The sequence below is a fragment of the Roseovarius mucosus genome, from assembly GCF_002080415.1.
In the GTDB taxonomy this organism is placed as follows: domain Bacteria; phylum Pseudomonadota; class Alphaproteobacteria; order Rhodobacterales; family Rhodobacteraceae; genus Roseovarius; species Roseovarius mucosus_A.
This window is the reverse complement of sequence record NZ_CP020474.1, coordinates 1,335,586-1,391,048: the sequence shown is the minus strand read 5'-3', so window position 1 is coordinate 1,391,048 and position 55,463 is coordinate 1,335,586. Positions and strand designations below refer to the sequence as shown.

Below are 55,463 nucleotides of genomic sequence, written 5' to 3'. Positions count from 1 at the left end.
CGGGATACTCGCCCTGTTCGACCAGCACGACCCCGAGGTTGTTCCAGGTTTCGGGGGTGGCGTCGGTCTTTTCGATGGCTTCGCGCAGAAGGCGTTCGGCGGTGCCAAGGCGCCCAAGGGCAAGATTGGCGCTGCCCAAGCCTGCCAGCACATCGGCGGTCAGGCCTTGGGTGACGGCGGCGCGGGTATAGGCCTTGTGCGCAAGTTCGTATTCGCCCGCATCCATCAGGCGATGCCCAACCAGAAGCCCATCTACGGCCTGTCCGCCGGGGGCCACGCCGGGGGCGAAAGGCCCATCATGTTTTGGGGGTGTCAGGCAACCTGCCAGAGCGAGTGTGCCCACCAGAAATACCACCGCCCGCCCTATCATGTCGCTCCGCTCTGTTATTTGCTCATTGCCAGCAGGTCCATGATACCCAGAACTGACGGCCCGACCAGAATGATCAGCAATGGCGGCACTGTAAGCATCATCGTGGCCAATGTCATCTTGGTTGGCAGCTTGTTGGCTTTTTCCTCGGCGCGCATGACGCGTTTGTCACGCATTTCGCCAGCATAGACGCGCAGCGCCTCGCCGATCGAGGTGCCGAAGGTTTGCGACTGAACCAGAACGGTCACAAAGCTGGAAATATCCTGAACGCCGCAGCGTTCGGCCATTTCGCCCAGCACTGACGGCTTGTCGCGGCCAGCCTTGATCTGAAGGGCGACGATTTCGAATTCGTCGGCAAGCGCGGGGTAGGAGGCGCGCATTTCGCTGGCGACGCGGATGATGGATTGGTCCATGGATTGACCGGCCTCGATGCACACGAGCATCATGTCGAGACTGTCCGGGAAGCCGTCCTGAATTTCCTCTTGGCGTTTCTGCTGGCGTTTGGTGACCCAATATTTGGGCATCATGTAGCCGATACCGGCAGGCCCGAGGATATACATCAACGTCTCTTGCGTGCTGGTCTCGGTGCCCGATTTGACCAGGACATAATAGATCACCCCAAGGATCAGCAGGCCAACCCCGAGCGCGAATTGCGCGAAGTGGAAATAGCGCACCGCATCGCGATGCCGATAGCCTGCCTGCATCAGCTTGAGGCGGATCTGGCTGAGTTGCTTGGCATCCTGCGGTTCCAGGAAGGTCGCGTAGCGGTCGAGTTTCTTGTTCTGTACGCCGGCGCGCAAGCTGGTCTTGGTGCCGACCGAAGTGGAACTGCGCTGGTTCTCTTGTTTGAGTTTTTCGAGGGGGTCCTGCTTTTGCCGCAACATCAGGGGGATCGTGAGCAGGATGAGCATCACACCCAGACCACCCACGGCGATGAGAGGGCCAAAGGGACCAAGCGCGCCGGTCAGGACATCGTTGAGAACTGAGAGAATTTGCATGATACGTTCCTCAGACCTTGATGCTTACGAGGGCGCGCATCACGATCAGGTTCAAGACCAGAAAAACGCCGACGACCAGAACAGCGGGGATAAAGAAGGGATGCTCCATCGCCTCGTCGTAGTAATCGGGCTTGAGCAGCTGAATGCCGACCAGCGCGAGCAACGGAAAGGCGGAGAGGAATTTGCCGGACCATTTTGCCTCGGCGGTGATGGCCTTGACCCGGCGGAAGAGGCGAAAGCGGGCGCGGATCACCTGGGCCAGACCGGCGAGGATCTCGGCCAGGTTGCCGCCTGATTGTTGCTGAATGGTCACGGCCACGGCGAGAAAGCGCAAATCCTGCATATCGAGCCGTTCGGCCATTTCCTTGAGCGCCTCGCCCATGTCGCGACCATAGGCGGCCTCGTCCGCGATGATGCCGAATTCGGTGGCGAGCGGATCGCCCACCTCGGTGGCGACGATGCCGATGGCCGATGAAAACGGATGGCCGACCCGCAAGGATCGCACCATGAGTTCGATGGCGTCGGGCAATTGTTCCTCGAGCAGCGCCATACGTTTGGATGCTTTCATGCTGATCCAGGTAAAGATGCCGCCCACGCCAATGCCCACAGAGGCAATCGCGCGCACCGGGGCCGCGGTATCCGTGGCGACCGACAGGCCGATGAAGGCCAGAACGCTGAGACCGACCATGAGAAGGATCAGTTGGCGGGGGGTAAAGGCGATGGCGGCCTTTTGGGCCTTGTCCGAGAGGATCGCATAGAGCGGGAGCCTGCGCGCCTTGAGATGCTGCTGCATTTCCTTGCGCAGCTTTTCCATCACCTCTTCGCGGTTGCCCGATTTGTCGAGCATTTCGAGCCGCCGGTTGACCCGGTTGTTGAGGCTGATCGAGCGGCCAAAGACGGTGAGATAGATCCCCTCGACCAGAACGAGGACGCCAACGAAGATCAACGCATAGATGATGGGTTCGGCACTGAGGGTCATCTGCGTTACTCCGCTGCGATGGGTTCGTAGATATGGGAGGGCAGATCATAGCCCCAGAGCCGGAAGCGTTCTGAATAGTGTGAGCGCACGCCAGTGGCGGTAAAATGGCCGATGATCTTGTTGTCGGGGGTCAGGCCCACGCGCTGAAAGCGGAAGATTTCCTGCATCGAGATGACATCGCCCTCCATGCCGGTGATCTCGGTGATCGAGGTCATCCGGCGCGAGCCGTCCTGAAGGCGGCTGGCCTGAACGATGAGGTTGACGGCGCTGGCGATCTGGCTGCGCACCGCCTTGAGCGGCATTTCGAGCCCAGCCATGGCGACCATGTTTTCCAGACGGCTGATGCCGTCGCGCGGATTGTTGGCGTGGATTGTGGTCATCGACCCGTCATGGCCGGTGTTCATGGCCTGCAACATGTCGATCACCTCTTCACCGCGGGTTTCGCCCACGATGATCCGGTCGGGGCGCATCCGCAGCGCGTTCTTGAGACAGTCGCGGGGGGATACCTCGCCCTTGCCTTCGACGTTGGGCGGGCGGCTTTCCATTCGGCCGACGTGGATCTGTTGCAGTTGCAATTCGGCGGTGTCCTCGATTGTGAGGATGCGTTCATCATTGGCGATGAAAGAGGACAGCGCGTTGAGCGTGGTGGTTTTACCAGAGCCGGTACCGCCGGAGACGATGACGTTGAGGCGGGTGGCGACGGCGGCCTGGAGATAGGCGGCCATTTCCTCGGAAAAGGCCCCGAATTTCACCAGATCGTCGATCCCCAGCTTGTCCTTTTTGAATTTCCGGATGGACACAAGGCTGCCATCCACCGCAACGGGGGGCACCATCGCGTTAAAGCGCGAGCCATCGGCAAGGCGGGCGTCAACATAGGGGTTGGATTCGTCCACGCGCCGACCCACCGCCGACACGATCTTGTCGATGATGCGCAGCAGATGCTTTTCATCCTTGAAGGTGACGTCGCTGAGTTCGAGCTTGCCCGCGCGTTCGATAAAGATCTGGTGCGGGCCGTTGACGAGAATGTCGTTGACCGTGTCATCCTTGAGCAGGGTTTCAAGAGGCCCGAGGCCCTTGACCTCGTCATAAAGCTCTTGCGTGAGCTGCATGCGGTCTTCGCGGTTGAGGACGATGCCCTTTTCTTCGAGAATTTCGCCGGCGATAGAGCTGATTTCGCTGCGCAGATCGGATTCTGTGGCCGAGTCGAGTGCGGCGAGATTGAGGTGGTCAAGCATCGCGCGGTGCAATTCGATCTTGATCTCGCTGATCCGATCTTTGCGCTTGCGCTCTTTGTCCACGCCGACGGCCACCGCTGCGACCTTGGGCAAGGGTTTGCGGAAGGACGGTAGGGCTGCGGCATCGACCGGCGCGGTCCGGGGGGCCGGTGCGGGTGCGGTGGAGGCCTTGGGGGCGGCCCGGTCACTGGGCGATTTCTTGTATCGAGAGAACATCTGGTCCTACCTTTGGTTAGGCGGCTTCGGCGTCGCTCTTGCCAAGAGCATGCAAGGAGCTGGCCAATTTGGCGATTTCGCGGCGCAGCGGGTTCTTGGCGGCACTGGAGGCCAGCGGTAGACCGTGATCCGAGCTTTGGCAGACGGCACGCCCGCCATCCGGCAAAAGCAGTTCGATCCGGATTTCCAGGCTTTCGGCCATGCGTTTGACGCGGCTCTTGCCGTTCAAATCTGTGAATTTTGGCGAGCGGTTGAGGCAATAGCGCAGCTTGTCCACGGGCAGATCCTCGGACTGCATGGCCCGTTTGATCCGCAAGGCGTTCTGGGCGGAGCGCATGTCAAGCTCGAGCGTCGCAAAATAGATTTGTGAGGCGTGCAAAACCGCTTCTGTCCACTGGACCAGCGATCCGGGCATGTCGATCACGACGTAATCGAAGTGTTTGCGCGCGAGGCTGAGAAGTTTGTTCACATCCTCGGAAGAAATCATATCAAGCGGAAGCACATCGGCGGGGGCGGTCAGCACCCAGAGTTTATCCTCAAAGGCGACAAGCGCCTGCCGGAAGATGTCATCATCGAGGGCCTCGGTATCGGACCACATTTCGAATACGACATCGCGGCGCGGAAGATCGAGATATGTCGCGACCGATCCGAACTGCAGGCCGAAATCCAGAAGGCACACGCGCGGCGGGCTGGCTTTTTCGACATTGGCCAGTTCCCATGCGAGATTGACTGCAAGGGTGGTGGCACCTGTCCCGCCCGATAATCCTTGCACCGCAAGGATCACGCCATCGCCAGCGGTTGGATTGGCGAGGGCAGGATGGGTTTGGGCCGCACTTTGGCTTTGAGGCATGGGCGGGGGCGCGTGGCGCAGGCGGTCGATAGCGGCCTGAAGCTCGCCCTCGGGCAGGGGGTAGGGGACAAATTCATCGGCACCCTGACGCAGCAATTGGTGCAGAGCGGCGGGGCTGACATCCTCGGCGATCAAAATGACCTTGATGCCTTTTTTGCTGGCCAGCGAGATAATCTCACCCAGCATGACGAGATCGTCTTCGTCGGCCTCGTCGATGGCGACGGCCACGAATTCCAAAGTGTTGGCCTCGGGCTGGTTGAAAAAGGCCAGCGCCTCGGCAAAGCCCAAATCGCCCCAGGATTCACCCAAGGCGGCCTCCATATCCTCGATCAGCAGGTCAAAGTTCTGCACGTCGCGGCTGATGGTGCAGGCAACGATCGGGTTGGGATCAGACTGTTTCGCTACACTACTCGTCATTCTCTCGGTCCTGTTCTTGCCGTCGCCCGGCGGTGATCGCCAATACGCGGGCTGGACATGGAAATACGGCCATCCAGCCCGGCACCGCATGCGACGGAAACCTTTGGCTAGGATGCAAGATGCGCGGGAATATTGGCGACATTTGGGCCAAAAGATCGTAATTGTGCGGTCTTTAGCGACAAAAAACCCGCCCAAAAGGGGCGGGTTTGAGGTGGTCCGGACAGAGCCGAACAGGGAGAAACTGGTGTTGGCGCGTTATCCGCCAGAGTCGTCGGAGCCAGAGGACGATTCGACATTGAGCAAGGTCGAGCGTGGCACAGCGCTGTTCACGTATTCGCGATAGACGACCTCGGCGTATTTGCCATCCATGATAATCGGATGCGATTGCACAAAGCCCGAGACTTCGGTCACGGTGCGCCGGTTGCGGCGTTCGCGGCCTTGGGTCACGATCAGCGGTTGGGTTTCGCCAAATGATGCCACCGCCTCGAGACGGGCACGGCTTATGCCCTGGCTGGTGAGGAAGGCGACCACGGCCTGAGCGCGGCGCATGCCGAGACTCTTGTTATAGCTGTCGGAGCCAACCGCGTCGGTGTGGCCATAGACGCGAAAGCGCACTTCGGGGAATTGACGTATCCACTGGGCCTGTTCGCGCAGGGTATCGCGTGCGCCTGCGTCCAGCTCTGCTGAGTTGAAGGCGAAGTTGACGGTGCTCATCACCTCGCTGGCAAAGCGATTGGCGAGATCGAAGGTATAGCTGCGCTCGCCGGTCATCACGAGGTGGTTGTTCATCACCGCCTCGCCGAAATGGCCATTATCCACATGCGCGCCCGCCTCTCCAAAATAGGATCGGTAGACCGCATCCTGCGAGGTACAGGCAGTTGCGGCGATCAGCCCGGCGATTGCGAAAACATGTTTCATTGCCCGTTTCCCCCGCTCAATCCATCACATAGCCGTAGGACCCGGTGAAATCCTGCTTGGCAACCTCGCCAACGGGTCCCTTGTCACTCACGCCTCTGGCGACGCGGCCATTGAGGAAGAGATCTTTCTCTGAGGGCAGTTTCACGCGATCCGTGGGCAGGGCCAGTGCCTCGCCCCGGGAGGGTGAGACGAGATGGGCCGATACGATGATCACCAGTTCTGTCTGCGAGCGCTGGTAGTCGGCGCTGCGGAAAAGGGCACCGAGAACCGGCACATCGCCCAGCCAAGGCACCTGACCGGCATTGTCGCGGAAATCATCCTGAAGCAGGCCTGCGATGGCAAAGCTTTCACCATCGCGCAGCGCCACAGTGGTTGAGGTGTCGCGGCGGCGGAAGGCAGGGATGGCAAAGCCGTTTGAAACCAAGGAGTTGGCCGTGTCGATGGAAGAAACTGCAGCGGCCATTTCGAGGTTGATAATGCCGTCGTCCACAACGCGCGGCACAAAGTTCAGCTCGACGCCGAAAGGTTTGAATTCGATCGACGTGGTGTCATTGTCCTGAGCCACGGGCACAGGGAATTCGCCACCTGCGAGAAACTTGGCCTCTTGGCCGGAGAGGGCGGTTAGGTTTGGTTCCGCCAAAGTGCGCACAACGCCTTTGGTTTCCAGCGCCTCGAGCAGGATGCCCACCTCGACCGAGCCTACGTCAAAGCCAAAGGCAAAGGCGGCGTTGTTCTCGTTCGTGCCCGGAATAGCCCCGGCAAGAGTGCCCAGCACACCGCCTTGTGTGTTGGTGGTGTTGGTGCCGCCGATCACGCCAACGCTATTGGCCCCGCGTGCGTCGATCGACAGCGAGGATGACAGCGCCTTGGACACGCTGCGTTGCATTTCGGCAAAGCGAACCTTGAGCATGACCTGTTGCTTGCCAGAGACCGACATCAGGTTGGACACGCGTTCAGGCGCATAGCGTTCGGCAAGATCAAGGGCGCGCTGCATGCGCGACGTGCTCGAGACCGTGCCGGAGATGACAATGCCGTCATTCGCGCTGCGGACTTCGATGGGTTCGCCCGGAAGGATCTGTTTCAGGCGTTCCTTGAATTCTTCGATATCGGTGCTGACATGCACGTCGATATTGGTAATGAGCTTGCCCAAGCCATCAAACAGGCTGAGCGTTGTTCGGCCCGGTGTCTTGCCCAGCACATAGATTGTGCGTTCAGACAGGGTGGAGAAATCAGCAATCGCCGGGTTGGCAATGCTGAGCTCTGCGAAGGGAGAGTCGCTCTCGACCACAACGGCACGGTTCATCGCGACGCTGAGGGCGCTTGAAGTGCCATTGCGCACCACGCGGATGCTTTCCGCTTGTGCAGGTTGCGGCGCATGGCCTGCAACAAGCGCCAGCCCAAGAAGGGCCGCGCAAATATGTCTACGCAATTTCATGTGACCTGCCTTTCCGATCACGCCTCATTTTTCGGGTCTTAGCGCCCGCATTTGATTTACTTTGGGACAGTTCGGAATTTTTTTCAAGAATCAATACAGTTTTGCGTATTTTTCTTAGGAGTGTGTCTAATTTCCTGAACACGAAAAAGGCACCCGTGTGCGGGTGCCTTATCTCGACAATATGCAGCGTGTCAGTTGGTGCAGGGGATCGGGGTTTCGATCACCTCGGCACCCCGCCTTGTGCGGATGGTGCAGGTCTCGGGCAGGGGGGCCTGTTCGATCACAGCTTCGGCGGTGATGCCAAGCAACCTGTGTTGATCCACTTCGATCACCTCGGCCACGGTATCGTCAAGCGCGCCCACAAGCGACAGCGACAGACGCCCGGTCGATTGGGCCTGAGCAAGCGCCGCAACCTGTTGCGGTTTGACGGCGACGGTTACGGTGCGGGCGATGACCGTCTCGGAGGTATCCATGTCGGCCACCTGATCCACGGCAATCAGCTTGACCCCGTTTTCAATAAGTTTGGTCACTTCGCCCATGGAATTGCCTTCGGTGCGCATGTTCCCCGCGCCGACGCTGCCGGTCCAATAGATGTCGATGGTATCGCCGGGCCGAAGAAAGCCCGAAACACCGCTGGTCACATCGACCTTTATGGCAAAGGCGCGCATGCCGCGTTCGAGTTGCGAGGTGATGCCCACCTCTGCACCCGGCTCTGTCACCTTGACGGCCAAGATAGGCTCGTTCATTTCCATCCGCCGCAGGGCGCGGCGCGCGACGGTCTCGCCTTTCGGGAAAAGCTCTTCTGTCGCTTTGAACACGCCTTCGGGCAGGGATGTTTTGGGAAAGGCGGTGAGGCGCACCGCGTCTTTGTCGAGGGCCTCGCCATATTGCAAGGCGCGGGTGGCGACAAAAATGTCAACGGTTTCGATGACGGGGGCGCGTTGCTGACGCTCTGCCTCCAGTTGCCGCTGATATCCGTCGATGTAATTCTTGGCCATGTAGACAGCAAATCCCGCGAGCCCGAGGCCCACGATCAGCACCAATCCGAAAACTGCTCGCATGGGGTTTCCCTTTCATCGCAAGACGTGGTCCGGCATGTAACCGGAGATCAAAGCCTGTGATATCGCGCCATTGTGTCAAAATCAGGGACAAGCGGGGGCGATATAGCGCCATTAAGACGCGCGGGACATGGGTGGGGCAGGCAAGGAAATGGCCACGGATAGAACCTATCCGTGGCCATTTTAATTGAGTGCCCGATCCTGTGTCAGGCTCGGGCGCCTGGATTACTGCTGACCCAGGGTGCCGAGGTCGACAACTGTCGAGCCGCCCACTTCGGTGCCGATTGAGGTGGCGAGGTTGCCGATGCCGGTGCTGACGGTGGACACGCCGGCGATGCCGAGGCCAACGACTGCTGCGGTCAGCACGACCCAGTCAACCGTTACTGCGCCGTCTTCGTCTTTCGAGAAGTTTTTGAAGAATTTAATCATGGTTTGGTCCCTCCAAAGGATCAGTTGCTTGTGTTGTTACACCCGCTTCAGTTCAGGACCCCCAGTGTTTTATGGTCCGTTGCCGTCGTGGTGTGATGCCATATAGCCGGTCAAATCGGGCGGGAATTTGGCGTCACTGGACCAATTTTCGTGCACTCCAAAAATAGTTAGAGAAAAATCTTAAGATACTGAAAGATAACAAAAGAAACTCTGAAAAATTGTTTGAAAAAGGCTTTGAAGCAGGAATTGTGGCGCAAATGTGGGTGGTTCAGGTCATGGTAAGGAACAATGCTGGCGTGAAGCCCGGATATTTGCGATACTGGCGACAATAAATCAGAGGCAGAGCAGCGCCCGCTATGAGATTTTTATACCTTTTGGTGTCTGTTGCGATTCTCGCAGGGGCAGGCCCGCTTGCGGCGCAGGCGCCGCAGCCCTTTGCCGACTTCACCTTTAAGAGGGAAAAGGCGCCCGCACCGGGAACGCGGCGCGGGCCCTTGGTGCAGATTGAGCCTGCGCCGCCCGAACCGCCGCGCGCGGCGGTCGCGAACAAAGAGCCAGAGGCACCCGCCACACCGCGCGGGGCCGCCTATGGCTGGTTCTGGGAGAATGTGCCCGCCGATATCGGCACGGATGGCGCGCTGCGCCTGCGTGCGGCGATGGAGCATCTGGCCAAACCGCCCGCAGGCAAGGGCGTGAGCGCGCCGCGCCTGCAATCGGTGCAAGAGATTGCGCGGGCCGAAGGCGGGCATATTTTGAGCCAGACCATCGGCACGCAGATTTCGCCGGCATTGGTGTTGGCGGTGATCGCGGTTGAATCCTCGGGGCGGACGGCGGCGGTCAGTTCTGCCGGGGCGCAGGGGTTGATGCAGCTTATGCCGGATACAGCACGCCGCTTTGGTGTGACCGACAGCTTGGCACCCGCCGAGAATATTCGCGGCGGGGTGGCCTATCTTGATTGGCTGATGCGCGAGTTCAAAGGCGACGTGGTGCTGGCACTCGCGGGCTATAATGCAGGCGAGAACGCGGTCAAAAAGCATGGCGGTGTCCCGCCCTATACGGAAACCCGCGATTACATCCCCAAGGTTCTTGCCGCCTATGAGGTGGCGCGGGGCCTGTGCAAGACGCAGCCGGAGTTGATCACCGATGCCTGCGCGCTCAATCTTGCCATGAAGTAAGGGCCGGACCCTTGCGGTGCCCGGCCCTTGGATTCTGGGAAACGATCGTCTGGTGACGATGGTTAAGTGACAGGGGTCAATTGACGATGGTCGCCTCGGTTGCGGCGCGCAATTCGTCTTCGGTGACACCTTCGGCCAACTCAACAATCTTCAGACCGCCCTCGACCACATCGAGCACACCCAAGTTCGAGATGATCCGGTTGACCACACCTGTCCCTGTCAGCGGCAGGGTGCAGGATTTGAGCACTTTCGATTCGCCGTGCTTGTTGGTGTGGTCCATGACCACCACCACGCGGCCCACGCCCGCCACAAGATCCATGGCGCCGCCCATCCCCTTGACCAGCTTGCCGGGGATCATCCAGTTGGCGAGATCGCCATTCTCGGCCACTTCCATCGCGCCAAGGATTGCCATGGCAATCTTGCCGCCCCGGATCATGCCAAAGGAAGTGGCGCTGTCGAAATAGCTGGTGTCGGGCAGTTCGGTGATGGTCTGCTTGCCCGCATTGATGAGGTCTGCGTCCTCCGTACCTGCAACGGGGAAGGGCCCCATGCCCAGCATGCCGTTTTCCGATTGCAGCGTGACATGCACGCCCTCGGGAATGAAATTGGGCACCAGCGTGGGAATGCCGATCCCGAGGTTCACATAGGTCCCGTCCTCGAGTTCGAGCGCCGCGCGGGCGGCCATCTGATTGCGATCCCAAGCCATTATGCTGCCCTCACGGTGCGTTGTTCGATACGTTTCTCATGCGTGCCTTGCACCAAGCGGTGAACATAGATGCCCGGCAGGTGGATTTTGTCGGGGTCCAATTCGCCCGGTTGGACGATTTCCTCGACCTCCAGCACGCAGACCTTGCCGCACATGGCGGCAGGCGGGTTGAAGTTGCGCGCCGTCTTGCGGAAGATGGCGTTGCCGGTGGTGTCGGCCTTCCACGCCTTGACGATAGAGAGGTCGGCAAAGATGCCGCGTTCGAGAATATAGGTCTCGCCGTTGAACTCTTTATGTTCCTTGCCCTCGGCCACCTGGGTGCCGACGCCGGTCTTGGTGTAGAAACCCGGAATGCCGCAGCCGCCCGCGCGCATCCGCTCGGCGAGCGTGCCCTGTGGGTTGAATTCCAGCTCAAGCTCGCCGCTCAGATATTGGCGCATGAATTCGGCGTTCTCGCCCACATAAGAGGACATCATTTTGCGCACTTGCCGCGTTTGCAGCAGGATACCGATGCCGAAATCATCCACGCCCGCATTGTTGCTGGCAAAGGTCAGATCCTTGACGCCCGAGTCGCGGATCGCGGCCAAGAGCAATTCGGGAATGCCGCAGAGGCCAAAGCCGCCCGCTGCGATCAGCATGTCATCACGCAAGAGCCCGTCCAGCGCTTCGGCGGCCGAGCCGTAAACCTTGTTCATGTGGAACCTCCTCCAGACAGTGGTTTGCCCCCGTATGCGGCGCAAGCCGGGCACGAGTCAACGCGGCCCGCGTGCCATCGCATCGGAATAGGGATTTCTACGTAGGTGTGGGGGCCGCGCCGGGTTATTTCCCGGCGGCGGCGCGTTTGGCGGGGGCCTTGGCCGCGGCCTTGGTGGTGGTGGCCTTTTTGGGCGCAGCCTTTTTCGCGGCCGGTTTCTTGGCGGTCGTGGCTTTGGCGGCGGTCTTTCGCGCTTTGCCCGGCTTTGTGGCCTTGGCGGCAATCGCGGCGACGGCCATTTCCATGGTCACATCGTCAGGTTCTGTGCCCTTGGGCAGGGTGGCGTTGACCTTGTCCCATTTGATATAGGGGCCGTAGCGCCCTTCGAGGATCTGGATCGGGCCGCCATTCTCGGGGTGTTCGCCCAGATCGCGCAGCGCCTTGGCCGCCGCGCGCCCGCGCCCGCCGGGATTGGCACGTTTGGCGGCCAAGAGTTCGACGGCGCGATTCATGCCGATTTCAAACACGTCGTTGGGGTCTTTGAGATTGGCGTAGACGGGCTTGGCCTCGTCCGGCAGTTGATGCATGAGATAGGGGCCGAAACGCCCGAAATTGGCGGAAATCATCCCGCCCTCGGGGTGTTGGCCCACGTCACGCGGCAGGCTGAGCAGGGTAAGCGCCTTTTCCAGCGTCATGGCCTCGGCTGTCCAGCCTTTGGGCAGGCTGGCGCGGTCGGGCTTTTTGTTCTCCTCGGTCGCCTCGCCGCGTTGCACATAGGGGCCAAAGCGGCCAGAGCGCAGGGAAATTTCGTTGCCCGCCTCATCTTGCCCCAAGATACGGTCGCCATTTTCCCCAGCATCGCCGCCAATCGGGCGGGTGTAGCGGCATTCGGGATAATTGCCGCAGCCGACAAACCCGCCGGAGCGCGAGGTTTTCAGATGCAGCTGACCCGTGCCGCAGAGCGGGCATTGGCGCGGGTCGCTGCCATCCTCACGCGGAGGATAAAGCGTAGGAGAGAGGGCCGCGTCGAGCACATCGAGCACTTCGGTGATGCGCAATTCCGAGGTTTCGGCAATTGCGGCGGAGAAATCGCGCCAGAAGCGGGCGAGGATTTCTTTGTAATCCGCCTCGCCGGCGCTGACGCGATCCAGATCCTCTTCGAGATTGGCGGTGAATTCGTAGCCCACGTATTTGCGGAAGAAGTTGATCAGAAAGATCGTGACAATGCGGCCCTTATCCTCTGGGAAGAGGCGGTTTTGTTCCTTGCGGACATATTCACGGTCCTGAATCGTGGTCAGGACGCTGGCATAGGTCGAGGGGCGGCCGATGCCCAGTTCTTCCATTTTCTTGACCAAGGTCGCCTCGGTGTAGCGGGGCGGCGCTTGGGTAAAGTGTTGCAGGCCAAGAATGGATTCGTTGGGCGAGAGCACGGCGGCGGTTGTTTCGGCCCAATCGCTGGCGCGGGCAAATTCGCTGCGCAGCGAGGATTTGGCAAAGGCGGCGGGCTCGCCCTGCATGATCTGGGGCAGGCGGCCATCGTCGTCGTCTCCGGTGGGCACATCATCGCGGCCCTCTTCATAGACTTTGAGAAAGCCCTCGAAGAGCATCACCTGACCGGTGGCGCGCAGGCCGACCTGACCATCATTGCTGCCGATCTCGACGGTGGTGCGCTCCATGCGAGCGGCCTCCATCTGGCAGGCGAGGGTGCGTTTCCAGATGAGATCGTAAAGCTTGCGCTGATCTGCGTCAGAGGTTTTGATATGGCCTGCGTCGCGCGTCATGTCTGTGGGGCGGATACATTCATGCGCCTCTTGGGCGTTTTTGGCCTTGTTTTTGTACATGCGGGGCGATTTCGGTAGATATTCCGGGCCAAACCGATCCTTGATCGCATCGCGCGCGGCCATCACGGCCTCGGGCGCCATGTCGATCCCGTCGGTACGCATATAGGTGATATATCCCGCCTCATAGAGCCGTTGCGCGGCGGACATGCACTGCTTGGCGCCCATGCCGAATTTGCGGCTGGCCTCTTGTTGCAGCGTCGAGGTCATAAAGGGGGCGGAGGGATTGCGGCTGGCCGGTTTCGCTTCGACCGAGGTGACGGTGAGGGCGCGGGAGGTGATGGCCTGCACCGCCATTTCGGCCTGAGTGGCGTTCTCCAGATCGAATTTATCGAGCTTCTTGCCCGCAAGGGAGACCAGCCGCGCCTCATAGTCTTGGCCGCGCGGCGTGGTCAGCAGCGCCTTGACGGACCAGTATTCGCGGGCCGTGAACGCCTCGATTTCCATCTCGCGCTCGACGATGAGGCGCAGGCAGACCGATTGCACACGCCCCGCCGAGCGTGCGCCGGGCAGTTTGCGCCAGAGCACCGGGCTAAGGTTGAAACCCACGAGGTAGTCCAGCGCGCGGCGTGCGAGATAAGCCTCGACCAAGGGCGCATCGACCTGACGGGGATTTTTCATCGCCTCGGTGACGGCGGATTTGGTGATGGCGTTGAACACCACGCGGCTAACGGGCGTGTCTTTGTTGATCGCCTTGCGTTTGCGAAGGGTCTCTTCAAGGTGCCAGCTAATGGCCTCGCCTTCGCGGTCGGGGTCGGTGGCGAGGATGAGGGCGTTGTCATCCTTGAGGGCGTCGGCGATGGCCTTGACGTGCTTGCGGCTGTCGGGGCCCACCTCCCAGGTCATGTCAAAGCCGTTCTCGGTATCGACCGATCCATCCTTGGCGGGCAGATCGCGCACATGGCCATAGCTTGCCAGAACCGTGTAACCGTCGCCCAGATACTTGTTGATCGTCTTGGCTTTGGCGGGCGATTCGACAACGACAACGGGCATGGGCACTCCTTCCGGCTCTGGTCGAGGCTTATGGCGGCGCACCATGTGGGCTGGCAAGGGGAATTGTCAATCTGGCCGCAAGGGTTGCAAGAGCGCGACCTTATGACCCTATGCAGTGTATCGGCTACTGCGCGAGGGCCAGAAGGCCGCCCGGATGCCGTGTGATGCGCCCGTCAAGTTCGAGATCAAGAAGCGCGGGGGCGACCCGGTGGGCCGGGGTGGCCAGATCGCGGATGAGCTGATCCTCGGCCAGAGGAGAGGGCCCGAGACGGTTGAGGATCTGGGCGTGCAGGCCCGCGATGTCGCGGAGTGTGGTCGTGGGGGGCAGGGGCAATTCGGTCTGGGATGCTGTTGCGATGCTTGGCACCTGTGGCAGCGCGTCTATCACATCCTCGGCGTTGCGGATCAGGGTGGCCCCGTCGCGGATCAGCATATTGCAGCCGCTGGCGCGGGCATCAATTGGGTGGCCGGGCACGGCCATCACCTCGCGCCCTTGATCGAGCGCGGTGCGGGCGGTGATGAGCGAGCCGGATTTCGCGGCAGCCTCGACCACGACCACCGCCTGTGCCAAGCCACTGACCAGCCGGTTGCGGCTGGGAAAGTGGCGAGCCTGCGGGATAAGGCCGATGGGCTGTTCAGAGAGGCGCAGGCCGGAGGCGAGGATATCGCCCGCGAGTTTGGTATTCTCTGCCGGATAGATGACATCCACCCCGCCGGCCATGACCGCGATGGTGCCCGCCTCAAGACTGCCCAGATGGGCCGCGGTATCAACGCCACGTGCGAGGCCTGAAACGATCAGATAGCCCCGTGCCGAGAGATCGGCGGCCAGTGATCTGGCCATGCGCGTTCCCAAGGACGAGGCGTTTCGCGCGCCCACAAGGGCGATCATCGGGCGGGCAAGAAGGGCCGCATCACCCATCACCCAAAGGAGCGGGGGGCAATCGGAGATGTCCTTCAACTGGGTTGGAAAGCCGGGGTCTGCCAAGGTGAGGAGCCGTGCGCCGACTGCGTGGCCTGCGCGCAACTCGGCCTCGGCCACGCCGGGGGGGCAGGGGGTGTAATCGGGCACACCGGCGGCGCGGGCCACCTCGGGCAGGGCGGCAAGCGCCGCCTGAGCGCTGCCATGTTCCGCCAGAAGGCGGTGAAAGGTGGCCGGACCGACCCGGCGAGAGCGCAAGAGGCGAAGCCACGACACCCGGTCATCTTCCGTGGTGGGTGGGAGTGGGGGGTGAGTGGAAGGATGAGTAAGTTTGGGCATCCGTGACCTCGCCTGCTTGCAAGACCATGGATAACCTGAAGAGGGTTAACGCATGGTAAACCGTGCCTGGGTGAGTCATAGATTTTTGGAAAAAATTACTTAAGTATATGATATTTAATATTGATTATTTTTGGTTTGAGGCTTGGGGCAGGTCGGCAAGGCGTCCGAGGCAGATGGCAGGCAAGGGGCCAAAGGGCGCATGTGTTAAGCGATGGGGCGATGCATTCTGAGAATTAAGAGGTAGAGGCCGCCGCGTTTCAGCGATCCGGCGTCTGATCAGACTGCCCAACGCTATATTGTGCATCCAGCTTTGCGCGATCTGTGTCGGTCACGGCCCGGTTGCGCACGCTTGTTGCGAAACGTAGGACGTAACCATCCGGGTCCATGATCAAAAACTGACGCCGCGTGTCCATGCAGTCCGTTTTCCAGATGTCGGCTTCGTAGATGGCGATCAATGGCTTCGCGCCGCGAGACAGGACCGTCTCATACAATTTATCGACGTCCGGAACCATGAATTGAAAGTTGACGCCTCGGCCATAGGGGTGATCCATGTGATCTGGTTGCCACGGCACCCAAGTGCCATCCAATTGCCAATGCGCGAGCATGATTTGCGCGCCGTGTAATGTCAGATAGGCGTGGGGGTCGTGCCCTCTTTGTTGGGCGACCTTGAAGCCAAGGGTATTGGTGTAAAATTCTAAGGAGACCTCGAAGTCTGAGCACCACAACTCGGGCACCAGAGGGTTGATTGCAAATGTCATCCCGTTCTCCGCAGACGCACGCTTGTGTCTAATAGCGTCGTATCTGACCGCTAGAGGTCAAGGAAAAAGGGGGGACGATACAGGCTGACAATGGCTGTTCATAAGGTGAGGGCGTTTCGCGCCTTGTTCCTCACGCCGCCGACCCCCCTACCGTCAACCCGCCGATCAGCACTGTGGGTTGGCCGACGCCCACGGGCACCCATTGGCCCTGTTTGCCGCAATTGCCCATCCCGGGATCAAGCGTCATGTCATTGCCCAAGCCCCGGATTTGCTGGAGCGCGGTGGCGCCGTCGCCGATGAGGGTGGCCCCTTTGACGGGCGCGCCGATCTTGCCGTCTTTGACGCGGTAGGCCTCGGTGCAGGAAAAGACGAATTTGCCGTTGGTGATATCGACTTGCCCGCCGCCAAAGCCCACGGCATAGATGCCGTCTTTCAACTCGGCCACCAGATCGCCCGGTGTGGTGTCTCCGCCCAGCATATAGGTGTTGGTCATGCGCGGCATGGGCGCGTGGGCATAGCTTTCTCGGCGTCCGTTGCCGGTGGGGGCCACGCCCATCAGGCGGGCATTCTGGCGATCCTGCATATAGCCCACCAGAATGCCATCCTCGATCAGGACATTGCGGGCAGAGGGCGTGCCCTCATCGTCGATGGTGATGCTGCCGCGCCGGTCGGGGAGGGTGCCATCATCCAGAACGGTGACGCCGGGGGACGCGATACGTTGGCCCATGAGACCGGCAAAAGCAGAGGAGCCTTTGCGATTGAAATCGCCCTCAAGCCCGTGGCCGATGGCCTCGTGCAAGAGGATACCGGGCCAGCCGGGGCCAAGCACAACATCCATGGTGCCTGCGGGTGCCGGTTCGGCACGGAGGTTGACGAGGGCCACGCGCAGCGCCTCTTGGGTCTTGGCCTGCCAGTCGGCGGGATCAAGCAGGCCGTCAAGACCTACGCGCCCACCGCCCCCGGCGCTGCCGCTTTCGCGGCGGCCCTCTTGCTCGACGATGATCGAGACATTGACGCGGGTCATGGGGCGAATGTCTTGCAGGTCTTGGCCATCGGGGCGCAGGATCACGACCTCTTGCAGCGACGCGGCAATCGAGGCTGTGACCTGCACCACGCGGGGATCAAGGCCGCGCGCGAAGGCGTCAATCTCGCGCAGCGTGTCGAGTTTCACCGGGAAACTGGCCCCGGCGATGGGATCGGCATCTGTATAGAGGCGGCGATTCGTAGGCGTGGGCCCGGCTGCCAGGGTGCCCCCGCCTGCGCCGACGGCCAAGCGGGCGGTTTCCACCGCGCGTTTGAGCGCGGCCTCGGTCACTTCTGAGGAATGGGCATAGCCCGTAACCTCGCCACGCACGGCGCGCAGGCCGAACCCCTCGGAGGCGTCATAGGACGCGGTCTTGACCCGGCCATCGTCGAACATCAGCCCCTCGGCGCGGCGGCGTTCAAAGAAGAGCTCGCCATCGTCGGCCCCATGGGTCGCCTCACGCAGGCGGGACAGGGCGGTAGCGCGGTCGAGCAGGGTCTCGAAAGGGCGAAAGGCGGTGTCGGTCATTGGGATTCTCTCTCTGCGGCGCGGTCCGGGGGCGCGTTAATTTGATTTAAATCAAAAAAGCGTCCGTTTGCCGCAATGGTCTTTCTTGTCGTTTCAGGCAGAATATGGTTTTAGACGACACCGAGACAATGGGATTCCGCCGGGCGGCGGGGTGACCTTCGCAAAAAGACATGAACCGCTTTAACCGATCAGGGTGTAAAATGCGACTAACTTCCAGCCTTATGGCGGCCATGACCGCCTTTCTCGCCCTTCCTGCCATGGCTCAAGAGGGGCTTGAGATCGTAGGAAAGCCCGTTGACGGCAAGATGGGCTTTCAGCCGGCGGCAACCGAGCTTGCGCGGGATTTGCAATGGCTGGACGGGATGATCAACGTGATCATCATCGCGATCGTGATCTTTGTGACCGCGTTGCTGGTGATCGTCATGATCCGCTACAACCGCAAGACCAATGCAACACCGGCCAGTTTCACGCATAACTCGCCGATCGAGATTGCCTGGACGATCATTCCCATCGTGATCCTTGTCTTTATCGGGGCCTTCTCGTTGCCGGTGCTGTTCAAGCAGCAGGAAATTCCCGAGGGCGAGATCAACATCAAGGTGACGGGCTATCAGTGGTACTGGGGCTATGAATATACCGACCACGATTTTGCCTTTGACAGCTATATGATCGGTGCCCCGGCGACGGGTGGCGACAACCGCATGACCCCCGAAGTCGAGGCGCAGCTGATCGAGGCCGGTTACAGCAAGGATGAGTTCCTGCTGGCCACCGATACCTCGGTCGTCGTGCCCGTGGGCAAGACCGTTGTCATGACCGTGACCGGCGCAGATGTGATCCACAGCTGGACCATCCCCGCCTTTGGCGTGAAGCAGGATGCGGTGCCGGGGCGTCTGGCGCAGCTTTGGTTCAATGCCGAGAAGGAAGGCGTGTACTTTGGTCAGTGTTCCGAGCTTTGCGGTCAGGCCCATGCCTATATGCCGATCACCGTCAAGGTGGTGAGCGAAGAGGCCTATGCCGAATGGCTGGATGGCGCGATCGAGGAATATGCCGGTACGCCGCGTTCCGTGGATGTGGCGCAGGCCGACTAAAGCAGACCGGGGCGCGCGCAATCTGTCCGCGCCCCAATCATGCCACGTAAGGGGCGCAGCCCTTGCGCCCCTTGGCCGGAGACTGAAATGAGCGATGCGAGCCTGAACACAGCCAGCCCCGTCAGCCGCGCCCAAGAGGGTGAGGCCGGATTTGGCGATTTCTTTGCCCTGCTCAAGCCGCGGGTGATGACGCTGGTGGTGTTTACGGCGCTGGTCGGTCTTTTGGCGGCGCCGGTGGGCGTGCATCCGGTCATCGGTTTTGCGGCGATCCTCTTCATTGCTGTAGGCGGCGGTGCTGCGGGCGCGCTCAATATGTGGTGGGAATCGGATATTGATGCGCTGATGAAGCGCACGCAAAAGCGGCCCATTCCGGCGGGCAAGGTCACGCGGGACGAGGCCTTTGCCTTTGGGATCACGCTGGCGGTGATGTCGGTGGTCATGCTGTGGCTGGCGACCAACGCGTTGGCGGCTGGCATCTTGGCCTTTACGATTTTCTTTTACGTGGTCATCTACACCATCGGGCTGAAGCGTTGGACGCCGCAGAATATCGTCATTGGTGGTGCTGCGGGTGCGTTCCCTCCGATGATTGGCTGGGCTGCGGCGACGGGCACGGTGAGCCTTGAATCGGTGCTGATGTTTGCGCTGATTTTCATGTGGACGCCGCCGCATTTCTGGGCGCTGGCACTGTTCATGCGCGGCGATTACGACACGGCGGGCGTGCCGATGCTGACGGTGACGCATGGGCGGCGCGCGACGCGGGTGCATATCCTTGTTTACACGGTGCTCTTGGCGGCGCTGGCGATTGGAGCTGGGTTCACCGGGATCGGCGGGCCGGTCTATCTGGCGGTTGCGGTGGTCTTTAACGCGCTCTTTCTGCGGGATGCGATTGCGATCTGGCGGCGGGATGAGGATCAGGCGGAGGCCGATAACTACCGCGTCGAAAAGCGGGCGTTCAAGCTGTCGCTCTGGTATCTTTTCGCGCATTTCACGGCCATTCTTGCCGAGGCGGCGCTGGGCGGGTTTGGCTTGGGTGGCTGGTCATGAGCTTTCGCGAGGAACATGAGCTGCACAAGCGCCGGTTTGGCCGCAATCTGGGCCTTGGCCTTGTGCTGGCAGGGTTTGTTGCGCTGGTGTTCGGCATGACGATTGCCAAAGTCTCGGACGATGGATTCGCCGTGCCCAAGATCGAACAGGGGGAGAATTGATGGCGCTTGATCCGAAATTCAAGACCGTGACCCAGACTGTTGGCGTGGTCGTCCTGATGGGCGGGCTCGCTTGGGCTTCGGTGCCGTTCTACGACTGGTTTTGCCGCGTGACTGGCTTTGGCGGGGCGACAGGCGTGTCAGAAGTGGCAAGCGACGATGTTCTGGAGCAAACCGTCAAAGTGCGGTTCGACGCCAGCAAAGAGCGCGATATGCCTTGGGAGTTCAAACCCATGGAGCGCCAGATGGAAATTCGCATCGGTGAGACGGGGCTGGCCTTTTACGAGGCTTATAACCCCACTGACCGCGCAGTCGCCGGATCAGCCAGCTATAATGTCACGCCCTATGAGGCGGGTGGCTTTTTCACCAAGATCGACTGTTTCTGTTTTGAACAACAGGTGCTACAGCCGGGTGAACGGGTTCAGATGCCCGTGACCTTTTACGTCGACCCAGAGATCGTGACCGACCGTGACGCGAAATACGTACATACGATCACGCTGTCCTACACGTTCCACGAAATTGACCTGCCCGAGGAGCAAGCCGCGCTTGAGCAGGGGACCAACAACGATAAAAACCTGAACTGAGCCTTCGACGAGGGATAAGACAAAGATGGCACACGAGAAAAACCACGATTACCACATTCTGCCCCCCTCAATCTGGCCGTTGCTCGGCTCTTTGGCGGGGTTCGTCATGCTCTTTGGGGCGGTCCTGTTCTTTCACGATCATGGGCCTTGGATGCTCTTGGCGGGTCTGGTCGGCGTGCTTTACGTCATGTTCGGCTGGTGGGCCGATGTGGTGAACGAGGGGCAGACCGGCGATCACACCCCGGTCGTGCGGATCGGCCTGCGCTATGGCTTTATCATGTTCATCATGTCCGAAGTGATGTTCTTTGCCGCGTGGTTCTGGAGCTTTTTCAAGCATGCCATGTATCCGATGGGCGAAAACTCTCCGATGGTCGATGGCGTCTGGCCGCCTGTCGGGATCGAGACCTTTGATCCTTGGCATCTGCCGCTGATCAACACGCTGATCCTGCTCTGCTCGGGCTGTGCTGCGACATGGGCACACCATGCGCTGGTGCATGAGAACAATCGTCAGGACGTAAAGCGCGGGCTGATGATCGCGATTGCGCTGGGTGCGATCTTTACCGTGTTCCAAGCCTATGAATATAGCCACGCGGCCTTTGGCTTTTCCGGCAATATCTACGGCGCCAACTTCTTTATGGCGACGGGCTTTCACGGGGCGCATGTGGTGATCGGTACGATTTTCCTCTTTGTCTGCCTGATCCGGGTGCAAAAGGGGCATTTCACGCCGCAACAGCACGTGGGCTTTGAAGCGGCCGCTTGGTATTGGCACTTTGTCGATGTGGTCTGGCTGTTCCTGTTCGCCGCGATCTACATCTGGGGCGCGTGACGATCTTTTTACAGTAAAGCTGGCGTTCCAAGCGCGGGTATTTAAACCAAGACGAAGATGCGGGGGGTTTTCTTTCCCCGCATTTTCCTTTTGAGAGTGTGACATGCGGAAAAGCGTTGTGATCCCCCTGATCTTTGGCATTGCCGGTGTGGCGGTGCTGATTGGGTTGGGCAAATGGCAGGTCGACCGGCTGGCATGGAAAGAGGGTGTATTGGCGGATATCGCGGCACATATCGCCGCGCCGCCGGTGGGGTTGCCCGACGCCGCAGAGCCAGAGGCAGATCGCTATCTGCCGGTTGAGGTTACGGGGCAGATTGGCGATACGGCGCTGCGGGTGCTGGTCAGTCAAAAGCAGGTGGGCGCGGGATATCGGGTGATTTCCGTTTTGGACACCGGGGCGCGCCGGGTGCTGCTTGACCGGGGGTTCATCAAGGTGAGCGCCGATATTCCGGCCCCACCGGAGGGGATGGTCACGGTTCAGGGCAATCTGCACTGGCCCGACGAGCGGCTGAGTTCCACGCCCGAAAACGATGTGGCGGGCAATATCTGGTTTGCTCGCGACATCGCACAGATGGCTGACGTGCTGGATACAGAGCCGGTTTTGGTGGTGGCGCGCAGGCTGTCGGTGCCGGAGGTGGGCGTGTCGCCCTTGCCGGTAGACACAAGCGGTATTCCCAACGATCACCTGAGTTACGCGATCACATGGTTTTCGCTGGCCGCCATATGGGCCGCGATGAGTGGGGTTTTTATCTGGCGCATGCGGCAGGCAGAGAGAGGCAAGACGTGAAATATATCTCGACACGGGGCTGCGCGCCCACGCTGAGTTTCGAAGAGGCGATGCTGACGGGGTTGGCGCGCGATGGTGGGCTCTATCTGCCCGAGAGCATTCCGGTGATGCGCGCCGAGGATATGCGCGCACTCGAGGGCGTGAGCTATGAGGAGGCGGCGTTTCGGGTGATGCGGCCGTTCATCGGCGATGCCTTTACCGACGAGGAGTTTCGCGGGATCATCGCGCGGGCCTATGCGGGCTTTGGCCATGCGGCGCGGGCGCCGCTCAAGCAATTGGATAGCGGTCATTTCCTGCTGGAGTTGTTCCACGGCCCGACGCTGGCGTTCAAGGATTTCGCCATGCAGCTGATTGGGCAGATGTTCGAGTTCTCGCTCAAGCGCTCTGGCCAACGGGTGAGCATTGTGGGGGCGACCTCCGGCGATACCGGCTCTGCGGCGATTGAGGCGTTTCGGGGTCTGGATGCGGTGGATGTGTTCATCCTCTATCCGCATGGCCGGGTGTCCGAGGTGCAGCGGCGGCAGATGACAACGCCGGTTGAGGGCAATGTGCACGCGCTGGCCATCGACGGGCATTTCGACGATGCCCAGGCGCGCGTCAAGGACATGTTCAACGATTTCGAGTTCCGCGACGGCGTGCGTCTGGCGGGTGTGAACAGCATCAACTGGGCGCGGGTTCTGGCGCAGGTGGTGTATTACTTTACGTCGGCTGTCAGTCTTGGTGCGCCGGACCGCAAGGTCAGTTTCACGGTGCCGACGGGGAATTTCGGCGATGTCTTCGCGGGCTATATCGCCAAGCGGATGGGCCTGCCGATTGACCGGCTGGTGGTGGCGACCAATCAGAACGATATTCTGCACCGTTGTCTGAGCACGGGAGAGTATCGCCCCGATGGCGTGGCCCCGTCGATCAGCCCGTCGATGGATATTCAGGTGTCTTCGAATTTTGAACGCGCGCTCTTCTATGCCTATGGGCAGGATGGGAACGCCGTGGCGCAGGAGATGGAGGCATTGAAGGCGGGCGGATTTAGCGTGAGCCAAGGCGCGCTGGAGGCGCTGCGCGAGACCTTCGACAGCGGGCGTTGTAGCGAAGAGGACACCCGCGCCGCTATTCGCGATACATGGGCCACGAGTGGCGAGTTGCTGTGCCCCCATAGCGCGGTGGGCGTGCATGTGGCCGAGGTCGAGCGGCGTGAGGGCGTGCCGATGATCACGCTGGCCACAGCGCATCCTGCGAAATTCCCGGCTGCGGTGGAAGAGGCGAGCGGGATTCACCCCCCCTTGCCCGAGCGTATGGCGGACCTGTATGAGCGGGATGAACGTGTGACGCGGGTCGAGAACGACCTGAGCGCCATTGAAACATTGATCAAGGAACGGATCGCCAATTGAGTGTCCAACTGACCACCCTTCCCAACGGGTTTCGCATCGTCTCGGAGCATATGCCCGGCCTGCAATCGGCGGCCATCGGCGTCTGGGTGCTGGCCGGCGCGCGCCATGAAGAGGCCAGCCAGAATGGCATCGCGCATTTTCTGGAGCATATGGCCTTTAAGGGGACCAAGCGGCGTTCGGCCTTGCAGATCGCCGAGGCGATTGAGGATGTGGGCGGCTATATCAACGCCTATACCAGCCGCGAGGTGACGGCCTATTACGTGCGCGTCCTCAAGGAAGATGTGCCGCTGGCCTTGGATGTGGTGTCGGATATTCTGCGTAACCCGGTCTTCGATCCGCGTGAGATCGAGGTTGAACGCGGCGTGATCCTGCAAGAGATCGGTCAGGCGGCGGATACGCCGGATGACATCATTTTCGACTGGTTGCAGGAAAAGGCCTATCCCGATCATCCGCTGGGACGCACCATTCTGGGCGCGGAAGAGCGGGTGCGCGGCTTTGACCGGCCCGATCTGGAACGGTTCGTGGATCAGTATTACCGGCCCGGTCAGATGGTGCTGTCGGCGGCGGGGGCGGTAGATCACGAGGCCCTCGTGCGCATGGCCGAAGGCGTGTTTGGTGACATGATCCCAAGCCATGCGATCGAGCCGCCGGTGGCGCGGTTTGCAGGGGGCGAGACGCGGCATGTCAAGGACCTGGAGCAGGCGCATTTCGCGCTCGCCTTCGAGAGCCCGGATTACGCGCATCCCGATATTTACACCGCGCAAATCTATGCCTCTGCGCTTGGTGGGTCGATGTCGTCGCGGCTGTTTCAGGAGATCCGCGAGCGGCGGGGGCTGTGTTATTCGATCTATGCGCAGGCCGGGGCCTATTCGGATACCGGCATGATGACGATCTATGCAGGCACGTCGGGCGAGCAATTGGGTGATCTGGCAGGGATCACCATCGACGAGATGAAGCGTGCCGCCGAAGATATGAGCGCCGCCGAGGTCGAGCGGGCGCGGGCGCAGATGAAGGCCGGATTGCTGATGGGGCTGGAGAGCCCGAGCAACCGGGCCGAACGGCTGGCGCGGATGCTGCAAATCTGGGGGCGGGTGCCAACCCTGCCAGAGGTTGTGGAACGCATTGACGCGGTGACGCTTGCGGATGTGCGGCGGCTGGCCGAGAGCACGGTGGCGCAGGCCCCTGCGGCGCTGGCGCTTTATGGTCCGGTGGAACAGGCCCCGACGCTGGCCGCCCTTGATGCGAGGCGCGCTGCCTGATGATGCTTTTGCCGCGCCGCAAGCTCAGGATCGAGACCGAGCGTCTTAGCCTGCGGCAGCCGGTGATCGGCGATTATCGGGACTGGAGCGCGTTGCGCGCGGAGAGTGCGGATTTCCTGACCCCGTGGGAGCCGCTCTGGGCCGTGGATCATCTGGCGCGCAAAGGGTTTTCCAACCGGGTCTGGTGGGCGCAACGTTCGATTTCCAATGGCAGCGCAATGCCGCTTTTTTTGGTGCGGCGCGAGGATCAGGCGTTATTGGGGGCGATCACGCTGGACAATATTCGGCGGGGTCCGGCGCAGGCGGGCACGCTGGGCTATTGGATCGGCCAAGCCTATGCGCGGCAGGGCTATATGCGCGAGGCGATTGCCGGGGTGGTGCACTATGCCTTTGACCGGCTGGACCTAAGCCGAATCGAGGCGGCCTGCCTGCCGGAAAATCAGGCGTCGCGGGCGCTGCTGGAAAAATGCGGTTTCAAATACGAAGGTGTCGCGCAGAGCTATTTGCAGATCAACGGGCGTTGGCGGACGCATGTTCTTTATGCGCAGTTGCGGGCAGACCGGCGCGGGCGCACGGATGTGGGGTGATCCCACGGGTTACTCGCGGAATGCCTTGGCCAGATAATCGGTGAAGGGTTTGACCAGATAAGCCAGCGGTGTGCGGTCGGCGGTGCGGATGAACGCTTCGACCGGCATGCCGGGGATAAGGGTGGTGCCCTCGGGCAAGCGGGCCTGCTCGCCTTCGCTCAGCACGATTTCGGCGCGGTAATAGCTGGCGCGCGTGGCCTCATCCTCGAAGGCATCGGCGGAAATCTGGGTGACGCGCCCAAAAAGTTCTGGCGTGGTGCGTTGATCGAGCGCAGAGAAGCGCAGCGTGACTTCCTGTCCGACAAAGAGTTTATCGACATGGATGCTGTCGACGCGGGCGTTGATCACCAGCGGGCGGTCCTGTGGCACGATGAAGAGCACCGGATCGGCGGGCCGGATGACCGAGCGTTGGGCAAAGACCTGGAGGTTATAGACCACGCCCGAGACTGGTGCGGGGATGTCGAGCCGCCCCATTTGTTCGATCAGGGCGCGGCGTTGTTCGCGCAATTCAAGCTCGCGGAACTGCAGATCCCGCAGGGTGGTGATCGCCTCTTCGCGCCGGTCTGTGCCCAGTTTGAGAATCGAGATTTCGATTTCGGTGATGCGGCCTTCGGCCTCGGCCTTTTGGGCGGCAAGATCGCCCATGGTGCCGCTGAGGCGCGCCTGTTCGCGTTGCAGCCCGAGCACGCGGGTCGCTTGCGCCAGCCCACGATCCAGCAGCGATTGTTGATCGGTCAGTTCCAGTTCGATCAGTTCAAGCTGGCGGGCAAGGGCCACTTGCTGGGCCTCGATGCCCTCGATCTGGTTGGAAATCTGGCCGCGCCGCTTGTCAAGTTGGTCAATCTCGGCGGCGACGGTCTGGGCGCGGGCCTCGAACAGGGTCTTTTGCCCGGTCATCAGATCGGCGGCGTCGGCGTTCTGCGCTGACAGTTCAATGAGGAGCGGATCGAATTTCAGGGCATCGCGCCCGTCGCGCTCGGCCTCTAGGCGGCCACGGCGGGCCATGAGTTCGGCAAGCTGGTTTTCGATGATCGAGAGTTCGGATTGCAACTCGTTGGGATCAAGCCGGACAAGCACCTGACCGGCGCTGACCTTGTCGCCCTCTTTGATCTCGATGGCGGAAACGACGCCACCGTCGGGGTGTTGGACGACCTGCCGATTTTGATCCACCTCTATGCGCCCCGGTGCGATAATCGCCCCGGAAATCTGGGTGAACGCGGCCCATGTCCCAAAACCGCCCACCAGCAGAACAAGGCCGATGAGACCGATGATCAGCGGCTTGCGCGCCGACCATGCGCTATCGTTCGGGGCGCTCATCGCACACCTCCGGGGCCAGTGGACTCGGTGACTTGTTGATGGTTCTGGAGCACATCCTTGAGCACTTTTTCACGCGGGCCAAAGGCGCGCATAACGCCGGCCTCAAGCATCAGCAGCATATCGCATTCCTTGATCGCGGCGGGACGGTGGGCAACCACGATCACGGCCTTGCCTTCGGCCTTGAAGCTGCGGATGGCGAGATTGACCGCTTCGCTGCCTTCATTATCGAGATTGGAATTGGGTTCATCCAGCACGAGGATCATGGGATCGCCATACATGGCGCGGGCAAGGCCGATGCGCTGCATCTGCCCGCCCGAGAGCCGCCCGCCGCTGGTGCTTACGCGGGTGTCATAGCCGTTGGGCAGTTTTAGGATCATCTCATGGGCGTCGGCCTTGCGCGCGGCGGCGACGATCTTGGCGGGGTCCGGCTGGGCGGCCAAGCGGGCGATGTTGTCGGCGATGGTGCCGTCAAAGAGCTGCACGCGCTGTGGCAGATAGCCGATCAACTCACCCAGCACATTGGGGGCGTATTGGTCGAGGGTTGCGCCATCGAGGCGGATCTTGCCGCCCGCAGGCCGCCAGACGCCGGTGATGGCGCGGGCGAGGGTGGATTTGCCCGCCCCGGAGGGGCCGATCACGCCCACGGCCTGACCCGGTTCGATCTTGAAACTGAGTGTTTTGAGCACGGCCTGGCTTTCACCCGGCGGGACCATGGTAAGTTGGCTCACTTCCAGCCGCGCCTTGGGGCGGGGCAGGGGCGTGCGCGGTTGTTCAGGGGGAACAGAGCCGAGGAGTTCCGCTAGGCTTTCCCAGCCTTTGGCGGCGCGTTGCACCAGCGCCCATTGGCCGATGGCCTGCTCGATGGGGGCAAGCGCGCGGCCCATAAGAATCGAGCCTGCGATCATGGCACCGGGCGTCAGCTCTCCGCGCAGCACGAGCCACGCGCCCAGACCCAGCATCGCCGATTGAAGAAGAAGGCGCAGCGCCTTGGTGGAGGTGGTGAAGGTGCCGCCCAGATCAGCGGCCTCGATCGCGGTCGAGAGGGCGCGGCCACGCGCGGCTTGCCAGCGATCAAAGGCCGCGTCGCGCATGCCCATGGCCTGAATCATCTCGGATTCGTTGCGTAATTGTTCGGAAATTGATTCGGCCTGAACGCTTGCGTTATTGGCCTGTCCGGTGGGTTTGCGGGTCACGACCTGATTGATCAGGGTGACAACAACCAAAAGCGCCCCCCCGGCAAGAGCGAGAATGCCAAGCCAAGGGTGAAACACCCAGATCGCGGCCAGAAAGAACGGGGCCCATGGCATGTCGAAAATCGCCAGAAGCACGGGCGATGTCATCAGCCGCTGGATTGATTCCAGATCGCGCAGGCCGGTGGCGGTGTTGGCATCGGGCTGGATGGCCGATTTGCGAATCACCGCGTCGAATACCCGCCGGTCCAGACGCGCCTGAAAGCGCGCGCCGACCCGCCCCATGATGCGGCCACGGGCATAATCGAGCAGGCCCATCATCGTATAGAGAAATAAAACCAGCACCGAGAGTGCGATCAGGGTTTCCACCGAGCGGCTGCTGAGGACGCGGTCATAGACCTGCAACATGTAGATTGGGCCGGTCAACATCAGAAGATTGGCGAAAAAGCTGAAGATGCCAACAAACCAGTAGAGACTACGGCTTTCGCGTCGGGCCGCGCGCAATTCTTGGCGGCCCGCTTCCAGTTTCATCTTGTCCAAATCTGTATTCCGTCTTTAGTGTTCAAGTCTTTAAGTGATCCAAAGCAATCCTGTCTTCCCTTACAGGGAATGTCACCATTCTGCCACAGCATTGTGAACATGGGGCGTAGGATGATGGGTTTGTTCGGGCTATAGTTTATGTAAGGCAGAGACTCGTTTAATGACGGATAAACCATTGCAGTTGCCATCTTTCCATATCTCGTCCGGTTCCGCGTTGCGGGTGATCGCCCTTACAGGTGTCGTCGCGCTAAGCGCCTGCGCGCGCCCTGATCCGTCAGAGGCCACGCGCGATGTTTTCGACCCGTATGAGTCGCAAAACCGTGGTGTGCATGAGTTCAACCGAGGGTTTGACCGTTCGCTCGTGCGGCCGGTGGCCAAGGGATATAGTGCGGCCATTCCCGACGATATCGAGACGGTCATCGGGCGGTTCTCGACCAACCTATCGCTGCCGAGTGATATCGTGAACAATGTCTTGCAGCTGAATATGCGTGGGGCGTTTCAGGACACCGCGCGTCTGGTTGTAAACACCACCTTTGGCCTTGGCGGTCTGTTCGATCCGGCCAGCGAAATGGGTATGGCCGCGGGCACCAATACCGACTTCGGCGAAACTTTGCACGTTTGGGGCGCGCGGGAAGGGGCCTATGTAGAACTGCCGGTCTTGGGCCCTTCGACAGAGCGGGATACCTGGGGCATTGCGGTTGATCTTTTCACCAACCCCTTGAGTTACATACTTGAATCGCCGGCTAATCTGGTTGGAACCGGGGCGGGTGTGGCCGCTGGCCTATCCAAGCGCGAGAAGTTCAGCGAGACGATTGACGCCATTCTTTACGAGAGTGCCGACAGCTATGCGCAGTCGCGCTCGATCTTCCTGCAAAACCGACGCTTCAAACTGGGCGGCACGGCTGATAGTGTCTATGACGACCCTTACGGTAGTCTTGAGCCGTCCACACCTTTGGAGGATCCCTATGCTGAGTGACATCAACCGCCGCCATTTCATGACCTCGGGTTTTGCCGTGACCGCGTTGGCTGCCCTGCCCCGCACCGGGTGGGCGCTCGATGATGCGCGCGCGCGGTCGCTGGTGGATGAGGTTGTGGTGAACATCAACCGCGTCATCGCATCGGGCAAGCCGATATCGGGCATGATCGCGGATTTCGAGCGTATTTTCAGCACCTATGCCGATGTGAATATCATTGCGCGGTCTACCCTTGGGGCGGATGCCAACCGGGTATCATCGGCGCAGATGCGTGCCTTTACCGAAGCGTTCCGGGGCTATATCGCGCGGAAATATGGCAAGCGGTTCAATGAATTCGCGGGGGGGCGCATCGAGGTGAACTCGGTCAAGCCGGTGAAATCGTGGCACGAGGTGAAATCCACGGCCTATCTTCGCGGGCAATCGCCGTTCGAGGTGAGTTTCCTTGTGTCAGACCGCTCGGGCAAGGATCTGTTTTTCGATATGATCATCGAGGGCATCAGCCTGCGGCTGAGCGAGCGCACCGAGATTGGCGCGATGCTGGATCGCCGCAATGGCGATGTGAACGCGCTGATTGCGGATCTCAAGCAAGCGGGCTGAGGCGTTTTACATTTTGGTTCGTCGTGAACGGCGCCCTGTTTGGGCGCCGTTTTCAGTTGCCGCCAAAGATGCTGCGCAGGATGTTTTCGATCGGATTGTCGCTGGCCACCGGCGCGCGGCGTTGCTGGTCCTGCGGGGCTGGCGCGGGTGCCGGGGCGGGGCGGGGTTGTGGGCGCAGCATCGGCAGGGGTTTGGGATCAATGCCCTCATGCACGCGCATCATGGTTTCCTGCCAGATTTCAGCCGGAAGACCGCCACCGGTGACGCCGCTGAGCGGGGTGTTGTCATCATAGCCCATCCAGACCCCGGCCACATAATCGGCGGTAAAACCCAAAAACCAAGCATCGCGGGCGGCCTGTGTGGTGCCGGTTTTGCCAGCAGCCTCGCGGCCCGGCAGGCGGGCGCGACCGCCGGTGCCACCTTCGATCACCTTGGTCATCATGTAGATGAGTTCCTGCGCGGCACTTTCCTGAATGACGCGCTCGCCGATGCCACCGCCGGTGCCCATCAAGGGCTCGTTCTCGCCCAAGAGCTTCAGTTCGACTAGGCCATAGGGCGTGACAGAGGAGCCGCCGTTGAGAATGCCCGCATAAGCGCCTGTCATTTCCAGAAGCGTGCTTTCAGAGGCCCCAAGCGCCAAGGCCGGGCCTGCGGCCAAATCGCTGTCGATGCCAAAATCGCTGGCCACTTTGCGCACGAGGTCACGCCCGACACTCTCGGAGATTTTGACCGCCGGGATGTTGAGGGATTGCGCGAGCGCCTCGGTCAGCGACACGCGACCTTTGTAGTCGCGGGTGTAGTTTTCCGGGCACCAGCGGCCAGAGCCGGGGATATTGAGGCAGTAGGGTTCGTCCACGACAACTGAATCGTAGCTGTAGCCAAGTTCCACGGCCGTGGCGTAGACGAAGGGCTTGAAGGCTGATCCGGTCTGGCGTTTGGCCTGTGTGGCGCGGTTGAAGGCACCCACCACCTTGGTTTTGCGCCCGCCCACCATGCCACGCACCGCACCATCGGCGGACATGACGACAATCGCGGCCTGCGCCTTGGAACCTTCGCGCACTTTTTCGTCAAAGATATAGGTCAGCGCCTCTTCGGCAGCGGTTTGCACGCGTTGATCCAAGGTGGTGCGGATGATCACGTCTTCGGTGGTGTCGCGGGTGAAAAACTCGGGCCCCGACGCCATGACCCAATCGGCGAAATAGCCGCCTGCCTGCCGTTCGGCGGCCTCGGAGAGTTCGGCAGGGTTGGCGAGGGCCAAGGCCGCCTCTTGATCGCTAAGATAGCCTTGACGGCGCATCAGGCCCACCACGACCGAGGCACGGTTGCGCGAGCGTTCGAGATTTGCGGTCGGTGCGAGGGTCGAGGGTGCTGTCAAAAGCCCTGCAATCATCGCGCCCTCGGCGGGGTTGAGCGTGGCGGCGGACTTGCCGAAATAGCGTTGGGCTGCGGCCTCGGCCCCATAGGCCCCGCCGCCCAGATAGGCGCGGTTGAGATAGACCGAGAGGATCTGATTCTTGGTGTATTTTACCTCCATCGCCAGGGCGTAGACTGCCTCGCGGGCTTTGCGCGAGAGAGAGGAGCGGCGACAGTCGGCGATGTATTCGGCCTCACTCTTCCATTCGCTGGCATTATAGGCATTGCCAAAGCAGAGCAGTTTCGCGGTCTGCTGCGTGATGGTCGAGCCGCCGTTGCCCTGCAACGGGCCGCGCCCCTCGTTCAGGTTGATGCGGATGGCGCTGGCAATACCGATGGGGTCAACGCCGGGATGCAGATAAAATCGGCGGTCCTCGGTGGCGATCACGGCATTCTTGAGATGCGGGCTGACGGTTTCGGCGGTGACGATGCCACCAAACTGATCGCCGCGCCAGGCAAAGACCTCTCCGTCGTGATCCAGCAGGGTGACAGAGCCCTTGGCGCGGCCATCCATCAGGGTCTGGAATTCGGGTAGGCTGGTGTAGGTGATGGCCACCATCACGCCCACGACCACAGTGACCACGGCCGTTACCCGCCAGGTAATCCACCAGAGCACGCCGAATATCCAGCGCAGCAGCCCGCCGACCAACCGCACGACCACGTTATTGGAGCGCGCACGGGCGCGACGCGGCGTGCTTTTGGCCTTGCGCGCGGGTTTTGGTTTGGACGGCGCCTTGGCGCTGCGCTTGGGGGCCGCCAGAGGCGGTTTTTTCGGTCCTGTCGTGCTCATTACTGCCCTGCTCGGCCTTGTGTGTTTGGGACAGTTTATAATGCGGGATCGCAAAAGTAGAGACCCCGCGCGCGCGGATCGTGATTTCCGATGTGCGTAAAAAATACGCAAATTAATATTTCAGCACAAATTTTAAGCATATGGGGTGAATTTAGGCGGCGGATTCCTGCCTTGACCCTTCCAGACTCTGCCATCTGCGCCTTTTCTGCATGTGCAAACAACGCGCTGAGACACCGCAAACCGAAAGGGGCAGACGTGAAACTCATCATTGCAACGATAAAGCCGTTTAAGCTGGAAGAGGTCCGCGAGGCGCTGACCGACATCGGCGTACGCGGCATGATGGTGACAGAGATCAAGGGCTTTGGCTCGCAATCCGGCCACACGGAAATCTATCGCGGTGCGGAATACGCCGTGAATTTCGTGCCCAAGATCAAGCTGGAAATCGCGGTTTCTGCCGCGATGGCCGATCAGGTGGTCGAGACCATCACCAAGACCGCCCGCACCGGAAAGATCGGTGACGGCAAGATCTTCGTGCTCGACATCCAGCAAGCCGTGCGCGTGCGCACCGGCGAAACCAACGATGACGCGCTTTGAGCGCGCAGGGGAAAGGATAAACACAATGAATTCCATGCTAAAACTCGGCCTTGCCGCAACGCTGATTGCGCTGCCGCAGATGGGGCTGACCCAAGAGGCGGCGGCTGAGGCCGTGCCCAGCTTTGATGAAATCGGCCCCTATATCATGACGACGCTGCTGTTCTGCATGGCGGGCTTTTTGGTGTTCTTCATGGCGGCGGGTTTTGCCATGCTCGAAGGCGGGCTGGTGCGGTCCAAGAACGTCACGATGCAGATGACCAAGAACATCGTCCTCTATTCCTTTGCAACGATCATGTATTGGCTGGTCGGCTTTAACCTGATGTATCCCGGCGATGGCTGGCTGGTGGCCGGTTGGGTCGGGCCGTTCTTTGCCATGACCGAGCTGGACCCGGTAGGGGTTGCGGCGGCGGATGCGGCGCTTGATTATGCCTCGATCGGTTCTGACTTCTTCTTCCAACTGGTGTTTGTCGCCGCCACAGCGTCGATCGTGTCGGGCGCACTGGCGGAGCGGATCAAGCTTTGGCCTTTCCTTGTGTTTGTCATCGTGCTGACCGGGTTCATGTATCCGATTTCCGGGTCCTGGCAGTGGGGCGGCGGCTGGTTGTCTGAGGCTGGGTTCTCTGACTTTGCTGGCTCGACCGTTGTGCATTCCGTGGGTGGCTGGGCTGCTCTGGCGGGGGCGATCATCCTTGGGCCGCGTCTTGGCAAATATGGCAAAGATGGCAAGGTCACGCCGATGCCGGGTTCGAACCTTGCGCTTGCCACTTTGGGCACATTCATCCTGTGGCTGGGTTGGTTCGGCTTTAACGGTGGTTCGCAATTGGCGATGGGCACTGTGGGCGATGTTTCGGACGTGTCGCGGATCTTTGCCAATACCAATATGGCGGCGGCTGCGGGTTCGATTGCTGCGCTGATCCTGACCCAAGTGCTCTACAAAAAGCCTGACCTGACCATGGTTCTCAACGGCGCATTGGCGGGTCTGGTGTCGATCACCGCAGAGCCGCTTGCACCGAGCCTGTTCGGCGCACTTTGGATCGGGGCTGTTGGCGGTGTGATCGTGGTCTTGGCCGTGCCCATGCTTGACAAGTTCAAGATCGACGATGTGGTTGGTGCCATCCCGGTTCACTTGCTCGCCGGTATCTGGGGCACGCTTGCCGTGGTCTTCTATGGCGAGGCCAGCCTCGGCACGCAGCTTCTGGGGATCTTTGCCTACGGTGCCTTTACCTTTACCGTCAGCATCGTGATCTGGCTGATCATCAAGGGCACCATGGGTCTGCGGGTCGATCAAGAGACCGAGATCAACGGGCTCGACATGGCGGAAATGGGCATGGAAGCCTATCCTGAATTCTCCAAGAGCTGATCCTTCTCCTTCCTGACAGATCTTGAGAGAGCTTGCCCGGGCGTTCGCGCCCGGGCTTTTTATTCTGTGCGGGGTTTGATGCCCTCTCTGGCAGAATCGTGGCGATCTGTGCTAAGTCTAGCGGTATGAACAGCCACAACCCCAAGATACGCGCAGACCGCCCCCAAATTCGTCAGTTGGACGAGGGGGCGATCAATCGCATTGCGGCGGGAGAGGTGGTGGAGCGGCCTGCCTCGGCGGTCAAGGAATTGGTGGAAAACGCGCTTGATGCCGGGGCCACCCGGATTGAAGTGAGCTATGCCGATGGGGGCAAGACGCTGATCCGCGTCAGCGATGATGGCTGTGGCATGACGCCGGATGAGTTGCCACTGGCGCTTGCGCGGCATGCCACGTCCAAGATCGACGGCTCGGACCTTTTGAATATTCATTCCTTTGGGTTTCGTGGCGAGGCGTTGCCGTCCTTGGGGGCGGTCGGGCGGCTGACGATTGTGTCGCGTGCGGGTGCAGAGGCGGCTGAGATGACCGTTGCCGGTGGGCAGATGGGGGCAGTCAAACCCGCCGCGTTGAACAGTGGCACGGTGGTGACGCTGCGTGATCTGTTTTACGCCACGCCCGCGCGGCTTAAGTTCATGCGCTCGGACCGGGCAGAGGCGCAGGCGATTGCCGATACGGTCAAGCGGTTGGCGATGGCGGAGCCGTTTGTGGGGTTCACCCTGCGCGATGTGTCTGGCGGGGGCGAAGGGCGGATCGTGTTTCGTGCCGATCCTGAAAGTGGCGATTTGTTTGACGCGCTGCATGGGCGATTGGCGCGGGTTCTGGGGGCGGAGTTCGCCGAAAATGCGCTGAAGATTGATGCCACGCGCGAGGGGCTGCGCCTGACCGGCTATGCCGCGCTGCCCACTTATGCGCGGGGATCAGCCGTGGCGCAGTATCTTTTTGTCAATGGCCGCCCAGTGCGGGACAAGATGCTTTATGGCGCGCTGCGTGCTGCCTATCAGGATGTGCTCAGCCGGGACCGGCACCCGGCTGCGGCGCTGTTGCTGGGCTGTGATCCCACGCTGGTTGATGTGAACGTGCATCCGGCGAAATCCGAGGTGCGGTTTCGTGATCCGGGGCTGGCGCGGGGGCTGATCGTATCGGGGCTGCGGCATGCCTTGGCGGAGGCGGGGCATCGGGCGTCAACCACGGTGGCGGGGGCCACCTTGGGCGCGTTTCGGGCGGAACCGGCGGGGCGCATCTATCAGATGGACCGCCCGTCGCCGCAGGCACGCAGCCTGGCCTATCAGGCACAAGCGGCCGGTTTTGCCGATATGGGCGCGGATTGGAGCGCGCGGGTTGAGAGCGCGCCAGAGCCGGAGGTAGAGGAACAGCCCGCCACGGCGTTGCCGCTTGGGGCCGCGCGGGCGCAGGTGCATGAGAATTACATCATCGCCCAGACCGAGACCGGCATGGTCATTGTCGATCAGCACGCCGCCCATGAGCGTCTGGTGTATGAGCGGCTGAAACGCCAGATGGCCGAGAGCGGGATCGCGGCGCAAGCGCTGCTGATCCCTGAGATTGTCGATCTTTCCGAAGCCGATTGCGCGTTGTTGATGGACCATGCCGAAGAGTTGGCCGGGATGGGGCTGGGGATCGAACCGTTTGGGTCGGGCAGCCTTGCGGTGCGCGAAACCCCAGCCATTCTGGGGCCTGTCAACGCCAAGGCGCTTTTGCGCGATATCTTGGACGAGTTGCAGGATCAGGGCGCAAGCGGCACGTTGAAATTGCGGATCGACGCGATCCTCAGCCGCGTGGCCTGTCATGGCTCGGTCCGGTCAGGTCGCCGGATGAGCGCGGATGAGATGAACGCCCTTTTGCGCGAGATGGAGCGCACGCCGATGTCGGGGCAGTGCAACCACGGGCGGCCGACCTATGTGGAATTGCGGCTATCGGATATTGAACGGCTGTTCGGGCGCACATGATCCAGATTGGCGGTCAGACCTATGCGTTTGACGATCCCGCCGTTCTGGCAGTGGTGATCGGCGCGGCGGTGTTGCTGCTGATCCTTCTGCTGCTCATCCTTGCGCTGCGCGCCGCCAATCGGTCGGCGCGGCTGGCAGAGCCGCTCGCCTATCAGATGGGGCAATTGGGGCAGCGGGTGCAGGGGCTGTCGGATGGGCAGCATCAGCTTGCCGGTGGCCTAAACCATGTGTCCGAGGCGCAGGCGGCGGCGCAATCGCATCTGTTGCAACTGATGGAAAAGCGGTTGGCGCAGGTAAGCCATGCCATGACCGAGAACCTGCAAGGCACCTCGCGGCGCACGGCGCAATCGCTTGGGGAATTGCAGCAGCGCCTGCAAGCCATCGACAAGGCGCAGGACAATATCACCAAGCTGTCGGGTGATGTGCTGTCGTTGCAGGATATCCTGTCAAACAAGCAGACGCGGGGGGCGTTTGGGGAAATCCAGCTGACGGATATTGTCACCAAGGCGCTGCCGTCGGACAGTTACACGTTGCAAGCGACGCTGTCGAACGGGCGGCGGGCGGATTGTCTTATTCATCTGCCCAATCCACCGGGGCCAATTTGCATTGACAGTAAATTCCCGTTGGAGGCCTATGAGGCGCTGCGCCGGGCCAAGACAGACGGGGAATTGGCCGAGGCGGCGCGGGGTATGCGCACGGCGGTGCGCAAGCATATCAAGGATATTTCCGAGAAATACATCCTTGAGGGCGAGACCGCCGATGGCGCGCTGATGTTCCTGCCCTCTGAGGCGGTCTATGCCGAGTTGCACGCCAATTTCCCCGAGGTGGTGCGCGATGGCTTTGCCGCGCGGGTTTGGATCGTGTCACCCACAACCTGCATGGCCACGCTCAACACCATGCGCGCAATCCTCAAGGATGCGCGCATGCGCGAGCAGGCGGGGGCAATCCGGCGGGAACTAGGCCTTTTGTTCGCGGATGTGGAGCGGTTGGGCGCACGGGTTGAAAACCTGGACCGGCATTTCACTCTGGCGGCCAAGGATGTGGCGGAAATCCGGATTTCGGCAGACAAGGCGGGACGGCGGGCGCGACGGCTGGATAACTTCGATTTCGAGGAACTGGCCCCCGAAACCGATCCGGCCATCGTGCCGCTGGTCAAGGGCAGCTAAGGGGCTTTCGCTCTGGTTCTGCAAGGTGACGTCGCGGCAAACCGTGCTATTTTGCTCAAGACCAAGAGGAGGGCTGCTGATGATCCGACTTGTCTTGTTCGTTTTGATGCTGGCCGCGCCTGCCACCGCGCAGGATCGTAGGCCAAGCCATTGTATTGCGCTTGCCGATGCGACGCCGGGGATGGAATACCTGCACCGGGCCAGTTTTCGCGCACCGCTGCCCGAGTATACCGTGCGGCTGCGCTATATCGCGCATGCGTCCTTTCTCATTCAGGCGGGCGGATACAATGCCGTGACAGATTTCACCGGCTTTATCGGCAGCGCCAATCTGATCCCCGATGTTGTCACGATGAACCACGCGCATGAGACGCATTGGACCGCCTTTCCCGATCCGGCAATCCCGCATGTGCTGCGCGGTTGGGGGGAATATGGCGTGGGGGCCGATCATCACCTTGATCTGGGCGGGCTGGTGGTGCGCAATGTGCCCACCGATATCCGGTCGGGCGGCGGGGTGGAGCAGAATGGCAATTCGATTTTCGTCTTTGAGGCTGAGGGGCTGTGCATCGCCCATCTGGGGCATTTGCATCACGAGCCGTCGGACGATCAATATGCCGCTCTTGGCCGGATGGATGTGGTGATGGCCCCCGTTGATGGCGGGTTTACCATGAATATCGAGAATATGATGAACGTGCTCAGGCGGGTGAAGGCGTCGATCGTGCTGCCGATGCACTGGTTTGGCGATAGCACGCTGGAGCGGTTTCTGGCGGGGATGGAAGGCGAATTTGCCATTTCCCGCCCCGGTGTGAGCGAGATTGAGGTCTCTTTGCGCAGCCTGCCAGACCGGCCTACCATCGTGGTGCTGCGGCCTGCGTGGCTGCGGGATAACGAGTGACGGGCCGGTCGGGCGGTAGCAGACGGTGGCAGGATCTTTTGCTGCGCAGTCAGGCGATCAAGATCACTCCTCTGTGGGCGGATTTTGCACCCTGTTGACCACCCAAAAGAAGATACCTGCAAAAACGCCAAGGACACCCCAAGTGATCCCGTTGGCGATAGCAAAGCGTGCGGTTTCGCCAAATGAGATGCCATCTGAGGACAGATTGATCAGGATGTAGAGGAGCGGTGCTGCAAAAAGGCCGAATCCAGCGCCACCGGCGGCCCCCAGAATGGCCCAAGTCATATAAGAGTTCGTGGTCATGCGCGTTTCCTGTGTCTCGGTTTCGGTTTTCCGCCGTTGGCGGCGTGGTCTAAGTCGACAAACCCGTTCCCGCCGACTCCCGTGAGCGCAAGATGCCTGCACAGGCGGCTGGTTTCATAAAGCGCGGGAAGGCTGTGGATTTATCGTGTGTCCTGCCGGTGAGATAAGTCACCGAGACACGATATCAATAATTTAACAGGCACCGGGCCGGTTCAATTTCTATGCATGCGGCGGGAGCTGTGGGTATTCGGCAGCTTTCCTGCCAGCCCGCATCAGGCCGGCACGCGCAGCACCCGTGGCACCTTGAATTCGACGTTTTCCTGGGCGGTTTCCACCTGTTCGACGGTCACGTCATAGCGCGCGCGGAAGGCGTCGATGACCTCGTTCACCAGCACTTCGGGGGCAGAGGCCCCGGCGGTGATGCCGATACTGCGGATACCGCCCAACGCCCGCCAGTCGATGTCGGTGGCGCGTTGCACAAGCTGGGAATAGGCGCAGCCCGCGCGCGCGCCGACCTCGACCAGACGTTTGGAGTTTGACGAATTGGGGGCACCCACGACGAGCATGGCTTCGGCCTTTTCGGCCATGGCCTTGACCGCCTCTTGGCGGTTGGTGGTGGCGTAGCAGATGTCTTCTTTGTGCGGGCCGACAATGGCCGGAAACCGGGCCTGAAGGGCGGCAACCACCTCGGCGGTATCGTCGACCGAAAGGGTGGTTTGGGTGACAAAGGCGAGGCGGGCAGGATCGCGGACGTCGAGCGTGGCCACATCGGTGGGGGTTTCGACCAAGAGCACTTCGCCTGTCGGCAATTGCCCCATGGTGCCCACGGTTTCGGGATGGCCCGCGTGGCCGATCATCACGATTTGCAGCCCGTTGTCATGGTGGCGTTCCGCCTCGATATGTACTTTGCTGACCAGCGGGCAGGTGGCATCGACATAGAGCATTTGGCGGGCGGCGGCCTCTGCCGGGACGGATTTGGGCACGCCATGGGCGGAAAAGATCACCGGCCGGTCGGTGGGGCACTCATCCAGTTCTTCGACGAAAACCGCCCCCTTGGCGCGCAGGTCATCGACCACGAATTTATTGTGCACAATCTCGTGGCGCACATAGACCGGCGCCCCCCATTTCGCGAGCGCCATCTCTACGATCTTGATGGCGCGGTCCACACCGGCGCAAAAGCCGCGCGGGGCGGCGAGGTAGAGGGTAAGGGGGGGCTTTGTCATCGCGGATCTCCTGCTTGGGGACAGAGGTAAGGCAGGTGGGCGCGCGCGTAAAGGGCGGGGTGGGAAATAGCGGCGTCGGAGGTGTGGTGGTAGGGAATTACAAGCCGGATCTCTTGTCTATGACCCGCGCGAATAGCACCGAAGGTGCCGCGCGGATCGCTGGGCCGTCTGGCGGCCTAGCGATTTTGAGAGGGCGCGGATCGCTGATGGGTCACACGGATTTTGCTGGCATAAAGTGGCAACCACGACTGTTGCTTCGCTAGTCCCCGGCCAAGCATTCCGCGCGGTCCTGTTCTTGCTGCACGCGACAGTAAAGTCACCGCCCCCTCAGCCCATCGCCTGTGCCGTGATCCAGGCCAACACGATATAGCGCCCGGTTTTGGCAATCGTGACCAGCACGAGAAAGAGCCAGACCGGCGTGCGCAGAACCCCGGCGATCACGGTAAAGGCGTCGCCCAGAGGTGCCCAACTGAGCAGCAAGGTCCAGACCCCCCAACGGGCATACCAGCGTTCGGCCCGCGCCATTTGCGCTGCATTGGCGGGAAACCAGCGGCGGTGACGAAACCGCTCGATGCCGCGCCCCATGACATAGTTGACCACGGCCCCCAGCGTGTTGCCGATGCTGGCCACCACGACGAGCGCGGTCAAGGATAGGGTGCCCGCCAGTTGCAGGCCGACAAACACCACTTCGGATTGAAAGGGCAGGATGGTCGCCGCGCCGAATGCAGCCGCGAAAAGCCCGGCCATTTGCGCAAAAACGCCCGGATCACCCATGCTCATGCAGGGGTGATCCGGGCGCTGATGTGGTGCCTAACGGGTAGGTCACTCGGTCTCGGCATAGGCCTCTTGGCGGTCGTTCTGGATGTCGCGCGGCGGTCGGCCGATAACATCCTTGAGATCTGCCAATTCGATGAAATTGTCCGCTTGGCGGCGCAAATCGTCCGAGATCATCGGCGGCTGGCTCCGGATGGTCGAGACCACGGAAACACGCACGCCCTGACGTTGCAGACTTTCGACCAAGGGTCGGAAATCGCCATCGCCGGAGAACAGCACAACATGATCAACACGCGGTGCGAGTTCCATCGCATCCACCGTCAGCTCGATATCCATGTTGCCCTTGACCTTGCGACGGCCTTGGCTGTCAGTGTATTCCTTGGCCGGTTTCGTGACCATGGAGTAGCCATTGTAATGCAACCAATCGACCAAAGGGCGGATCGGTGAATACTCGTCATTTTCCAACAGTGCAGTATAGTAAAAAGCGCGCAGCAACTTGCCACGGCGCATGAACTCGGATCTCAGCAACTTGTAGTCGATGTCGAACCCAAGCGCCTTACCGGCGGCATAGAGATTCGATCCGTCTATGAACAAGGCTAAACGCTCGTCCTTGTAAAACATCTTAAATGTCCTTCCGAATGGTCATGTCTTGCCTGGGAGTGTGTGAGTGGTGTGAGTGGTGAAGGCAGGACAGAGTAACAGCGATAATTAGGGGTTTAGAATTCTGCATGCAAGGGCATGTTACGTCAGGATAAGATAGGGGAGCGATGACTTTGGATCAACAATGCTTGATCGCGATGGGTGGAAACTTGCCGTTCGGTGCGTCGCGCCCCGAGGCGACCCTCACCGAGGCCCTTGTGCGATTGCGCGAAGAGGGGGTCGAAATTCTCGGTGTGAGTCGGTTTTTTCGCACACCGGCCTTTCCCGCCGGGGCGGGTCCGGATTTTGTGAATGCGGCGGCGGTGCTGCGTGTTGCGCAAGAGCCAGAGGCGTTGCTTGCGCTTTTGCACCGGGTTGAGGCGGCCTTTGGTCGCAGGCGCGAGACGCGGTGGGGGCAACGGACGCTGGACCTCGACCTGATCGCGGTGGGGGGGCGTGTGCTGCCTGATCTTGCGGGGTTCGAGGCGTGGCAAAGGCTGACGCCCGATGAGCAGCAAAGCCGCGCGCCCGACCAGCTGATCCTGCCGCATCCGCGCCTGCACGAGCGCGCTTTCGTCTTGGTGCCGCTTGCGGATGTCGCCCCGGACTGGGTGCATCCCGTGCTGGGGCGGTCGGTGCAACAGATGCTGGACGACCTGCCACAAGCCGCGCGCGACGAGGTCGAGGTGCTTTGATTCTCTGCTTGTAAATCCCGGTTTGACACCCTAAATACAAGGCTTCTTGAAATCTGCCCTAACCCGTCCCGGAGGTCTGATGGCCCGCGTTACCACAGAAGATTGCGTTGACAAGGTTCCGAACCGTTTTGATCTGGTGATGCTTGCCGCACACCGCGCCCGCGAAATTGCGGCGGGATCGCCTTTGACGGTGGACCGTGACAACGACAAGAACCCCGTTGTGGCACTGCGTGAAATCGCAGAGGAAACGCAGGCGGCGGATGATCTGCGCGAGCGGCTGATCGAGTCGAATCAGACTCAGATCGAAGTCGATGAGCCGGAAGAAGATTCCATGGCCCTGTTGATGGGCGGCGATGTGGACAAGCCTGACACCGACGACATGTCGGAAGAAAAGCTGCTGCGCGCCCTGATGGAAGCACAGGGTCAGGGGTAACTCCGGCCCCTACGGCAAGGCGCGACCCCGATGATCGCCGTTGACGACCTGATCACGCTGGTGCGCCACTATAATCCCCGCACGGACGAGGCGTTGATACGCGCGGCCTATGATTTTGGCCGTGCCATGCACGAAGGGCAGTTTCGCCATTCGGGCGAGCCCTATTTTACCCATCCCGTTGCCGTGGCCGCCATCCTGACAGAGCAGCGGCTGGACGATGCGACAATCATCACCGCCCTCTTGCATGACACGATCGAGGATACCAAAGCCTCGTATCAGATCGTGTCAGACAAGTTTGGCCGCGAGGTGGCTGATCTGGTGGATGGCGTCACCAAGTTGACCAATCTGCAACTGTCGAACTCCGAAACCAAGCAGGCCGAGAACTTTCGCAAGCTGTTCATGGCGATGTCCAAGGATTTGCGGGTCATTCTGGTCAAGCTGGCCGACCGTCTGCACAATATGCGCACCATCAAGGCGATGCGCCCTGAGAAACAGGCGCAAAAGGCGCGCGAGACCATGGATATTTATGGTCCGCTGGCGGGGCGCATGGGTATGCAATGGATGCGCGAAGAGCTGGAGGATCTGGCCTTTCGCGTGCTCAACCCCGAGGCACGTGCCAGTATTATCCGTCGCTTTATCACCCTGCAACGCGAGACCGGCGATGTGGTCGAGCGGATCACCGGCGACATGCGGCACGAATTGGACAAGGCGGGCATTGAGGCGGATGTGTTTGGCCGCGCCAAAAAACCCTATTCGATCTGGCGCAAGATGCAGGAAAAGGAGATGGGGTTTTCGCGGCTGTCGGATATTTACGGCTTTCGCGTGATAACCCGGTCTGAAAATGATTGCTACCGTGCGCTTGGGGCTATTCACCAACGCTGGCGCGCGGTGCCGGGGCGGTTCAAGGACTATATCAGCCAACCCAAATCGAACGGCTATCGGTCGATTCACACCACCGTTTCGGGGCGTGACGGCAAGCGGGTCGAGGTGCAGATCCGCACGCAGGCCATGCATGACGTGGCCGAAACCGGCGTGGCTGCGCATTGGTCCTATCGCGATGGGGTGCGGTCTGAGAATCCCTTTGCCGTCGATCCGGCCAAGTGGATTTCGAGCGTCAGCGAGCAGTTCGACGCCGAGGAGGATCACGAGGATTTTCTCGAAGCGGTCAAGCTCGAGATGTATGCGGACCAAGTGTTCTGCTTTACCCCCAAGGGCGATGTGATCAAACTTCCGCGTGGGGCCACGCCGATTGATTTTGCCTATGCCATTCACACCCGGATTGGTCATGCCTGTGTCGGGGCCAAGGTGGACGGGATGCGCGTGCCGCTCTGGACGCGGGTCAAGAATGGCCAATCGGTCGAGGTGATTACCGCCGACGGGCAGACGCCACAGGCAACATGGCTTGATATTGCCACCACCGGCAAGGCCCGCGCCGCCATCCGGCGGGCTCTGCGCGAGCTGGACCGTGATCGCTATATCAAGCTGGGGCGGGAATTGGCGCGTTCGGCGTTCGAGCATGTGGGCAAGAAGGCCACCGACAAAGCCTTGGAGGCTGCGGCGCGCACGCTGCGTCTGCGGGATGCCGATGAGGTGCGCGCGCGTTTGGGCAGTGCCGAGTTGACCGCGCATCAAGTGTTGCATGCCGTTTACCCGGATCTCATGCCTGAGGCGGGCAATGAGGTGACGCGCGACCGCGCGGTGATCGGTCTGGGCGCGGATCAGAGTTTTGAGCGGGCCCGCTGCTGTCAGCCGTTGCCGGGCGAGCGTATCGTGGGCATCACCTATCGCGGGCGGGGCGTGGTGATCCATGCCATCGACTGTGAAACCCTGTCGCAATACGATCAGCAGCCTGACCGTTGGATGGACCTGCATTGGCACACTGGCACGCATCCGGCGGCCTATGATGTGACGCTGGATCTGACCATTGGCAACGATGCCGGGGTTCTGGGGCGGATTTGCACCTTGATCGGCGAGCAGAAGGCCAATATCTCGGACCTGACATTCGTGGACCGGAAACCGGATTTCTATCGTCTTTTGATTGATGTCGAGTTGCGCGATGCCGAGCATTTGCACGGTGTGCTCTCGGCGCTTGATGCGGAAAGCGATGTCGCCGCTGTCGAGCGCTATCGAGATCCGTCCCGCGTGGGGGCGGGCTGACATCAACCCGAGGAGCCGCGCAGGTGGTATTCAGACGTCGTGACAGACGCCCCTGGTGGAAGGTTATTGCCGGGTTTCTCTGGCCCAAGGGCGGGTGGGGGCGGGCGTTCAGCTATGTCCGGCATCGCCTGAACCGTTTGCCCGATCCGCCCGACCGCATCGCGCGCGGTATTTTCGCTGGTGTCTTCACGACCTTTACTCCGTTTTATGGCTTTCATTTCATCGTGGCGGCCACGCTGGCGTGGATTGTGCGCGGCAATATTCCGGCGGCCCTGTTGGGCACATTCTTTGGCAATCCGCTCACATATGTGCCCATCGGGGTGGTGTCACTTCAGACCGGGCACGCGATGCTGGGGCGCAGCACCTTGGCCGAGGATGAGATCAGCCGCTCGCTCGGGGGAAAGTTTCTGGATGCCGGGGATGACCTGAAGAACAACTTTCTGGCAATCTTCATGGATCACAAGGCGGATTGGAGCGGTCTGAAGCTCTTTTATGACGATGTGTTCTTTCCCTATATGATCGGGGGGATTGTGCCGGGGATCGTTACGGCGCTTGCGGCCTATTACATCAGCCTGCCGGTGATCACCGCCTATCAGCACCGCCGCAAAGGCGCGCTCAAGGCCAAGTGGGTGGCGATGAAGGAAAAGAAGGCGGCCAAGGAAAAACAGGCGCACAAGGCTGACGAGGCGGGAAAACCGGACTAGGTTACGCCTCGAGTCGCGGATCAATCACGGGAGAAGCCGATGTCGGCAGGAAAGAAGCTACGCCTAGGCGTCAATATCGACCATGTGGCAACGGTGCGGAACGCGCGTGGTGGGGCCTATCCGGATCCCCTGCGCGCGGCGAGGATTGCGCAAGAGGCGGGGGCTGATGGCATCACCGCCCATCTGCGCGAGGATCGACGCCATATCTCGGACGCGGATATCGACGGGCTGATGGAGGTGCTGACGGTGCCACTCAATTTCGAGATGGCCGCGACCGACGAGATGCAGCGGATTGCCCTGCGCCACAAACCGCATGCCGTCTGCATCGTGCCGGAAAAGCGCGAGGAACGCACCACCGAGGGCGGGCTGGAAGTGGCGCGCGAGGAAAACCGGCTGGCGCATTTCATAGCGCCACTGCGCGAGGCAGGGTGCCGCGTGTCGATCTTTATCGCCGCTGACAAAAGGCAGATCGAGGCGGCGCATCGCATCGGGGCCGAGGTGATCGAATTGCACACCGGCGCCTATTGCGATGCCCATGCCGAGGGGCATTTCGACGCCCGCGACCGCGAGTTGGAGAGCCTGCGCGAGATGACGGCCTATGCCCATTCTCTGGGGCTAGAGGTGCATGCGGGGCATGGATTGAACTATGAAACGGTCAAGCCGGTCGCGGCCTTTCCCGAGGTGATGGAGCTCAACATCGGGCATTTCCTGATTGGCGAGTCGATCTTTCGCGGATTGGGTCCGGCCATCGCAGAGATGCGTCGGCTGATGGACGAGGCGCGGGGGTGACGGTGCGCGGGGGCGCTCTGTCATGACATTGCGCGCCCTTTTGGCCGTTTTGGCCACGGTTTTGGCATGTCTCGCGCTTTGGCAGCTTGAGGGGCAGCGGCGTGGCGTGGACATCGCGAGCTTCACCGTCTCTGACACACCGGTGACGCGCTATGCCACGCCCGAGGCCGATGGGCCGGTGGTGGTGGTCGCGCATGGCTTTGCCGGGTCGCGGCAGATGATGCAGGCATATACCCTTGATCTGGCACGGGCGGGATACCGGGTTTGGGCGTTTGATTTCGAGGGGCATGGGCGCAACCGGGTGCCGATGTCGGGCGATGTGAACAGTCTTGACGGCACGACACGGCTTTTGATGGCGCAGACGGGCCGGGTGGTGCGGGCCGCGGTGGCGCAAGAGGCATGGGCGGGTGAGGTTGCGCTTTTGGGGCATTCCATGGCGACCGATATCATCATCCGCACCGCGCTAGAGGAAGACCGGGTTGGTCCCGTGGTGGCGATATCTGCCTTTTCGCAAGCAGTAACGGAGACCGAGCCGGACACTCTCTTGCTGATCACAGGGGCGTGGGAGGCGGGTTTGCGTGGTTTCGCCCGTGAGGCGGTGGAGATGGTCACGCCCGGCGCGGGGGAGGGCCAGACCGTGCAGGCAGGGGCTGTGACGCGCCGCGCGGTAGTTGCCCCTTTGGCCGAACATGTGGCGGTGCTGCATAGCCGTTTGGGCCGGGCCGAGGCGATTGCATGGCTCGATGCCGCCTATGGGCGCGTGAGCGATGTCGCGGTGCGGGCGACGGGGCCATGGTTTCTGGCGTTGATGTTTGCGATTGTGGCCCTTGCCGCGCCGCTGGCGCGCCTTTTGCCGCAGCGCGCGTCGCCCGCGCGCAAGGCCATGCGGTCAAGGCAATTCGTGCTGGTGGTTCTGGTGCCGGCGCTTTTGGCTCCGCTTTTGGCGGTGCAGGTGGAAACGCGGCTTTTGCCGGTCTTGGTCGCGGATTATCTGGCGTTGCATCTGGCGCTATACGGGGTCTGCCAAATGGCGTTCTTGTGGGTTATGGGGCGACGCCCAGAGGGGTTGCGCCCTGTGGCGGTGCTGGCGCTGCTGGTGTGGGGCTTGGGCGTGTTTGGGTTTGCGCTGGATCGCTATGGCGCAAACTTTTGGCCCACGCCCGAGCGGCTTGCGATCATCATGGCGCTAAGCCTTGGGGCCGTGCCCTTTATGCTGGCGGATGCGGTGCTGGCGCGCGGGGCACCGCTCTGGCAGAGGCTGGCGTCGCGGGCGGGCTTTATCTTGTCCTTGGCTCTGGCCATTCTGCTGGATACGGAGCGGCTGTTTTTTCTGGCGATGATTGCGCCGGTGATCCTGCTCTTTTTCCTGATATACGGGCTGATGGGGCGTTGGGTGGCGGCGCGGGCCGGGGCGACAAGCGTGGGCGTTGCGCTTGGCCTCATCCTTGCTTGGGCGCTTGGCGTCAGTTTTCCGCTGTTTGCACCGGGGGTAACGGGATGATCTTGGGGATTGGCACGGATCTGGCGAATATCGAGCGGATCGCGCGCACGCTGGAGCGGTTTGGCGACAGGTTTCGCAACCGGGTGTTCACCGAGGTGGAACAGGCAAAGGCCGAGCGCCGCGCCGATGTGGCGGGCACCTATGCGAAACGGTGGGCGGCGAAAGAAGCCTGTTCCAAGGCGCTTGGCACGGGGTTGCGCATGGGCATCGCGTGGAAGGATATGGCCGTCACGAACCTGCCCACGGGCCAGCCGGTGATGCAGGTCACGGGCTGGGCCGCGACACGTCTGGCCGAGATGACGCCACCGGGGCATGAGGCCATCATCCATGTGACCCTGACCGACGATCACCCTTGGGCGCAGGCCTTTGTGGTGATCGAGGCGCGACCGGTCGCACGGCCTGCTTGACACCTTGGTCCCGGCCCCGCATGTAGCGCCGGAGAGATAGCGGAGGACGCCAAATGGCCGCCACAGGCAAGACATCGAGCTCTATCTGGGAAACTGTGAAAACGGTGTTCTGGGCCCTCGTGATCGCGGGGCTGTTTCGCACGCTCTTTTTTCAGCCGTTCTGGATTCCCTCAGGGTCGATGAAAGACACGTTGCTGATTGGTGATTTTCTCTTTGTGAACAAGATGGCCTATGGCTATTCCTATGCCTCTTGCCCGTCGATCCGGGTGGGCGGGCTGAACATCGACGCGCAAAAGATCTGCGCCTTCATCGACGGTGACAATACCCGCATCTTTGGTTCAGAGCCTGAGCGCGGCGATATCATCGTGTTTCGTCAGCCGACCGATGGCACCGATTTCATCAAGCGGGTTGTCGGCCTGCCGGGGGACCGCATCCAGATGAAAGAGGGCGTGTTGCATATCAACGAGGCCGCCGTCGGGCTGGAACCGGCCGGTGATTTTGTTGAGGAATTCACGCGGCAAGGGCCGCTTGGTATCCGTCCACGTTGCGAGAATGGCGTGGTGGGCGAAGGGGCGGATTGCCTGAAGTCGCGCCAGATCGAGACGCTGCCCAATGGGCGGTCGCATTCCATCCTGAACATCGGCGACCAGCGGTCTGATAACACGGGCGTCTTTACTGTGCCTGCCGGGCATTATTTCTTTATGGGCGACAACCGCGACAATTCCACTGACTCGCGCTTTCCGCAGGCGGTGGGCGGGGTTGGCTTTGTGCCATTTGAGAACCTGATCGGGCGCGCGAACCGGGTGGTTTTTTCCTCGGCCGGACGGTCGATGCTGGCGTTCTGGACATGGCGCAGCGACCGTTTCTTCAAGAGGCTTGAGTGAAGCTTTCGGCGGATATCAAGGCGTTTCAGGCGCGGCTAGGGCATGAGTTTACCAATGCCGCGCTGTTGGTGCGGGCGCTGACCCATTCGTCGATGGCGACGCCCAATCGGGATGACAACCAGCGGCTGGAATTTCTGGGCGACCGGGTGTTGGGCCTTGTGATGGCTGAGGCGCTCTTGTCGCAGGATCAAGGGGCCACCGAGGGCCAGCTTGCGCCGCGCTTTAACGCGCTGGTGCGCAAAGAGGCCTGCGCCGATGTGGCGCGCGAGATCGACCTTGGCGGAGTTCTCAAGCTGGGCCGTTCCGAGATGCTCTCTGGCGGGCGGCGCAAAGAGGCGCTGTTAGGCGATGCGATGGAGGCGGTGATTGCCGCCGTCTATCTTGATGCCGGGTTTGAAACGGCGCGCGGGGTTGTGCTTCGGCTCTGGGGCGCACGGTTGGGCGCGGTCAAAGAAGACGCGCGCGATGCCAAGACAAGCCTTCAGGAATGGGCGCAGGCGCGTGGATTGCCGCCGCCCGATTATGTTGAACTTGCCCGCAAGGGGCCAGATCACGCGCCGATCTTTACCATCTGCGCGCAGTTGAAAAGCGGCCAGCGTGCCGAGGCGACGGCCGGCTCGAAGCGGCAGGCGGAACAGGCGGCGGCACGCGCGCTTCTGGATCAATTGCAGGCGGAGTGAGCGGGTGCGCGGGCTTGCCCTATTGGCTGTCATGCTGTCCTTGGCGCAGATTGCCAAGGCACAGGAAGCGCCGATAGATGCCTGGACGCTCCGCAAATGCGCGCTTTATGCGCAGGCGACCGAGGATGCCTTGGCCGCGCTTGGGCCAGAGGGGCTAAGCCAGCAATTTCTAGAAGAAAACCGTGCTTTCATCGCCTCAGGCTGTGTTGGGCATGTGCGGATTTGTGCGCAAACGGCGCAGGACTATGCGTTTGCCGATCTTCTGACCATGATGACCATGAACGAGGGCATGGCCAGCACCTTTGTTCCCTTCGGCTGCGACAACTGACGCTCTGCTCTGGTCGCGGGGCGGCAAATCGGCTAGAGCCTGTCAATCACAACAGTCGAGACGCATCCCATGACCACGCGCGCCGGATTTATTGCCCTGATCGGAGAGCCCAATGCGGGCAAATCCACCCTGCTCAACCGCATGGTGGGGGCCAAGGTCAGCATCGTCACACACAAGGTTCAGACCACCCGCGCGCGTATTCGCGGCGTTGCGATGGAGGGGCAGAGCCAGTTGGTATTCGTGGACACGCCCGGCCTGTTCCAACCGCGCCGCAGGTTGGACCGGGCGATGGTTGCTGCCGCTTGGGGGGGCGCTGCGGATGCCGATGTGGTGATCCTGTTGATCGAGGCGCATCGGGGTGTGACCGAAGGGGTGGAGCGTATCCTTGAAGGGCTGACCGGCATCGCCAAAGGGCGCAAAGTGGCGCTGGCCATCAACAAGATCGACCGGGTGCAAGCACAGGTGCTGCTGGCGCTGACCAAGGACATGAACGAACGCTTTGCCTTTGAAAAGACGTTCTTAATTTCGGCTGAGCGCGGCCATGGGGTAGATGATCTGCGGCAGTGGCTGGCCGGTGAGGTGCCCGAGGGGCCATGGCTTTACCCTGAGGATCAGATCGCTGATCTGCCGATGCGGATGATCGCCGCCGAGATGACGCGTGAAAAGCTGACGCTGCGGCTGCATCAGGAATTGCCCTATCAATTGACCGTCGAAACCGAGAACTGGGAAGAGCGCAAGGATGGCTCTGCGCGGATTGATCAGGTGGTCTATGTGGTGCGCGACGGGCATAAAGGGATCGTTCTGGGCAATAAGGGCGAGACGATCAAGGCCGTCTCGAAAGCCGCGCGCGAGGAGTTGGAAGAGTTTCTTGGCCGTCGTATCCACCTGTTTTTGCAGGTAAAAGTGCGCGAAAACTGGCAAGAGGAATCCGAGCGGTATTCCGAGATGGGCTTGGATTTCAAGGACGGGAACTAGGGGCATGGCCCGGCTGAGCGCGCGGTTTTGGGTAGATGCCTATCTGACGCGGCTCAGGGGGGCGGATATCCCCGCCTTTGTGGTGGCGCATGGCGATGACACGGGGGGGGCTGTTCTGGTCAAGCTCAACACGTTGGATGGAAAAGGTGTTGTTTTTCAACGCTCTATTGATCTGATGAGTGGTGCGCGCGTGTGGATGACCTTGGCCGAGGGCGCGGAGGCCGAGGTGGATGCGGCGATTGCGCGGCAAAGGGGCTATGATCCCGACCTCTGGGTGATCGAGGTGGAGGACCGGGAGGGGCGGCATTTGCTCGATCAGGACGGATTGGGAGGCTGAGGGCCGATGGATTGGCGCGATCAGGGTATTCTTCTGAACAGCCGCCGACATGGGGAAAGCTCTGTAATCATTGAAGTTTTTACGCCAGAGCGGGGGCGGCATGCGGGGGTGGTGCGCGGCGGTGCGTCGCGCAAAATGGCCCCTGTGTTGCAACCGGGCGCGCAACTTGATCTGGAATGGCGCGCGCGGCTAGAGGATCATATCGGCACATTCCGGGTTGAGCCTTTGAAATCAAGGGCTTGGACCATGGGCGACCGGATGGCGCTGGCGGGGTTGAATGCGGTTTGTGCGCTGTTGCTGTTTGTGCTGCCCGAGCGTGAGGCGCATGCGGAGCTATACCGCAAGACATTGATTTTGCTTGATATTTTGGACCAACCCGAGATTTGGACGTTGGCCTATCTCAATTGGGAAATGGCGCTGTTGGAAGAGATGGGCTTTGGTCTTGATCTGCGGCGTTGTGCGGTTTTGGGCGAAAAGGCCAATGATCTCAGTTACATATCGCCAAAGACCGGGCGGGCTGTGTCGCGCGCGGGGGCGGGCGAATGGGCAAACCGGTTGTTGCCATTGCCGCCCTGCCTGATGGGGCACGGCCCGGCACCGGATGCAGAAATCCTGCAAGGGTTTGAAGTAACGGGACATTTCCTGAATAACCACCTTGCGCCGCAATTGGGCAACCGCGCGCTGCCCGAGGCACGGGCGCGCTATGTGGCGCGGTTCGCGGCCGAGGTGGCAAAGGGCTGAGCCGTGTGTAAGCTTTGTAAGGTTTGAGCCTCGATTTTGTAAGGTCCCGGGCCTGTTACATCGCCCCGGCCTCCAACCCGCCGTGGCGAGGTCCCGGGTCAAGCCCGGGACGGGTGTTAAAGCAGCATCACCCCACGCCGGATGAGATTGAGCCCGGCAATCAGCAGCACCCAGAGCGTGATCTTGCGAAAGGTGGCCTGATCGAACCGGTCCTGAAGGCGAAAGCCGATCCAGATGCCGAGGAGCGCTGGGACGACCATCGCCGCCGAGAGCGGCAGGGTTTCGGCGCGCAACACGCCCGAGCCGATATGTGCGCCAAGCAGCACCAGCGCGCCCAGACCGTAGATCACGCCCTGCACGCGCATCTGTTCGGTTTTCTCGGTGCCGCGCGCGATCAGCATGGCGACGGTGGGCGGGCCCCAGATGCCGGAGAGGCCGCCAAAAAGACCGGCGAGCGCCCCCATGCCCGCCTCGCCCTTGATCCCCGGTTCTGGCGGCAGGCGCAAACCGCGTCCCAGCAGGGTCGAGGCGGCGTAGAGCGTGATCAGCGGGCCGATAAAGAGCAGCATCACCGAGGGTGGCAGCACCGGCACCAGTTGCGCCGCGCAAACCATGACCAGACCGCCCGCAATGAGGAACACCCGGAAATGCGCAATCGAGGCGATGGCGGCGCGCGTGCCTTGGCGGAGCGCCTGCCAGAGGTTTGTGGCCAATGTTGGCAATATCAGCCCGGCCAGTGCCAATTCGGGGGGCATCATCGTGCTGAGCCCCGCGATCATTACCGTGGGCATGGCAAAGCCCACCACGCCCTTGACCATGCCCGCGCAGAGCGCCACGGTAAAGGCCATGGCCCAACCCCAAAGCGGATTCCAGAGTGGGCTTATGTCGAAAAATGCGTCCATTTCGCCTCTTATCATGGCGTTTGGGCGGCTGACCATGGCGATAGCGCTGCGCTGCAAAAAATCAACGCGCAATTTTAGATCAAAACCCTGCGACAAAAAGCATAATAGTTGCGCTGCACCTGCATAATGGATAAAAGGCACGAGATTAGGAAAAGGATGCGATTCATGGCACATGACGGACAGGATCTGGCGATGGCACAACCGATCATTCTGGGCGATTTGCTGGCCCTGACCGGCGTGGCGCTGGTGCCCGCCGAGGCGCTGTTGGAGCGGGCCACGGGCGCTGTTCGCGCGCTGGTGACGGTGGATGGCCGGGTTTCGGGGGCTGCGATTGAGACCAATCAGACCGCAGCGCATGGGTTGGCGTGGCTTGCGACCTATGTCGAGGCGCTGCGCCAGATGCAGCTTTGGGCGGTGCGGCTGGACGAAAAGGGCGAGTTTGGCGAGGTCGAGCAACTGATCCTGCAAATCGCCTTTGGCGAATATCTGAGCCAGATCGCAGGCGGCATCCAGATGAATCAGGGCGAAATGGTGCGCCTTCAGGATCTGGGCCTTGGCCCGGATGATGCGCATCTGTTGATGGACCCCGCCGCCACGATGCTGATGCAGGCGGGCAATACCCAAGTGGCGCGCAGCCGGTTGGTCGAGCTGATGCAAGAGCGGTCGGCAGAGATCACGGTGGGGCGCAGTGGCCTTGAGGAAGAGCTGGAGATGATCCGCGCGCAATTCCGGCGGTTCTCGGTCGAGAAAGTCGAGCCGCATGCGCATGAGTGGCACCTCAAGGATGAGCTTATCCCGATGGAGATCATCGAGGAACTGGCGGAAATGGGTGTGTTTGGCCTGACCATTCCCGAGGAATTCGGTGGCTTCGGCCTCAGCAAGGCGTCGATGGTGGTGGTGTCGGAGGAGTTGAGCCGGGGCTATATCGGGGTTGGGTCCCTTGGCACCCGGTCTGAGATTGCCGCCGAATTGATCCTTTGTGGCGGCACGGAGGAGCAAAAGGCCCATTGGCTGCCCAAGCTCGCCAGTGCCGAAATCCTGCCGACGGCCGTGTTCACGGAACCCAACACCGGATCGGATCTGGGCAGTCTGCGCACCCGTGCTGTCAAGGATGAGAATGGCGATTGGAAGGTGACGGGCAACAAGACCTGGATCACCCATGCCGCGCGCACCCATGTGATGACGCTGCTGGCGCGTACCGTGCCCGACACCACCGATCACCGGGGGCTGTCGATGTTTCTGGCCGAGAAAACCCCCGGCACCGATGAGGCCCCGTTCCCGACCCCCGGCATGACCGGCGGTGAGATCGAGGTATTGGGCTATCGCGGCATGAAGGAATACGAGCTTGGCTTTGATAATTTCCGTGTGAAGGGCGAGAACCTGCTGGGCGGCGAAGAGGGCAAGGGATTCAAGCAGTTGATGGAGACGTTTGAATCTGCGCGCATTCAGACTGCCGCCCGCGCCGTAGGTGTGGCGCAATCGGCGCTAGATGTGGCGATGAAATACGCACAGGACCGCAAGCAGTTTGGCCGCGCGCTGATCGAGTTTCCGCGTGTGTCGGGCAAGCTTGCGATGATGGCGGTCGAGATCATGGTGGCGCGGCAATTGACCTATTTCTCGGCGTGGGAAAAGGATCACGGGCGGCGGTGCGATCTTGAGGCAGGGATGGCCAAGCTGCTCGGTGCGCGCGTGGCCTGGGCCGCCGCCGACAACGGGTTGCAGATCCATGGCGGCAATGGCTTTGCGCTGGAATACACGATCAGCCGGATTCTCTGTGATGCGCGTATTCTCAATATCTTTGAGGGCGCGGCAGAGATTCAGGCGCAGGTGATCGCGCGGCGGTTGTTGGGGTGAGAATAAGCCGGGGTTCGCGTGAGTGAGCCCCGGCCCTGTTAATCCGGCTGAAAGATCGCACCCGCGCGCAGGGCCTTGAGCGTGCGCCAAAGAAGCCCGGCGATGATCACGCAGAGGGCCGCCAAGAGGGCGAGGCCGATCAGCCGATGCGCGGCAGAGCCGCTTTCACGTGCATAGGTGAAACTGGCGATGGTCACGCCTGCCATGGGAAAGCTGAGCGCCCAGAAGGCCAAGGAGAATTGCAATTTCAAGAGCTTGGGCAATTGTACCGCGACGATGAGCGTAAAAAGATAGGCGCAATTGAGCAGCACATGGGCAAAGGGATCGACGCCGCCCACCAGTTCCACCCAAGCAAGAAACCCGACCGAAGGCGGGGCGATCAGGATCACCAGCGAGGGTTGCAGGCGTTCGGGCAGGGGATCGTGAAAGATCAGCCGGTTCATCACCAGTGTCAGCAGGACGATCCAGAAGACGAGACCGACGCTGGTGAAGAACCAGCTTATTTCCGGGTAGCCAAGGGGCACGCCCGCGATTGCCACGATCACATTGCCCACCGCCGGGATGAACCATGCCGGTGAGAGGTGCCCGTGTTGGAACGCGCGCGCGCTGATCCAGCCGCTGACCACGGCGAGGGTCAGGATCAGTTGCATCGGCACGGCGATGAGCCATAGCACATGCGCAATACCCGGCGCGGGGGCGAGCATGACGATGGACATCAGCACCAGTGCGATGGAAATTGCCGGAAAGAAGGC

At 61.2% G+C, this 55,463-nt stretch carries 55 protein-coding genes (2 of these 55 only partly in view); 31 read left to right on the top strand and 24 right to left on the bottom strand.

From position 1 onward, the window contains the following. The 9 genes from ROSMUCSMR3_RS06805 to ROSMUCSMR3_RS06765 form a co-directional block, all read right to left on the bottom strand. Nucleotides 1-370, bottom strand: partial view of a tetratricopeptide repeat protein gene (locus tag ROSMUCSMR3_RS06805; protein WP_008279131.1) — the 5' portion only. The gene continues 182 nt to the left of window position 1, outside the view; only the first 370 of its 552 coding nucleotides appear in the window; it begins with the start codon at nt 368-370; the stop codon falls past the left edge of the window. 14 nt (nt 371-384) lie between these two features. Continuing rightward, nucleotides 385-1,365 (bottom strand): type II secretion system F family protein, encoded by a 981-nt coding sequence (locus ROSMUCSMR3_RS06800; protein WP_008279130.1) that lies wholly within the window; start codon nt 1,363-1,365, stop codon nt 385-387. Between the two features lie 10 nt (nt 1,366-1,375). Continuing rightward, the gene (locus tag ROSMUCSMR3_RS06795; protein ID WP_008279129.1) at nt 1,376-2,344 is read right to left on the bottom strand and encodes a type II secretion system F family protein; all 969 of its coding nucleotides are present in this window, start codon (nt 2,342-2,344) and stop codon (nt 1,376-1,378) included. Between the two features lie 5 nt (nt 2,345-2,349). Beyond that, entirely contained in the window at nt 2,350-3,795 is a 1,446-nt protein-coding gene (locus tag ROSMUCSMR3_RS06790; RefSeq protein WP_008279128.1) for a CpaF family protein, read from the bottom strand. A gap of 16 nt (nt 3,796-3,811) precedes the next feature. Further along, complete coding sequence (locus ROSMUCSMR3_RS06785; RefSeq protein WP_008279126.1) at nt 3,812-5,062, bottom strand: AAA family ATPase; 1,251 nt, start codon at nt 5,060-5,062, stop codon at nt 3,812-3,814. Between the two features lie 255 nt (nt 5,063-5,317). Next, nucleotides 5,318-5,980, bottom strand: coding sequence for an OmpA family protein (locus ROSMUCSMR3_RS06780; protein WP_008279125.1), 663 nt, complete (start codon nt 5,978-5,980; stop codon nt 5,318-5,320). Nucleotides 5,981-5,996: 16 nt separating this feature from the next. Continuing rightward, on the bottom strand, nt 5,997-7,415 hold the full coding sequence (locus ROSMUCSMR3_RS06775; RefSeq protein ID WP_008279124.1) for a type II and III secretion system protein family protein: 1,419 nt from the start codon (nt 7,413-7,415) through the stop codon (nt 5,997-5,999). Between the two features lie 191 nt (nt 7,416-7,606). Beyond that, nucleotides 7,607-8,476, bottom strand: a complete 870-nt coding sequence (gene cpaB / locus ROSMUCSMR3_RS06770) for a Flp pilus assembly protein CpaB (RefSeq protein ID WP_008279123.1) — start codon at nt 8,474-8,476, stop codon at nt 7,607-7,609. A gap of 222 nt (nt 8,477-8,698) precedes the next feature. Further along, on the bottom strand, nt 8,699-8,902 hold the full coding sequence (locus tag ROSMUCSMR3_RS06765; protein WP_008279121.1) for a Flp family type IVb pilin: 204 nt from the start codon (nt 8,900-8,902) through the stop codon (nt 8,699-8,701). A 356-nt stretch (nt 8,903-9,258) separates the two neighbouring features. Between ROSMUCSMR3_RS06765 and ROSMUCSMR3_RS06760 the strand changes: the two genes are divergently transcribed. Then, complete coding sequence (locus ROSMUCSMR3_RS06760; RefSeq protein WP_081506842.1) at nt 9,259-10,077, top strand: lytic transglycosylase domain-containing protein; 819 nt, start codon at nt 9,259-9,261, stop codon at nt 10,075-10,077. A gap of 76 nt (nt 10,078-10,153) precedes the next feature. Here ROSMUCSMR3_RS06760 and ROSMUCSMR3_RS06755 read toward each other — a convergent pair whose 3' ends face one another. The 6 genes from ROSMUCSMR3_RS06755 to tldD form a co-directional block, all read right to left on the bottom strand. Further along, nucleotides 10,154-10,783, bottom strand: coding sequence for a 3-oxoacid CoA-transferase subunit B (locus ROSMUCSMR3_RS06755; protein ID WP_008279119.1), 630 nt, complete (start codon nt 10,781-10,783; stop codon nt 10,154-10,156). Further along, entirely contained in the window at nt 10,783-11,478 is a 696-nt protein-coding gene (locus ROSMUCSMR3_RS06750) for a CoA transferase subunit A (protein WP_008279118.1), read from the bottom strand. The genes ROSMUCSMR3_RS06755 and ROSMUCSMR3_RS06750 overlap by 1 nt, the downstream gene beginning before the upstream one ends. A 124-nt stretch (nt 11,479-11,602) precedes the next feature. Then, nucleotides 11,603-14,308 carry a type I DNA topoisomerase gene (gene topA, locus ROSMUCSMR3_RS06745; RefSeq protein ID WP_081506841.1) on the bottom strand — a complete coding sequence of 902 codons (2,706 nt, stop codon included), beginning with the start codon at nt 14,306-14,308 and terminating at the stop codon, nt 11,603-11,605. A 124-nt stretch (nt 14,309-14,432) separates the two neighbouring features. Further along, nucleotides 14,433-15,566, bottom strand: a complete 1,134-nt coding sequence (gene dprA / locus ROSMUCSMR3_RS06740; RefSeq protein WP_198385586.1) for a DNA-processing protein DprA — start codon at nt 15,564-15,566, stop codon at nt 14,433-14,435. A gap of 257 nt (nt 15,567-15,823) precedes the next feature. Next, nucleotides 15,824-16,324, bottom strand: a complete 501-nt coding sequence (locus ROSMUCSMR3_RS06735; protein ID WP_081506839.1) for a bleomycin resistance protein — start codon at nt 16,322-16,324, stop codon at nt 15,824-15,826. 130 nt (nt 16,325-16,454) lie between these two features. After that, on the bottom strand, nt 16,455-17,876 hold the full coding sequence (gene tldD / locus ROSMUCSMR3_RS06730) for a metalloprotease TldD (RefSeq protein WP_081506838.1): 1,422 nt from the start codon (nt 17,874-17,876) through the stop codon (nt 16,455-16,457). Between the two features lie 200 nt (nt 17,877-18,076). Between tldD and coxB the strand changes: the two genes are divergently transcribed. The 9 genes from coxB (at nt 18,077) to ROSMUCSMR3_RS06690 (ending at nt 25,591) form a co-directional block, all read left to right on the top strand. Further along, a complete protein-coding gene (coxB, locus tag ROSMUCSMR3_RS06725; protein ID WP_037296651.1) occupies nt 18,077-18,961 on the top strand; it encodes a cytochrome c oxidase subunit II in 885 nt (294 codons plus the stop codon). An 87-nt stretch (nt 18,962-19,048) separates the two neighbouring features. Then, on the top strand, nt 19,049-20,005 hold the full coding sequence (gene cyoE, locus ROSMUCSMR3_RS06720) for a heme o synthase (protein ID WP_081506837.1): 957 nt from the start codon (nt 19,049-19,051) through the stop codon (nt 20,003-20,005). Further along, entirely contained in the window at nt 20,002-20,166 is a 165-nt protein-coding gene (locus tag ROSMUCSMR3_RS21435; RefSeq protein WP_008279111.1) for a hypothetical protein, read from the top strand. The genes cyoE and ROSMUCSMR3_RS21435 overlap by 4 nt, the downstream gene beginning before the upstream one ends. Continuing rightward, nucleotides 20,166-20,747, top strand: coding sequence for a cytochrome c oxidase assembly protein (locus ROSMUCSMR3_RS06715; RefSeq protein ID WP_008279110.1), 582 nt, complete (start codon nt 20,166-20,168; stop codon nt 20,745-20,747). The genes ROSMUCSMR3_RS21435 and ROSMUCSMR3_RS06715 overlap by 1 nt, the downstream gene beginning before the upstream one ends. Nucleotides 20,748-20,772: 25 nt before the next feature. Continuing rightward, nucleotides 20,773-21,573 (top strand): cytochrome c oxidase subunit 3, encoded by an 801-nt coding sequence (locus ROSMUCSMR3_RS06710; RefSeq protein WP_008279109.1) that lies wholly within the window; start codon nt 20,773-20,775, stop codon nt 21,571-21,573. Nucleotides 21,574-21,676: 103 nt separating this feature from the next. Further along, the gene (locus tag ROSMUCSMR3_RS06705; RefSeq protein ID WP_081506836.1) at nt 21,677-22,360 is read left to right on the top strand and encodes an SURF1 family protein; all 684 of its coding nucleotides are present in this window, start codon (nt 21,677-21,679) and stop codon (nt 22,358-22,360) included. Next, nucleotides 22,357-23,745 (top strand): threonine synthase, encoded by a 1,389-nt coding sequence (gene thrC, locus ROSMUCSMR3_RS06700; RefSeq protein ID WP_081506835.1) that lies wholly within the window; start codon nt 22,357-22,359, stop codon nt 23,743-23,745. The genes ROSMUCSMR3_RS06705 and thrC overlap by 4 nt, the downstream gene beginning before the upstream one ends. After that, on the top strand, nt 23,742-25,004 hold the full coding sequence (locus tag ROSMUCSMR3_RS06695) for a M16 family metallopeptidase (protein WP_037296648.1): 1,263 nt from the start codon (nt 23,742-23,744) through the stop codon (nt 25,002-25,004). The genes thrC and ROSMUCSMR3_RS06695 overlap by 4 nt, the downstream gene beginning before the upstream one ends. Before the next feature lie 2 nt (nt 25,005-25,006). Continuing rightward, nucleotides 25,007-25,591, top strand: a complete 585-nt coding sequence (locus ROSMUCSMR3_RS06690) for a GNAT family N-acetyltransferase (protein WP_198133559.1) — start codon at nt 25,007-25,009, stop codon at nt 25,589-25,591. A gap of 9 nt (nt 25,592-25,600) precedes the next feature. Here ROSMUCSMR3_RS06690 and ROSMUCSMR3_RS06685 read toward each other — a convergent pair whose 3' ends face one another. Both ROSMUCSMR3_RS06685 and ROSMUCSMR3_RS06680 read right to left on the bottom strand, forming a co-directional pair. After that, nucleotides 25,601-26,908 (bottom strand): HlyD family type I secretion periplasmic adaptor subunit, encoded by a 1,308-nt coding sequence (locus tag ROSMUCSMR3_RS06685; RefSeq protein WP_081506834.1) that lies wholly within the window; start codon nt 26,906-26,908, stop codon nt 25,601-25,603. After that, nucleotides 26,905-28,629 carry a type I secretion system permease/ATPase gene (locus ROSMUCSMR3_RS06680; protein ID WP_081508565.1) on the bottom strand — a complete coding sequence of 575 codons (1,725 nt, stop codon included), beginning with the start codon at nt 28,627-28,629 and terminating at the stop codon, nt 26,905-26,907. The genes ROSMUCSMR3_RS06685 and ROSMUCSMR3_RS06680 overlap by 4 nt, the downstream gene beginning before the upstream one ends. Nucleotides 28,630-28,798: 169 nt before the next feature. Here ROSMUCSMR3_RS06680 and ROSMUCSMR3_RS06675 point away from each other — a divergent pair, with 169 nt between their 5' ends. Together ROSMUCSMR3_RS06675 and ROSMUCSMR3_RS06670 are read left to right on the top strand one after the other, a co-directional pair. Then, a complete protein-coding gene (locus ROSMUCSMR3_RS06675) occupies nt 28,799-29,614 on the top strand; it encodes a VacJ family lipoprotein (RefSeq protein ID WP_081506833.1) in 816 nt (271 codons plus the stop codon). Beyond that, on the top strand, nt 29,604-30,209 hold the full coding sequence (locus tag ROSMUCSMR3_RS06670; protein ID WP_081506832.1) for an MlaC/ttg2D family ABC transporter substrate-binding protein: 606 nt from the start codon (nt 29,604-29,606) through the stop codon (nt 30,207-30,209). Before ROSMUCSMR3_RS06675 ends, ROSMUCSMR3_RS06670 begins: the two co-directional genes overlap by 11 nt. 52 nt (nt 30,210-30,261) lie before the next feature. On the opposite strand, the gene ROSMUCSMR3_RS06665 is transcribed toward ROSMUCSMR3_RS06670, so the two are convergent. Then, nucleotides 30,262-32,412 carry a transglycosylase domain-containing protein gene (locus tag ROSMUCSMR3_RS06665; RefSeq protein WP_081506831.1) on the bottom strand — a complete coding sequence of 717 codons (2,151 nt, stop codon included), beginning with the start codon at nt 32,410-32,412 and terminating at the stop codon, nt 30,262-30,264. 255 nt (nt 32,413-32,667) lie between these two features. Between ROSMUCSMR3_RS06665 and ROSMUCSMR3_RS06660 the strand changes: the two genes are divergently transcribed. The 5 genes from ROSMUCSMR3_RS06660 to ROSMUCSMR3_RS06640 all read left to right on the top strand — a co-directional run bounded on the left by ROSMUCSMR3_RS06660 (nt 32,668) and on the right by ROSMUCSMR3_RS06640 (nt 38,385). Further along, nucleotides 32,668-33,006, top strand: a complete 339-nt coding sequence (locus tag ROSMUCSMR3_RS06660; RefSeq protein ID WP_008279099.1) for a P-II family nitrogen regulator — start codon at nt 32,668-32,670, stop codon at nt 33,004-33,006. Nucleotides 33,007-33,031: 25 nt separating this feature from the next. Next, nucleotides 33,032-34,366, top strand: a complete 1,335-nt coding sequence (locus ROSMUCSMR3_RS06655; protein ID WP_081506830.1) for an ammonium transporter — start codon at nt 33,032-33,034, stop codon at nt 34,364-34,366. A 125-nt stretch (nt 34,367-34,491) separates the two neighbouring features. After that, on the top strand, nt 34,492-36,327 hold the full coding sequence (gene mutL, locus ROSMUCSMR3_RS06650) for a DNA mismatch repair endonuclease MutL (protein WP_081506829.1): 1,836 nt from the start codon (nt 34,492-34,494) through the stop codon (nt 36,325-36,327). Further along, a complete protein-coding gene (locus tag ROSMUCSMR3_RS06645; RefSeq protein WP_081506828.1) occupies nt 36,324-37,493 on the top strand; it encodes a DNA recombination protein RmuC in 1,170 nt (389 codons plus the stop codon). The genes mutL and ROSMUCSMR3_RS06645 overlap by 4 nt, the downstream gene beginning before the upstream one ends. A gap of 79 nt (nt 37,494-37,572) precedes the next feature. After that, the gene (locus ROSMUCSMR3_RS06640; protein ID WP_081506827.1) at nt 37,573-38,385 is read left to right on the top strand and encodes an MBL fold metallo-hydrolase; all 813 of its coding nucleotides are present in this window, start codon (nt 37,573-37,575) and stop codon (nt 38,383-38,385) included. 63 nt (nt 38,386-38,448) lie between these two features. On the opposite strand, the gene ROSMUCSMR3_RS06635 is transcribed toward ROSMUCSMR3_RS06640, so the two are convergent. From ROSMUCSMR3_RS06635 to ROSMUCSMR3_RS06620, 4 genes are all read right to left on the bottom strand, one after another. Continuing rightward, on the bottom strand, nt 38,449-38,688 hold the full coding sequence (locus tag ROSMUCSMR3_RS06635) for a hypothetical protein (protein WP_008279094.1): 240 nt from the start codon (nt 38,686-38,688) through the stop codon (nt 38,449-38,451). A 272-nt stretch (nt 38,689-38,960) separates the two neighbouring features. Continuing rightward, nucleotides 38,961-39,911: a 4-hydroxy-3-methylbut-2-enyl diphosphate reductase gene (gene ispH / locus ROSMUCSMR3_RS06630; protein ID WP_081506826.1), complete on the bottom strand. Its 951-nt coding sequence runs from the start codon at nt 39,909-39,911 to the stop codon at nt 38,961-38,963. Between the two features lie 327 nt (nt 39,912-40,238). Then, nucleotides 40,239-40,691: a YqaA family protein gene (locus tag ROSMUCSMR3_RS06625; protein WP_081506825.1), complete on the bottom strand. Its 453-nt coding sequence runs from the start codon at nt 40,689-40,691 to the stop codon at nt 40,239-40,241. A 42-nt stretch (nt 40,692-40,733) separates the two neighbouring features. Continuing rightward, a complete protein-coding gene (locus tag ROSMUCSMR3_RS06620; RefSeq protein WP_008279091.1) occupies nt 40,734-41,306 on the bottom strand; it encodes an NYN domain-containing protein in 573 nt (190 codons plus the stop codon). A 146-nt stretch (nt 41,307-41,452) separates the two neighbouring features. Between ROSMUCSMR3_RS06620 and folK the strand changes: the two genes are divergently transcribed. The 13 genes from folK to recO all read left to right on the top strand — a co-directional run bounded on the left by folK (nt 41,453) and on the right by recO (nt 51,955). After that, complete coding sequence (gene folK, locus ROSMUCSMR3_RS06615; RefSeq protein ID WP_081506824.1) at nt 41,453-42,019, top strand: 2-amino-4-hydroxy-6-hydroxymethyldihydropteridine diphosphokinase; 567 nt, start codon at nt 41,453-41,455, stop codon at nt 42,017-42,019. 79 nt (nt 42,020-42,098) lie between these two features. Continuing rightward, a complete protein-coding gene (rpoZ, locus tag ROSMUCSMR3_RS06610; RefSeq protein ID WP_081506823.1) occupies nt 42,099-42,452 on the top strand; it encodes a DNA-directed RNA polymerase subunit omega in 354 nt (117 codons plus the stop codon). 30 nt (nt 42,453-42,482) lie between these two features. Beyond that, nucleotides 42,483-44,609 carry a RelA/SpoT family protein gene (locus ROSMUCSMR3_RS06605; protein WP_008279088.1) on the top strand — a complete coding sequence of 709 codons (2,127 nt, stop codon included), beginning with the start codon at nt 42,483-42,485 and terminating at the stop codon, nt 44,607-44,609. A gap of 23 nt (nt 44,610-44,632) precedes the next feature. Then, nucleotides 44,633-45,313 carry a DUF2062 domain-containing protein gene (locus tag ROSMUCSMR3_RS06600; protein ID WP_081506822.1) on the top strand — a complete coding sequence of 227 codons (681 nt, stop codon included), beginning with the start codon at nt 44,633-44,635 and terminating at the stop codon, nt 45,311-45,313. A gap of 39 nt (nt 45,314-45,352) precedes the next feature. Next, nucleotides 45,353-46,102, top strand: a complete 750-nt coding sequence (locus ROSMUCSMR3_RS06595) for a pyridoxine 5'-phosphate synthase (protein WP_081506821.1) — start codon at nt 45,353-45,355, stop codon at nt 46,100-46,102. A 22-nt stretch (nt 46,103-46,124) separates the two neighbouring features. Next, the gene (locus ROSMUCSMR3_RS06590; RefSeq protein WP_081506820.1) at nt 46,125-47,603 is read left to right on the top strand and encodes an alpha/beta hydrolase; all 1,479 of its coding nucleotides are present in this window, start codon (nt 46,125-46,127) and stop codon (nt 47,601-47,603) included. After that, complete coding sequence (gene acpS, locus ROSMUCSMR3_RS06585) at nt 47,600-48,010, top strand: holo-ACP synthase (RefSeq protein ID WP_008279084.1); 411 nt, start codon at nt 47,600-47,602, stop codon at nt 48,008-48,010. The genes ROSMUCSMR3_RS06590 and acpS overlap by 4 nt, the downstream gene beginning before the upstream one ends. A gap of 53 nt (nt 48,011-48,063) precedes the next feature. Continuing rightward, nucleotides 48,064-48,894, top strand: a complete 831-nt coding sequence (gene lepB, locus ROSMUCSMR3_RS06580) for a signal peptidase I (protein ID WP_008279083.1) — start codon at nt 48,064-48,066, stop codon at nt 48,892-48,894. Next, nucleotides 48,891-49,574: a ribonuclease III gene (gene rnc / locus ROSMUCSMR3_RS06575; RefSeq protein WP_008279082.1), complete on the top strand. Its 684-nt coding sequence runs from the start codon at nt 48,891-48,893 to the stop codon at nt 49,572-49,574. Before lepB ends, rnc begins: the two co-directional genes overlap by 4 nt. A 4-nt stretch (nt 49,575-49,578) precedes the next feature. After that, nucleotides 49,579-49,902, top strand: coding sequence for a hypothetical protein (locus tag ROSMUCSMR3_RS06570; protein WP_037296640.1), 324 nt, complete (start codon nt 49,579-49,581; stop codon nt 49,900-49,902). 69 nt (nt 49,903-49,971) lie between these two features. Next, nucleotides 49,972-50,877: a GTPase Era gene (gene era, locus ROSMUCSMR3_RS06565; protein WP_008279080.1), complete on the top strand. Its 906-nt coding sequence runs from the start codon at nt 49,972-49,974 to the stop codon at nt 50,875-50,877. Nucleotides 50,878-50,881: 4 nt separating this feature from the next. Continuing rightward, nucleotides 50,882-51,214 carry a DUF1491 family protein gene (locus ROSMUCSMR3_RS06560; protein ID WP_008279079.1) on the top strand — a complete coding sequence of 111 codons (333 nt, stop codon included), beginning with the start codon at nt 50,882-50,884 and terminating at the stop codon, nt 51,212-51,214. A gap of 6 nt (nt 51,215-51,220) precedes the next feature. After that, nucleotides 51,221-51,955 (top strand): DNA repair protein RecO, encoded by a 735-nt coding sequence (recO, locus tag ROSMUCSMR3_RS06555; protein ID WP_081506819.1) that lies wholly within the window; start codon nt 51,221-51,223, stop codon nt 51,953-51,955. 116 nt (nt 51,956-52,071) lie between these two features. On the opposite strand, the gene ROSMUCSMR3_RS06550 is transcribed toward recO, so the two are convergent. Continuing rightward, nucleotides 52,072-52,857, bottom strand: coding sequence for a sulfite exporter TauE/SafE family protein (locus ROSMUCSMR3_RS06550; RefSeq protein WP_037296912.1), 786 nt, complete (start codon nt 52,855-52,857; stop codon nt 52,072-52,074). A gap of 165 nt (nt 52,858-53,022) precedes the next feature. Between ROSMUCSMR3_RS06550 and ROSMUCSMR3_RS06545 the strand changes: the two genes are divergently transcribed. After that, entirely contained in the window at nt 53,023-54,711 is a 1,689-nt protein-coding gene (locus ROSMUCSMR3_RS06545) for an acyl-CoA dehydrogenase family protein (RefSeq protein ID WP_198385585.1), read from the top strand. Nucleotides 54,712-54,749: 38 nt separating this feature from the next. Here ROSMUCSMR3_RS06545 and ROSMUCSMR3_RS06540 read toward each other — a convergent pair whose 3' ends face one another. Next, nucleotides 54,750-55,463 carry the 3' portion of an SLAC1 anion channel family protein gene (locus ROSMUCSMR3_RS06540; RefSeq protein ID WP_008279075.1) on the bottom strand. Its footprint extends 249 nt past the window's final position, so 714 of the gene's 963 nt are visible here — the last part of the coding sequence; the start codon falls outside the window, past its right edge — the gene reads right to left on this strand; the stop codon is at nt 54,750-54,752.

What these genes read in the sequence shown, in the direction of transcription:
- ROSMUCSMR3_RS06800 (WP_008279130.1), bottom strand. Translation starts at nt 1,365, where the DNA reads ATGCAAATTCTCTCAGTTCTCAACGATGTCCTGACCGGCGCGCTTGGT.
- ROSMUCSMR3_RS06795 (WP_008279129.1), bottom strand. Translation starts at nt 2,344, where the DNA reads ATGACCCTCAGTGCCGAACCCATCATCTATGCGTTGATCTTCGTTGGC.
- ROSMUCSMR3_RS06790 (WP_008279128.1), bottom strand. Translation starts at nt 3,795, where the DNA reads ATGTTCTCTCGATACAAGAAATCGCCCAGTGACCGGGCCGCCCCCAAG.
- ROSMUCSMR3_RS06785 (WP_008279126.1), bottom strand. Translation starts at nt 5,062, where the DNA reads ATGACGAGTAGTGTAGCGAAACAGTCTGATCCCAACCCGATCGTTGCC.
- ROSMUCSMR3_RS06780 (WP_008279125.1), bottom strand. Translation starts at nt 5,980, where the DNA reads ATGAAACATGTTTTCGCAATCGCCGGGCTGATCGCCGCAACTGCCTGT.
- ROSMUCSMR3_RS06775 (WP_008279124.1), bottom strand. Translation starts at nt 7,415, where the DNA reads ATGAAATTGCGTAGACATATTTGCGCGGCCCTTCTTGGGCTGGCGCTT.
- cpaB (WP_008279123.1), bottom strand. Translation starts at nt 8,476, where the DNA reads ATGCGAGCAGTTTTCGGATTGGTGCTGATCGTGGGCCTCGGGCTCGCG.
- ROSMUCSMR3_RS06765 (WP_008279121.1), bottom strand. Translation starts at nt 8,902, where the DNA reads ATGATTAAATTCTTCAAAAACTTCTCGAAAGACGAAGACGGCGCAGTA.
- ROSMUCSMR3_RS06760 (WP_081506842.1), top strand. Translation starts at nt 9,259, where the DNA reads ATGAGATTTTTATACCTTTTGGTGTCTGTTGCGATTCTCGCAGGGGCA.
- ROSMUCSMR3_RS06755 (WP_008279119.1), bottom strand. Translation starts at nt 10,783, where the DNA reads ATGGCTTGGGATCGCAATCAGATGGCCGCCCGCGCGGCGCTCGAACTC.
- ROSMUCSMR3_RS06750 (WP_008279118.1), bottom strand. Translation starts at nt 11,478, where the DNA reads ATGAACAAGGTTTACGGCTCGGCCGCCGAAGCGCTGGACGGGCTCTTG.
- topA (WP_081506841.1), bottom strand. Translation starts at nt 14,308, where the DNA reads ATGCCCGTTGTCGTTGTCGAATCGCCCGCCAAAGCCAAGACGATCAAC.
- dprA (WP_198385586.1), bottom strand. Translation starts at nt 15,566, where the DNA reads ATGCCCAAACTTACTCATCCTTCCACTCACCCCCCACTCCCACCCACC.
- ROSMUCSMR3_RS06735 (WP_081506839.1), bottom strand. Translation starts at nt 16,324, where the DNA reads ATGACATTTGCAATCAACCCTCTGGTGCCCGAGTTGTGGTGCTCAGAC.
- tldD (WP_081506838.1), bottom strand. Translation starts at nt 17,876, where the DNA reads ATGACCGACACCGCCTTTCGCCCTTTCGAGACCCTGCTCGACCGCGCT.
- coxB (WP_037296651.1), top strand. Translation starts at nt 18,077, where the DNA reads ATGCGACTAACTTCCAGCCTTATGGCGGCCATGACCGCCTTTCTCGCC.
- cyoE (WP_081506837.1), top strand. Translation starts at nt 19,049, where the DNA reads ATGAGCGATGCGAGCCTGAACACAGCCAGCCCCGTCAGCCGCGCCCAA.
- ROSMUCSMR3_RS21435 (WP_008279111.1), top strand. Translation starts at nt 20,002, where the DNA reads ATGAGCTTTCGCGAGGAACATGAGCTGCACAAGCGCCGGTTTGGCCGC.
- ROSMUCSMR3_RS06715 (WP_008279110.1), top strand. Translation starts at nt 20,166, where the DNA reads ATGGCGCTTGATCCGAAATTCAAGACCGTGACCCAGACTGTTGGCGTG.
- ROSMUCSMR3_RS06710 (WP_008279109.1), top strand. Translation starts at nt 20,773, where the DNA reads ATGGCACACGAGAAAAACCACGATTACCACATTCTGCCCCCCTCAATC.
- ROSMUCSMR3_RS06705 (WP_081506836.1), top strand. Translation starts at nt 21,677, where the DNA reads ATGCGGAAAAGCGTTGTGATCCCCCTGATCTTTGGCATTGCCGGTGTG.
- ROSMUCSMR3_RS06690 (WP_198133559.1), top strand. Translation starts at nt 25,007, where the DNA reads ATGCTTTTGCCGCGCCGCAAGCTCAGGATCGAGACCGAGCGTCTTAGC.
- ROSMUCSMR3_RS06685 (WP_081506834.1), bottom strand. Translation starts at nt 26,908, where the DNA reads ATGAGCGCCCCGAACGATAGCGCATGGTCGGCGCGCAAGCCGCTGATC.
- ROSMUCSMR3_RS06680 (WP_081508565.1), bottom strand. Translation starts at nt 28,629, where the DNA reads ATGAAACTGGAAGCGGGCCGCCAAGAATTGCGCGCGGCCCGACGCGAA.
- ROSMUCSMR3_RS06675 (WP_081506833.1), top strand. Translation starts at nt 28,799, where the DNA reads ATGACGGATAAACCATTGCAGTTGCCATCTTTCCATATCTCGTCCGGT.
- ROSMUCSMR3_RS06670 (WP_081506832.1), top strand. Translation starts at nt 29,604, where the DNA reads ATGCTGAGTGACATCAACCGCCGCCATTTCATGACCTCGGGTTTTGCC.
- ROSMUCSMR3_RS06665 (WP_081506831.1), bottom strand. Translation starts at nt 32,412, where the DNA reads ATGAGCACGACAGGACCGAAAAAACCGCCTCTGGCGGCCCCCAAGCGC.
- ROSMUCSMR3_RS06655 (WP_081506830.1), top strand. Translation starts at nt 33,032, where the DNA reads ATGAATTCCATGCTAAAACTCGGCCTTGCCGCAACGCTGATTGCGCTG.
- mutL (WP_081506829.1), top strand. Translation starts at nt 34,492, where the DNA reads ATGAACAGCCACAACCCCAAGATACGCGCAGACCGCCCCCAAATTCGT.
- ROSMUCSMR3_RS06645 (WP_081506828.1), top strand. Translation starts at nt 36,324, where the DNA reads ATGATCCAGATTGGCGGTCAGACCTATGCGTTTGACGATCCCGCCGTT.
- ROSMUCSMR3_RS06640 (WP_081506827.1), top strand. Translation starts at nt 37,573, where the DNA reads ATGATCCGACTTGTCTTGTTCGTTTTGATGCTGGCCGCGCCTGCCACC.
- ROSMUCSMR3_RS06635 (WP_008279094.1), bottom strand. Translation starts at nt 38,688, where the DNA reads ATGACCACGAACTCTTATATGACTTGGGCCATTCTGGGGGCCGCCGGT.
- ispH (WP_081506826.1), bottom strand. Translation starts at nt 39,911, where the DNA reads ATGACAAAGCCCCCCCTTACCCTCTACCTCGCCGCCCCGCGCGGCTTT.
- ROSMUCSMR3_RS06625 (WP_081506825.1), bottom strand. Translation starts at nt 40,691, where the DNA reads ATGAGCATGGGTGATCCGGGCGTTTTTGCGCAAATGGCCGGGCTTTTC.
- ROSMUCSMR3_RS06620 (WP_008279091.1), bottom strand. Translation starts at nt 41,306, where the DNA reads ATGTTTTACAAGGACGAGCGTTTAGCCTTGTTCATAGACGGATCGAAT.
- folK (WP_081506824.1), top strand. Translation starts at nt 41,453, where the DNA reads ATGACTTTGGATCAACAATGCTTGATCGCGATGGGTGGAAACTTGCCG.
- rpoZ (WP_081506823.1), top strand. Translation starts at nt 42,099, where the DNA reads ATGGCCCGCGTTACCACAGAAGATTGCGTTGACAAGGTTCCGAACCGT.
- ROSMUCSMR3_RS06605 (WP_008279088.1), top strand. Translation starts at nt 42,483, where the DNA reads ATGATCGCCGTTGACGACCTGATCACGCTGGTGCGCCACTATAATCCC.
- ROSMUCSMR3_RS06595 (WP_081506821.1), top strand. Translation starts at nt 45,353, where the DNA reads ATGTCGGCAGGAAAGAAGCTACGCCTAGGCGTCAATATCGACCATGTG.
- ROSMUCSMR3_RS06590 (WP_081506820.1), top strand. Translation starts at nt 46,125, where the DNA reads ATGACATTGCGCGCCCTTTTGGCCGTTTTGGCCACGGTTTTGGCATGT.
- acpS (WP_008279084.1), top strand. Translation starts at nt 47,600, where the DNA reads ATGATCTTGGGGATTGGCACGGATCTGGCGAATATCGAGCGGATCGCG.
- lepB (WP_008279083.1), top strand. Translation starts at nt 48,064, where the DNA reads ATGGCCGCCACAGGCAAGACATCGAGCTCTATCTGGGAAACTGTGAAA.
- era (WP_008279080.1), top strand. Translation starts at nt 49,972, where the DNA reads ATGACCACGCGCGCCGGATTTATTGCCCTGATCGGAGAGCCCAATGCG.
- ROSMUCSMR3_RS06560 (WP_008279079.1), top strand. Translation starts at nt 50,882, where the DNA reads ATGGCCCGGCTGAGCGCGCGGTTTTGGGTAGATGCCTATCTGACGCGG.
- recO (WP_081506819.1), top strand. Translation starts at nt 51,221, where the DNA reads ATGGATTGGCGCGATCAGGGTATTCTTCTGAACAGCCGCCGACATGGG.
- ROSMUCSMR3_RS06550 (WP_037296912.1), bottom strand. Translation starts at nt 52,857, where the DNA reads ATGGACGCATTTTTCGACATAAGCCCACTCTGGAATCCGCTTTGGGGT.
- ROSMUCSMR3_RS06545 (WP_198385585.1), top strand. Translation starts at nt 53,023, where the DNA reads ATGGCACATGACGGACAGGATCTGGCGATGGCACAACCGATCATTCTG.